This is a genomic window from Microbispora hainanensis (assembly GCF_006874475.1).
Lineage (GTDB): Bacteria > Actinomycetota > Actinomycetes > Streptosporangiales > Streptosporangiaceae > Microbispora > Microbispora hainanensis.
Genome location: NZ_VIRM01000004.1, coordinates 57,672 through 114,683, shown reverse-complemented (window position 1 = coordinate 114,683; position 57,012 = coordinate 57,672). Strand labels below are relative to the sequence as shown.

At 72.1% G+C, this 57,012-nt stretch carries 51 protein-coding genes (2 of these 51 running past the window's edge); 22 read left to right on the top strand and 29 right to left on the bottom strand.

Going from position 1 to position 57,012, the window contains the following annotated elements; all coding sequences use genetic code 11:
• On the bottom strand, positions 1-1,558 hold the 5' portion of the coding sequence (locus FLX08_RS04830; RefSeq protein ID WP_167530273.1) for a sensor histidine kinase. 206 nt of this gene lie to the left of the window's left edge; 1,558 of the gene's 1,764 nt are visible here — the first part of the coding sequence; the start codon lies at positions 1,556-1,558; its stop codon lies beyond the left edge, outside the window.
• Between the two features lie 318 nt (positions 1,559-1,876).
• Between FLX08_RS04830 and FLX08_RS04820 the strand changes: the two genes are divergently transcribed.
• Positions 1,877-4,729: a helix-turn-helix transcriptional regulator gene (locus FLX08_RS04820; protein WP_167530272.1), complete on the top strand. Its 2,853-nt coding sequence runs from the start codon at positions 1,877-1,879 to the stop codon at positions 4,727-4,729.
• Positions 4,730-4,760: 31 nt separating this feature from the next.
• On the opposite strand, the gene FLX08_RS04815 is transcribed toward FLX08_RS04820, so the two are convergent.
• The 5 genes from FLX08_RS04815 to FLX08_RS04795 all read right to left on the bottom strand — a co-directional run bounded on the left by FLX08_RS04815 (position 4,761) and on the right by FLX08_RS04795 (position 9,276).
• Complete coding sequence (locus FLX08_RS04815; RefSeq protein ID WP_142616970.1) at positions 4,761-5,633, bottom strand: TauD/TfdA dioxygenase family protein; 873 nt, start codon at positions 5,631-5,633, stop codon at positions 4,761-4,763.
• Positions 5,634-5,662: 29 nt separating this feature from the next.
• Positions 5,663-6,466, bottom strand: a complete 804-nt coding sequence (locus FLX08_RS04810) for an ABC transporter ATP-binding protein (RefSeq protein ID WP_142616969.1) — start codon at positions 6,464-6,466, stop codon at positions 5,663-5,665.
• Complete coding sequence (locus FLX08_RS04805; RefSeq protein WP_142616968.1) at positions 6,450-7,511, bottom strand: taurine ABC transporter substrate-binding protein; 1,062 nt, start codon at positions 7,509-7,511, stop codon at positions 6,450-6,452. The genes FLX08_RS04810 and FLX08_RS04805 overlap by 17 nt, the downstream gene beginning before the upstream one ends.
• 80 nt (positions 7,512-7,591) lie before the next feature.
• Positions 7,592-8,419: an ABC transporter permease gene (locus tag FLX08_RS04800; RefSeq protein ID WP_142616967.1), complete on the bottom strand. Its 828-nt coding sequence runs from the start codon at positions 8,417-8,419 to the stop codon at positions 7,592-7,594.
• A 473-nt stretch (positions 8,420-8,892) separates the two neighbouring features.
• Positions 8,893-9,276: a winged helix-turn-helix transcriptional regulator gene (locus FLX08_RS04795; protein ID WP_142616966.1), complete on the bottom strand. Its 384-nt coding sequence runs from the start codon at positions 9,274-9,276 to the stop codon at positions 8,893-8,895.
• 123 nt (positions 9,277-9,399) lie between these two features.
• On the opposite strand from FLX08_RS04795, the gene FLX08_RS42870 reads away from it, so the two are divergent.
• The 4 genes from FLX08_RS42870 (at position 9,400) to FLX08_RS04780 (ending at position 13,120) form a co-directional block, all read left to right on the top strand.
• Positions 9,400-9,615, top strand: coding sequence for an enoyl-CoA hydratase-related protein (locus FLX08_RS42870; RefSeq protein ID WP_208761263.1), 216 nt, complete (start codon positions 9,400-9,402; stop codon positions 9,613-9,615).
• A complete protein-coding gene (locus tag FLX08_RS04790; protein WP_208761262.1) occupies positions 9,569-10,060 on the top strand; it encodes an enoyl-CoA hydratase/isomerase family protein in 492 nt (163 codons plus the stop codon). The genes FLX08_RS42870 and FLX08_RS04790 overlap by 47 nt, the downstream gene beginning before the upstream one ends.
• Before the next feature lie 35 nt (positions 10,061-10,095).
• Complete coding sequence (locus FLX08_RS04785; RefSeq protein ID WP_142616965.1) at positions 10,096-10,824, top strand: class I SAM-dependent methyltransferase; 729 nt, start codon at positions 10,096-10,098, stop codon at positions 10,822-10,824.
• A gap of 448 nt (positions 10,825-11,272) precedes the next feature.
• Positions 11,273-13,120 carry a vWA domain-containing protein gene (locus FLX08_RS04780; protein WP_244312434.1) on the top strand — a complete coding sequence of 616 codons (1,848 nt, stop codon included), beginning with the start codon at positions 11,273-11,275 and terminating at the stop codon, positions 13,118-13,120.
• A 90-nt stretch (positions 13,121-13,210) separates the two neighbouring features.
• Here FLX08_RS04780 and FLX08_RS04775 read toward each other — a convergent pair whose 3' ends face one another.
• The 11 genes from FLX08_RS04775 to FLX08_RS04725 are packed head-to-tail and all read right to left on the bottom strand — an operon-like array spanning position 13,211 to position 24,840.
• Positions 13,211-14,044: an HpcH/HpaI aldolase/citrate lyase family protein gene (locus FLX08_RS04775; RefSeq protein ID WP_142616963.1), complete on the bottom strand. Its 834-nt coding sequence runs from the start codon at positions 14,042-14,044 to the stop codon at positions 13,211-13,213.
• A 19-nt stretch (positions 14,045-14,063) separates the two neighbouring features.
• Positions 14,064-15,227, bottom strand: coding sequence for a CaiB/BaiF CoA transferase family protein (locus tag FLX08_RS04770; RefSeq protein ID WP_142616962.1), 1,164 nt, complete (start codon positions 15,225-15,227; stop codon positions 14,064-14,066).
• On the bottom strand, positions 15,224-16,135 hold the full coding sequence (locus FLX08_RS04765; RefSeq protein ID WP_142616961.1) for a ribokinase: 912 nt from the start codon (positions 16,133-16,135) through the stop codon (positions 15,224-15,226). Before FLX08_RS04765 ends, FLX08_RS04770 begins: the two co-directional genes overlap by 4 nt.
• Positions 16,132-17,505: an ADP-ribosylglycohydrolase family protein gene (locus FLX08_RS04760; RefSeq protein WP_142616960.1), complete on the bottom strand. Its 1,374-nt coding sequence runs from the start codon at positions 17,503-17,505 to the stop codon at positions 16,132-16,134. Before FLX08_RS04760 ends, FLX08_RS04765 begins: the two co-directional genes overlap by 4 nt.
• Positions 17,502-18,683: an ADP-ribosylglycohydrolase family protein gene (locus FLX08_RS04755; RefSeq protein ID WP_142616959.1), complete on the bottom strand. Its 1,182-nt coding sequence runs from the start codon at positions 18,681-18,683 to the stop codon at positions 17,502-17,504. The genes FLX08_RS04760 and FLX08_RS04755 overlap by 4 nt, the downstream gene beginning before the upstream one ends.
• A gap of 40 nt (positions 18,684-18,723) precedes the next feature.
• Complete coding sequence (locus tag FLX08_RS04750; protein WP_142616958.1) at positions 18,724-19,740, bottom strand: ADP-ribosylglycohydrolase family protein; 1,017 nt, start codon at positions 19,738-19,740, stop codon at positions 18,724-18,726.
• Between the two features lie 6 nt (positions 19,741-19,746).
• On the bottom strand, positions 19,747-20,733 hold the full coding sequence (locus tag FLX08_RS04745) for an ADP-ribosylglycohydrolase family protein (RefSeq protein WP_142616957.1): 987 nt from the start codon (positions 20,731-20,733) through the stop codon (positions 19,747-19,749).
• Positions 20,730-22,043: an ABC transporter substrate-binding protein gene (locus FLX08_RS04740; protein WP_142616956.1), complete on the bottom strand. Its 1,314-nt coding sequence runs from the start codon at positions 22,041-22,043 to the stop codon at positions 20,730-20,732. Before FLX08_RS04740 ends, FLX08_RS04745 begins: the two co-directional genes overlap by 4 nt.
• A gap of 31 nt (positions 22,044-22,074) precedes the next feature.
• A complete protein-coding gene (locus FLX08_RS04735) occupies positions 22,075-22,893 on the bottom strand; it encodes a carbohydrate ABC transporter permease (RefSeq protein WP_142616955.1) in 819 nt (272 codons plus the stop codon).
• Between the two features lies 1 nt (position 22,894).
• Positions 22,895-23,800, bottom strand: a complete 906-nt coding sequence (locus FLX08_RS04730; RefSeq protein WP_142616954.1) for a carbohydrate ABC transporter permease — start codon at positions 23,798-23,800, stop codon at positions 22,895-22,897.
• Positions 23,797-24,840 carry a LacI family DNA-binding transcriptional regulator gene (locus FLX08_RS04725; RefSeq protein ID WP_142616953.1) on the bottom strand — a complete coding sequence of 348 codons (1,044 nt, stop codon included), beginning with the start codon at positions 24,838-24,840 and terminating at the stop codon, positions 23,797-23,799. Before FLX08_RS04725 ends, FLX08_RS04730 begins: the two co-directional genes overlap by 4 nt.
• Positions 24,841-25,053: 213 nt before the next feature.
• Between FLX08_RS04725 and FLX08_RS04720 the strand changes: the two genes are divergently transcribed.
• Positions 25,054-25,929 carry a sirohydrochlorin chelatase gene (locus FLX08_RS04720; protein ID WP_244312417.1) on the top strand — a complete coding sequence of 292 codons (876 nt, stop codon included), beginning with the start codon at positions 25,054-25,056 and terminating at the stop codon, positions 25,927-25,929.
• A gap of 17 nt (positions 25,930-25,946) precedes the next feature.
• Here FLX08_RS04720 and FLX08_RS41205 read toward each other — a convergent pair whose 3' ends face one another.
• Positions 25,947-26,090: a hypothetical protein gene (locus FLX08_RS41205; protein WP_208761261.1), complete on the bottom strand. Its 144-nt coding sequence runs from the start codon at positions 26,088-26,090 to the stop codon at positions 25,947-25,949.
• Between the two features lie 138 nt (positions 26,091-26,228).
• On the opposite strand from FLX08_RS41205, the gene FLX08_RS41200 reads away from it, so the two are divergent.
• The gene (locus FLX08_RS41200; protein WP_208761260.1) at positions 26,229-26,465 is read left to right on the top strand and encodes a hypothetical protein; all 237 of its coding nucleotides are present in this window, start codon (positions 26,229-26,231) and stop codon (positions 26,463-26,465) included.
• 46 nt (positions 26,466-26,511) lie between these two features.
• Here FLX08_RS41200 and FLX08_RS04710 read toward each other — a convergent pair whose 3' ends face one another.
• Genes FLX08_RS04710 through FLX08_RS04700 form a run of 3 tightly spaced genes read right to left on the bottom strand, consistent with a single transcriptional unit; the run spans position 26,512 to position 28,179 of the window.
• Positions 26,512-26,874, bottom strand: coding sequence for a DUF2203 domain-containing protein (locus FLX08_RS04710; RefSeq protein ID WP_142616952.1), 363 nt, complete (start codon positions 26,872-26,874; stop codon positions 26,512-26,514).
• Between the two features lie 35 nt (positions 26,875-26,909).
• Entirely contained in the window at positions 26,910-27,281 is a 372-nt protein-coding gene (locus FLX08_RS04705) for a VOC family protein (RefSeq protein WP_142616951.1), read from the bottom strand.
• 10 nt (positions 27,282-27,291) lie between these two features.
• Positions 27,292-28,179 carry a helix-turn-helix transcriptional regulator gene (locus FLX08_RS04700; protein WP_244312416.1) on the bottom strand — a complete coding sequence of 296 codons (888 nt, stop codon included), beginning with the start codon at positions 28,177-28,179 and terminating at the stop codon, positions 27,292-27,294.
• A gap of 103 nt (positions 28,180-28,282) precedes the next feature.
• Here FLX08_RS04700 and FLX08_RS04695 point away from each other — a divergent pair, with 103 nt between their 5' ends.
• Positions 28,283-29,674, top strand: a complete 1,392-nt coding sequence (locus FLX08_RS04695; protein WP_167530271.1) for an MFS transporter — start codon at positions 28,283-28,285, stop codon at positions 29,672-29,674.
• A 65-nt stretch (positions 29,675-29,739) separates the two neighbouring features.
• On the opposite strand, the gene gdhA is transcribed toward FLX08_RS04695, so the two are convergent.
• Positions 29,740-31,083: an NADP-specific glutamate dehydrogenase gene (gdhA, locus tag FLX08_RS04690; protein WP_142616949.1), complete on the bottom strand. Its 1,344-nt coding sequence runs from the start codon at positions 31,081-31,083 to the stop codon at positions 29,740-29,742.
• A 69-nt stretch (positions 31,084-31,152) separates the two neighbouring features.
• Positions 31,153-32,085 carry a GNAT family N-acetyltransferase gene (locus FLX08_RS04685; protein WP_244312415.1) on the bottom strand — a complete coding sequence of 311 codons (933 nt, stop codon included), beginning with the start codon at positions 32,083-32,085 and terminating at the stop codon, positions 31,153-31,155.
• Positions 32,086-32,322: 237 nt separating this feature from the next.
• On the opposite strand from FLX08_RS04685, the gene FLX08_RS43210 reads away from it, so the two are divergent.
• Entirely contained in the window at positions 32,323-34,089 is a 1,767-nt protein-coding gene (locus FLX08_RS43210; RefSeq protein ID WP_142616947.1) for a PQQ-dependent sugar dehydrogenase, read from the top strand.
• A gap of 277 nt (positions 34,090-34,366) precedes the next feature.
• A complete protein-coding gene (locus FLX08_RS04675; RefSeq protein ID WP_142616946.1) occupies positions 34,367-35,839 on the top strand; it encodes a PQQ-dependent sugar dehydrogenase in 1,473 nt (490 codons plus the stop codon).
• A 12-nt stretch (positions 35,840-35,851) separates the two neighbouring features.
• Here FLX08_RS04675 and FLX08_RS04670 read toward each other — a convergent pair whose 3' ends face one another.
• Positions 35,852-36,649 carry a thioesterase family protein gene (locus FLX08_RS04670; RefSeq protein ID WP_142616945.1) on the bottom strand — a complete coding sequence of 266 codons (798 nt, stop codon included), beginning with the start codon at positions 36,647-36,649 and terminating at the stop codon, positions 35,852-35,854.
• Positions 36,650-36,718: 69 nt separating this feature from the next.
• Positions 36,719-37,096, bottom strand: a complete 378-nt coding sequence (locus FLX08_RS04665) for a cupin domain-containing protein (protein ID WP_142616944.1) — start codon at positions 37,094-37,096, stop codon at positions 36,719-36,721.
• Between the two features lie 89 nt (positions 37,097-37,185).
• Between FLX08_RS04665 and FLX08_RS04660 the strand changes: the two genes are divergently transcribed.
• A complete protein-coding gene (locus tag FLX08_RS04660) occupies positions 37,186-38,160 on the top strand; it encodes an aldo/keto reductase (RefSeq protein ID WP_142616943.1) in 975 nt (324 codons plus the stop codon).
• Between the two features lie 74 nt (positions 38,161-38,234).
• Here the strand turns inward: FLX08_RS04660 and FLX08_RS04655 are convergent, their stop codons facing one another.
• Positions 38,235-39,533 carry a TIGR04013 family B12-binding domain/radical SAM domain-containing protein gene (locus FLX08_RS04655; protein ID WP_142616942.1) on the bottom strand — a complete coding sequence of 433 codons (1,299 nt, stop codon included), beginning with the start codon at positions 39,531-39,533 and terminating at the stop codon, positions 38,235-38,237.
• A 643-nt stretch (positions 39,534-40,176) separates the two neighbouring features.
• Between FLX08_RS04655 and FLX08_RS04650 the strand changes: the two genes are divergently transcribed.
• Positions 40,177-41,685 (top strand): endo-1,4-beta-xylanase, encoded by a 1,509-nt coding sequence (locus tag FLX08_RS04650; protein WP_142616941.1) that lies wholly within the window; start codon positions 40,177-40,179, stop codon positions 41,683-41,685.
• Between the two features lie 230 nt (positions 41,686-41,915).
• On the opposite strand, the gene FLX08_RS04645 is transcribed toward FLX08_RS04650, so the two are convergent.
• Complete coding sequence (locus FLX08_RS04645) at positions 41,916-42,755, bottom strand: SAM-dependent methyltransferase (RefSeq protein WP_142616940.1); 840 nt, start codon at positions 42,753-42,755, stop codon at positions 41,916-41,918.
• Between the two features lie 405 nt (positions 42,756-43,160).
• Between FLX08_RS04645 and FLX08_RS04640 the strand changes: the two genes are divergently transcribed.
• Genes FLX08_RS04640 through polX form a run of 3 tightly spaced genes read left to right on the top strand, consistent with a single transcriptional unit; the run spans position 43,161 to position 46,424 of the window.
• The gene (locus tag FLX08_RS04640; RefSeq protein WP_142616939.1) at positions 43,161-43,775 is read left to right on the top strand and encodes a GNAT family N-acetyltransferase; all 615 of its coding nucleotides are present in this window, start codon (positions 43,161-43,163) and stop codon (positions 43,773-43,775) included.
• Between the two features lie 22 nt (positions 43,776-43,797).
• Positions 43,798-44,718 (top strand): alpha/beta hydrolase, encoded by a 921-nt coding sequence (locus FLX08_RS04635; RefSeq protein WP_142616938.1) that lies wholly within the window; start codon positions 43,798-43,800, stop codon positions 44,716-44,718.
• A gap of 20 nt (positions 44,719-44,738) precedes the next feature.
• Positions 44,739-46,424 carry a DNA polymerase/3'-5' exonuclease PolX gene (polX, locus tag FLX08_RS04630; protein ID WP_142616937.1) on the top strand — a complete coding sequence of 562 codons (1,686 nt, stop codon included), beginning with the start codon at positions 44,739-44,741 and terminating at the stop codon, positions 46,422-46,424.
• Here the strand turns inward: polX and FLX08_RS04625 are convergent.
• On the bottom strand, positions 46,406-46,810 hold the full coding sequence (locus tag FLX08_RS04625) for a helix-turn-helix domain-containing protein (RefSeq protein ID WP_425280612.1): 405 nt from the start codon (positions 46,808-46,810) through the stop codon (positions 46,406-46,408). The genes polX and FLX08_RS04625 overlap by 19 nt on opposite strands.
• Before the next feature lie 350 nt (positions 46,811-47,160).
• Here FLX08_RS04625 and FLX08_RS04620 point away from each other — a divergent pair, with 350 nt between their 5' ends.
• On the top strand, positions 47,161-47,976 hold the full coding sequence (locus FLX08_RS04620; RefSeq protein WP_142616935.1) for an SAM-dependent methyltransferase: 816 nt from the start codon (positions 47,161-47,163) through the stop codon (positions 47,974-47,976).
• Between the two features lie 97 nt (positions 47,977-48,073).
• Here FLX08_RS04620 and FLX08_RS04615 read toward each other — a convergent pair whose 3' ends face one another.
• Positions 48,074-49,144, bottom strand: coding sequence for an LLM class flavin-dependent oxidoreductase (locus FLX08_RS04615; protein WP_142616934.1), 1,071 nt, complete (start codon positions 49,142-49,144; stop codon positions 48,074-48,076).
• Positions 49,145-49,558: 414 nt separating this feature from the next.
• Here FLX08_RS04615 and FLX08_RS04610 point away from each other — a divergent pair, with 414 nt between their 5' ends.
• The 6 genes from FLX08_RS04610 to FLX08_RS04585 form a co-directional block, all read left to right on the top strand.
• A complete protein-coding gene (locus FLX08_RS04610; RefSeq protein WP_142616933.1) occupies positions 49,559-51,274 on the top strand; it encodes an ABC transporter substrate-binding protein in 1,716 nt (571 codons plus the stop codon).
• Between the two features lie 34 nt (positions 51,275-51,308).
• A complete protein-coding gene (locus FLX08_RS04605; protein ID WP_142616932.1) occupies positions 51,309-52,262 on the top strand; it encodes an ABC transporter permease in 954 nt (317 codons plus the stop codon).
• 10 nt (positions 52,263-52,272) lie between these two features.
• Complete coding sequence (locus tag FLX08_RS04600; RefSeq protein WP_142616931.1) at positions 52,273-53,148, top strand: ABC transporter permease; 876 nt, start codon at positions 52,273-52,275, stop codon at positions 53,146-53,148.
• The gene (locus tag FLX08_RS04595; RefSeq protein WP_142616930.1) at positions 53,145-54,809 is read left to right on the top strand and encodes a dipeptide ABC transporter ATP-binding protein; all 1,665 of its coding nucleotides are present in this window, start codon (positions 53,145-53,147) and stop codon (positions 54,807-54,809) included. Before FLX08_RS04600 ends, FLX08_RS04595 begins: the two co-directional genes overlap by 4 nt.
• A gap of 10 nt (positions 54,810-54,819) precedes the next feature.
• On the top strand, positions 54,820-56,058 hold the full coding sequence (locus FLX08_RS04590; RefSeq protein ID WP_142616929.1) for an LLM class flavin-dependent oxidoreductase: 1,239 nt from the start codon (positions 54,820-54,822) through the stop codon (positions 56,056-56,058).
• 91 nt (positions 56,059-56,149) lie between these two features.
• Positions 56,150-57,012, top strand: the 5' portion of a protein-coding gene (locus FLX08_RS04585; protein WP_142616928.1) for an LLM class oxidoreductase. 184 nt of this gene lie beyond the right edge of the window; the window shows 863 of its 1,047 coding nt (coding positions 1-863); the start codon lies at positions 56,150-56,152; its stop codon lies off the right edge, out of view.

Below are 57,012 nucleotides of genomic sequence, written 5' to 3'. Positions count from 1 at the left end.
CGGCGATCCCCGGCCCGTCGTCGCTGACCGCGATTTCGACCGAGGCGGGATCGACCCGCACCTCGACGCACACTACACGCCTGGAGTGCCGCTGCGCGTTGTTCAGCAGGTTGGTGAGCACCCGGCTGATCTGGGACGGCACGGCGGTGACGATGGCCCCGTGGGTGATGCGGAGCCGCACCGGGCGCCGATCCGTACGCTGCGCGACCTCGGCCTTGACGAGGGCCGCGAGGTCGACCTGCCGCCACTCGGCGGGTGGGCAGTTGGGCAGACGGGCGAGGCACAGGATGTCCTCGGTGATCGTCTCAAGCCGGTCCACCTGAACCAGCGTCGTCTCGAGCAGCTCCGGCAGCGGCATCCCGCCGGGATCCTGCTGTGCCGCTTCGAGCTGCACCCGCAGCCCGGCGATGGGAGTGCGCAGTTCGTGGGCGACGTCCGACGCGAACTGCCGCTGGCGGCGGGCGAGGTCCTCGAGTTCCTCCTTGGCCCGCTGCACCCGCCCCAGAGCCTGGTTGATCGTGCGGCTCAACCGCGTGATCTCCTGCGCCCTCCTGGGCACGGAGATGCCGGCGGACAGGTGGGCGAAGTCGATCCGGGAGAGTTCGGCGCTCACCCCGTCGAGGGGGCGGAGCAGCCATCCGCTCACCTTCCAGGTGACCCAGGCGTTCAGGGCGATGAGCTCGGCGGTCTCGAGCGACACGAGCAGCGGGAGGCGGGGCCGCGCGAAGCCCAGCAGCGTCTGCCCCGCCTCGACGACCGCCCGAGGCCCGGCGGGGAAGACACCCGCGGGGAAGACACCGGCGGGGAAGACACCGGCGGGGAAGACAGTGGTGCGCGCCGGCATGCGCCCCGGGGCGCCCGTGCGCGGTCCGAGGCTCCTCTCAGGGGCCCGGGGTGACGTTTCCCGCGCCGCGGGCGAGGACCCGATGGGGCCGGCCGCCACCAGGCGATGGGCCCGGCCGGCGCCCCGTGCCACCGGGCCGTACGCCGGCGGGGTCCCGGTCTGGGGCAGAGCGGTCCCGCACCGGTCACACCCCCCTCGGACGGTCCCGGCTTTGGCCAGAAGGTACATCCCCCCTCCCACGGGGAGGAGGGTGAGGAGCGTCATGGCGGTGGCCAGCATGGTCATCTGCCCTCGGATCGAGACGGGCGCCCAGCGCCTCCACAGGTCCGGCCGCCGCCGGGCCGGATGCCGGTGGTCGTTCCCGTGGTTCCCTGGGCCGGGTGACGACGCTCCGGCGTGACCGGGGGTCTCGTGCGCGTGCTCCGCGGAGGCGTGGCCGGTGGAGCCGGCCGCGGAGAGCCGGTGCTGCGGCCGGTCGGCCGTCGGGGGGCGGCGGGGAGCCCGCGTCCGGGATCCGTGTTCGCCGTTCTCCGCGCGAGAGGCGTTCGCGCGGTTCGCACCGTCGCTCGTCCCATGTGCGCGCCAGGCGAGCATCGGCGACCCGCCGGCCAGCACGTGCCCGAAGACCTTTGTGGCGGCCATCCACGCGAGCAACGTGAAGAGCGTGAACAACAGCCACAGGAGGATCAGGAACTCATCGTTCTTCAGGTCCACCGTCGCCACCCTTTCGAAATAGGAATTCGAGGGATGCCAGGCTCCTGAGAGGGCCGGGAGGCGTCGCGCGTCGTCCGCTGCACATGGTTCTTCGGTACCGCTCAGTCGAGGGAGTGGCTTACGCGTCGGCTCATAAGCGAGAAATGAGTCGACCGATTCGATCCTGAACGGCGGACGGCCTTCTTCGTATCGCACATGTGTGTAGGGTTACGCGCTGCTCACGGCGCTGAGATCTACCGTCCGGCCTCGTCCGATCGCGATGGAGGGGCAACCGGGGGCCTGTTGCGACGTCCTGTACGCCGGGTGTCTTATGGCTTCATGTGCAAGTTATCCCGGAATGTCCTGGATGCGACGCATAGGCCCGGTTCCCGGGAGGCATCCTGGCCCGGGTGGCGCGGCCGTGCCCGGGAGTGGGAGCTCGTCGCCGGCCGGCTCGGGGCGGCACGTGTCGGCGGGGGCGGGGTTCTGCTGGTCGAGGGCCCGCCGGGCGTCGGCAAGAGCCGCCTGCTCGACGTGGCCGCCGTCACCGCGGGCAGATGGGGGTTCCGGGTGGTCCGCGGCGTCGCGGACGAGCTGACCCAGTTGATGCCGCTGGCCCCGCTGACCTCGGCGCTCGGGGAGATCCTCCTTCCCACCGGCGACGGCGGCGGCGTGCCCGGCCCGGCCGACCGGCGGCTGCAGTTGCTGGAGCAGCTGCAGGAACCGCTGGAGGCGCTGGTGGCGCACGGGCCCTTGCTGCTCACCCTGGACGACCTGCAGTGGACCGACCACATGACCATGCTGGCGGTGCGGTCGCTGACCATGGACTTCGCCTCCTCCCCGCTCGTCTGGATGCTGGCCCGTACGACCGGCGGCGGCGACATCCCCTGGCTCGACCGCGTGTTCAACACGCTGGATCGCGAGGGTGCGAGGCGGATCCGGCTGGAGGCTCTGGACGACGCGGCGGTGGCCGAGGTGGTCGCCGACGTCCTCGGGGCGGCGCCCGAGCCGGACGTGCTGGCCCTGGCCGGCATAGCGGACGCCAATCCCTTCCTGCTCGTCCACCTCATCGAGAAGCTCAAGCGCGAGGGCGGGTTCCGGATCGCCGACGGCCGCGCGCGGCTGGCGTCGGCACGGCTGCCGTCGGCTCAGGCGGTCACCCGGGAGCGTCTGGAGGAGCTGTCCCGGCCGACCAGGCACATGCTCCAGGTCGCCGGGGTCCTGGGCCGTTCGTTCTCGGTGACGGACCTGGCCGAGATGCTCGGCGAATCGACGGGCGATCTGCTGCCCATGCTGGAGGAGGCGATGTCGGCGGGCATCGTCGGATCCGCCGGGCACGAGCTGGCCTTCCGGCACGACCTCCTGTGGGAGGCGGTGACGGAGAGCCTGTCGACCGCCGTCCGGCGGGCCCTGCACCGCGAGGCGGGAGAGATGCTGCTGAAACGCGGCGGATCGGCCGTTCCCGCCGCCGCGCACCTCATCCACAGCGCCGGCCACGGTGACGCGTGCGCCCTGCTCGCACTGGACCAGGCGGCGCGGGAGGTGCTTCGGTCCTCGCCGCATGCCGCCGCCGATCTCGCCACCCGGGCGCTGGAGCTGACCGACGCCGCCGACCCCGACTGGGTGGGCCGGGCCACCATCGCGGTCGACGCCCTGACGGCCATCGGGCGGCTGAGCGAGGCCGCCGATCTCGCTCGCCGCGCGCTCGGCAGGGCTCCCTCCGCGCTGGCGCATCGCCTGCGCTGCGCGCTGGCGTACATCCTGCTTCTGAGCGGCCGGCCGGCCGACGCCGTGTCCCAGGCCGAAGGCCTGCTCCACGAGGACGACATCTCCCGTGACCTTCGCGACGTCGCCGAGTGGACGGTGTTCTGGGGGCTCATCACCCTGAACGACGTGGGAGAGGGACAACGGCGGGCGGATGCCGTCCTCGCCGATCGCGACGGGCATTCCGACACGGCCGTGGTGGGCGCCCTGCTGATGCTCTCCCGGTGCGCGATGATCGACGGCCGGGTCGACGACTCGTTCAGGAATCTGGACGAGGCCCTGCGGATCGCGAACCGCGGCGCCGTGGAGGCCGTCCAGCGGCCGTACACCCGGCTGCTGCTGGGTCATCTTCACCGGTGCCTGTGTCAGTTCGAAGCGGCCGACCTGGCCATCCGGGCGGCCGAGGAGGAGATCGAGGCGCTCGGCGTGACCGTGCTGGCCGCGCAGCCCGCGCTCTTCCGCGCCCGCGTCAAACTGGCCGCCGCCCGCCTCGACGACGCCGTCGCCGAGGCCGAGGCCGGAATGACGATCGCGGACGAGATGGGCACGCACGGGTTCATCCGCGTGGGGCTGTCGATCCTCGCGTACATCGCCGTGCGGCGCGGCGACATGAACGCCGCGGCCCGCTACATCAAGAGGTACGCGCGCGAGCCCGGCACCGCCGGAATGCTCTTCGGATCGGCCTGGGAAAGGTGGGTGGAGGCCGTGATCGCCGAGGGCCAGGGCGATCTCGAACGGGCGATGGACATCCTCCGCCCCACCTACACGGACGCGGACCAGCAACGACGGACGCTCATGACGGCCCCCCTCGCGGCCGTCTTCATGACCCGGCTGGCGCTGGACACGGGAAACCGGGCGTACGCGCAGACCATCGTCGACACGGCCGGCCACCTCGCACGGAGGAACCCCGGCTACCCCATCTTCGGCGCGGCGGCCGCGCATGCTCGCGGTCTTCTCCACGCCGACCCCGCCGACCTCGCCCTCGCCGCCGCCAACCACCCGCAACTGTGGGAGCGCGCCTCGGCCGCCGAGGACCTCGGAGTCCTGCTCATGAAGACCGGCGCCTCCGCCGACCGCGAGCGGGCCATCCACAGCCTCGACCAGGCGTACGACGGCTACCAGCGGATCGGCGCCCTGCGGGGCGCGGCCCGCGTGCGGGCGCGCCTGCGTGCGCTGGGCGTCCGGCGCCGTCACTGGGCCCCGCCGCACCAGGAGGAGTTCGGCTGGAACAGCCTCACCGACACCGAACGCGCCGTGGCGGAGCTGATCGCCCAGGGATTGACCAATCGTCAGGCCGCCGCCCGGATGTTCCTGTCTCCGCACACGGTGTCGGCCCATCTTCGCCGGATCTTCATCAAGCTCGACATCGCCTCCCGGGCCGAACTCGCCCGCATCTTCGCCGAGGAGCGCCCGGACCACGAGGCCTAGCCGGCGGCCGGCTCCCCCTCCCCCCGCCCGCTCACCCGTCCGTACGGCCGGGGCCGAAGGGGCGGTCGCCGCGGAGGGTGATGCGGTGCATCACGCGGTGCGCGTCGCCGTAGTCGCGGTTGGCGTAGTGGGCGGTGCTCCGGTTGTCCCACATGGCGACGTCGCCGATCCTCCAGCGGTGGCGCACGATGTGCTCGGGCTTGGTGAGGTGGGCGTAGAGCAGGTCGAGGATGGCCCGGCTCTCCGCCTCGGACACGCCGACGATGTGGGAGGTGAACCCGGGGTTGACGAAGATCCCCTTGCGGCCGGTCTCGGGGTGGACGCGGACCACGGGGTGCTCCACCGGCTCAAGCCGGGTGACGAGCTCGCCGTCCCAGACGTTGCCCTTGCCGCCGCGGCGCTGGGCCAGGTAGTAGCCGAACTCGCGGTTGCCGTCGTGGACCGCGGTGAGCCGGTCGGCCAGTTCCTTCACGGGTTCGGACAGGGAGTCGTACGCCAGCTGGGCGTCGGCCCAGCTCGTGTCGCCGCCGGTGGGCGGGAGGATCACGGCGCGCAGGATGGAGCCGAGCGGCGGGCGGGGCATGAACGTGACGTCGGTGTGCCAGACGTCGGCGAAGCCGTTGTCGGCGCTGTCGAGCGCGTAGATCTCCGGATGCGCCTCGTCGACGCCCCCGACCACCGGGTGGGAGGCGGTCAGCTCGCCGAGACGGCGGCCGAGAGCGACCTGCCCGTCGTCGTCCAGGCGCTGGTCGCGGAAGAAGAGCACCTTCCGATCGACCAGGGCGGCACGCACCGCGGCCAGTTCCTCGTCGGTGGCGGTCGCCAGGTCCAGTCCCTCGACCTCGGCGCCGAAGTGGGGTCCGAGAGGCCGCAGGGTCAGCCGCTCCGCGGTCGTTGTGGTCATCTCACTGTCCTCCTGGTTGGTGTGGTGCTTCACGCGGCGGCGGCGCGTACGGCGTGGCCGACCTCGGCGCGGAGCGCGGCGTACTCGGGAAGGGCGCGCAGTTCGTCCGGTTCCACTCCGGTGCGCGGAAGGGTGACGTCAAGGTCCAGCGCGATCCGGCCCGGCCGGCGGGTGAGCACGACGACGCGGCTGCCGAGGAACACGGCCTCCTCGACACTGTGGGTGACGAAAACCGACGTGCGGCCGGTCTGCGCGCTCACCCGGCGCAGGTCCTCCTGCAGGCGCTCCCGGGTGAGCGCGTCCAGGGCGGCGAACGGCTCGTCGAGCAGCAGCAGCGGGTCGTCGCCGGCGAGCGCCCTGGCGATCGCCACGCGCTGCTGCTGCCCTCCGGAGATCTCCCAGATCCTCCGGTCCGCCACATCGTGCAGGCCCACCCGTTCCAGCAGCTCGGGCACCCGGCGGGCACGTTCCGCACGGGGCACTCCGGCGTACCGCAGAGCCAGCTCGACGTTGCCGCCCACGGTCTTCCACGGAAACAGGCGGGGCTGCTGGAAGACGATCCCGGCGCCTCTGCCCGGGACCGGCGCGGCGCCGCCGGTCCGTACGGTGCCGGAGGCCGGCCTCTCGAAGCCCGCGACGAGGCGCAGCAGCGTGCTCTTGCCGCATCCGGACGCCCCGACGAGCACGAGGAAGGCGCCGGGAGGGACGGTCAGGGAGATCGGCCCCAGGGCGGCGACCGGACCTCCCGGGCCGCCATAGACGTGTTCGACCTCGTGCAGACGGACGGCGGCGACCTCCTCGCCCGCTCCGGCCGTCTCAGGGCGCGAGGACACCGGGAAGCCCCTTGGTGTAGATCGCCCGTTCCACCGCGGCGAGGCCGGGCACCGCGTCGATCTTCTGCTGGTCCTTGAGGAACTGCGCCGCGCTCACCAGGCTCTGCGCCAGGCCGCCGACCTTGTCCGGCGTGCCGAGCCACTCCGGCGAGGACAGATCGGCCGGCCTGAGGAAGACGCCCTGGCTGAGCTGCGCCTTGGCCTCGTCCTTGCCGATGTTGAGCTCCGCGCCCACCGCCTGGGCCGCGGTGTCGGGATCGTCCGCGATCAGGTCGAGCGCCCTGGCCTCGGCCTTGCGCCAGGCGTCCACCGCGTCGGGGTGCGCCTGGATGAACGCGGTGGACACCACGCCCAGGTCGAGGGTCGGCTTCCCCGCCGTCGCCAGCTCACGGCTGCTGACGATCGTCTTGCCGGTCTTCTTGATCTCGTCGAGCGTGGGCAGCCAGACGTAGGCGGCGTCGATGTCGCCGCGGGTCCAGGACGCCAGGATGTCCTGCGGCTCCAGGTCGACGATGTTCACCGCGGACTCCGGCACCCCCGCCTTGTCGAGCGCGGCGAGCAGGCTGTAGTGGGACGTCGAGGCGAACGGCGTCGCCACCTTCCTGCCGCGCAGGCCCTCCACGGACGAGATGCCGGTGCCGTCGCGGGCGATCAGGGCCTCGTTGTCACCGGCCACGTCGAGCACGAACGCCACCTGGTAGGGGATGTCGAGCGGTGCGGACAGCCCGCGCGCGACCGGGCTCGACCCGATGGCCGCGATGTCCACGCTCTTGGCCACGAAGGCGGTGTTGATGCTCGCTCCGGAGTCGAACTTGGTCCACGTGATGGTGTAGCCGGGCAGCGCCTGCTCCAGCCACCCCTTGTTCTTCACGATGAGGTCCCCGCTCGGGAACGCCTGATAGGCGATGCGGATGGTGCGGTCCGCGGCATCGCCGCCGCCTCCGCTCGTGCCGGAGGCCGCGCCGTCGCCGCACGCGGCCAGGACGGCGGCCGTCGCGGCGGCCAGGGCGACGGAAAGCAGGCGCGTGAGGCGTGGTCGTGACATGGCGGAGGGTTCCTTCTGCGGTGGGAGGGAGTTGCGGTGGGAGGGAGATCGACGAGGCTGGACAGAGGCTGGACAGGGGCTCAGGCGCGGCCGCGCCAGGGGATGAGCCGGTTCTCGGCGGCGCGCAACAGGCCGTCGATCAGCAGCCCGGACAGGCCGATCGCGAGCAGCCCGAGCACCACGACGTCGGTCTGCAGGTAACGCTGGGCGTCGCGGACCATCCCCCCGATGCCCGGCACGCCGTTGACGGTCTCCGCCGCGACGACCGATGAGTACGCGACCCCGACGGCCAGCCGGACACCGGTGAAGATCTCCGGCAGTGCGGCCGGCAGCACCACATCCTTGATCACGTCCCGTCGTGAGGCGCCCAGCGCCCGCGCCGCCTCCACCAGGCCGGTCGGCGCGCCGTGGACGGCCGCGGCGGTGGCCACGGCGACCGGCGGGAGCGCGGCGATGGCGAGCAGCCACAGCTTGGGCGTCTCGTCGATGCCGAACCAGATGATCAGCAGGCTGAAGTACGCCAGCGGAGGCAGGGCCCGTACGAACGTCACGACCGGCTCGGCCACGAGGCGGATCCACGGCACGGTGCCGAGGACGACGCCGAGGACGAGCCCGGCCACCACGCCGAGCGCCGAGCCGATGAGGATGCGGCGCAGGCTGATCGCCAGATGCTCGACGAGCAGGTGACCGCTGTAGCCGCGGACGCCGTCGTGCGTGGTGGACAGCAGGACGAGCTGGTCCCACACCGCCCGGGGCGCGGGGACGAACGACGGATTGCCCGCCGCGACCGCCGCCAGCTGCCACAACGCGAGCAGTGCGAGCAGCGACAGCACCCGCACGCCGATCCGGCGGGCTCTGCGCCCTCGCCGGCCCCGCCCGAAGGCGGCGGGCGCTCCTTCGCCGTCCACCGGGCCGGCGGGCTCGGGCGCCTCGCCGGGAAGGAGCGGACGGGGACCCGGTGAGTGGCCTCTTGCGGGGGATCTGGAGTGGGGTCTTGAGGGGGATCTGGAGTGGGGTCTTGCGGGGGATGACGTCACAGTGGTCGCTCCGTGGGGAGGGCGCCGCACCGCCCGGAGGCGAGGCGGGCACGGCGCGGCAACGGAAGGGGGGTCGTCCGGTGAGGGCGGCCACGCCGGACGGGGCCGTACGGGGGACCGGACGGGGAGCGCAGGTCAGGAGCGCGGTTCAGGAGCGACAGGCCGGGCCGTTCAGACGGCACAGGTCGACGTGCCGACGCCGGGCCAACCACGATGCCGTAAACACAGGTATTTCCTACCAAATTTGTGGGATGATGGCAACGGAACATCTTCCGCTCGGTGCCTGCGAGCGGAACGCGCAGCCCTGGCGCCCCCGGCGCGACGGGGCACGCGCATCCGGGCTGTCAGCTCTGCACGCGCCGGTCGTACTCCCTTTGATGCCTCTGGATTTCGTCCGCGTTGTCGACCGTCCAGTCGTACAACCGGGCGAACGGCTCGCGCAGCGATTCGCCGAGCGGCGTGAGTGAGTACTCGACCCCGACCGGCGAGGTGGGGAGCACGCGGCGCGCGATCATCCCGTTACGCTCCAGGCGGCGCAGGGTCTGGGTCAGGACGCGCTGGGTGACGCCCTCAAGGCGGCGCTTGATCTCGTTGAACCGCCTGGGCTCGTTCAGGACCGCCATCACCATCATCGACCACTTGTCGGCGATCTGGTCGAGGATCGGGCGGCTGGGGCAGTCGGCCCGGTAGACGATGTCCGTCGAGGTGCCGGGCTCCGGAAAGGCCATATCGGTATCCTTCGCGATCCTTGAGATGCCGAAAGTGCGTTATTGACGGCTGATCGCCCGCCGCCACATCGTAAGTATGCATGGGGAACCTAGGTGCATACCAGATACGGATCGGGGACCTCCATGAACGACGCCTACACGACCCTGCGGGTGAGCCGCGAGGCCGGCATCGCCCGCGTCACCCTCGACAATCCACCCGTCAACGTCTTGGACGTCGTCCTGATGGGCGACCTCCGGCGCCTGCTGGCCACGCTGCGGGACGACCACTCGGTTCGGGTCGTCGTGTTCGACAGTGCCACCCGAGTTCTTCATCGCCCACGTCGACATGTCGCCTGGTGACACGCCGGACGCGCTCGGCAAGCTCGCGCACGGACTCCCGGGTGGTGTCAACGTCTTCCAGGCCCTGGGGGAACTGCTGCGGCACCAGCCCCAGGTGACCATCGTCAAGCTCGCCGGGATGGCGCGCGGCGGTGGGGCCGAGTTCGTCGCCTCCGCCGACATGGCGTTCGCGGCGATCGGCCGTGCCGGGATCGGCCAGATCGAAGCCCTCATGGGCATCGTGCCCGGCGGAGGGGGCACGCAGTATCTCGCCACCAGGGCCGGCCGCAACCGCGCGCTGGAGGCGGTGCTGAGCGCCGACCTGTACGACGCCGAGACCGCGGAGCGCTACGGCTGGGTCAACCGGGCCGTCCCCGCCGATGAACTCGACGACGTCGTCGACCGGCTCGCCCGCGCGAACGCGATCTGGAGGGCCTCCTCCGGCGACTGGCCGGTCAGGGAGTGACGCTCCCGGTTCACGGGGTGGAGTAGGGTCGCCGGGTGCCCGACCCGATCTTCGCCCACCCGCGCCTGGCCGCCGTCTACGACGCGTTCGACGGAGACCGCGACGACCTTGACGTCTATCTCTCCATCGCCGGCGAGCTGGGCGCGGACCGCGTGCTCGACGTCGGCTGCGGAACGGGATCCCTGGCGGTCTTGCTGGCGGACAGCGGACGCACGGTCATGGGCGTCGATCCCGCCGAGGCGTCGCTGCGGATCGCGAGGGCGAAGGACCGGACCGGAAGGATCACCTGGATCCACGGCGACGCCACCACGGTCCCGGCGTTCGGCGCCGACCTCGCGGTGATGACGGGGAACGTGGCGCAGGTCTTCCTCACCGACGACGACTGGACGCGCACGTTGCGGGGCGTCCACGGCGCGCTCCGCCCGCGGGGATATCTCGTGTTCGAGACCAGGCGGCCCGAACGCCGGGTGTGGGAGGACTGGGCCTCGGGCACCGGTCCGGTGATCCTCGACCTTCCGGAGGCCGGGCCCGTGGAGCAGCGCTTCGACGTCACCGACGTGAGCCTGCCACTGGTGTCGTTCCGCTACACCTACACCTTCCTGGCGGACGGCGCGGTGGTCACGTCGGACTCGACCCTCCGCTTCCGGGACCGGGACGAGGTGGAGACGAGCCTGGCCGCGAACGGCTACCGCGTGCTGGACGTGCGGGACGCCCCCGACCGCCCGGGCCGCGAGTTCGTGTTCGTGGCGCAGCGTACGACCTGAAGCAAGCGCACGACCTGAAGCGGCGTTACAACCTGAAGCGCCGCAGGGCCCGCCGATAAATGGTGGAAACGGCCGTTCTTTTCTGCAGTCACAAACTGCACATTACTCATGCCATCGGGCATATCCGAATAAAAATCCGGGACGAATCGCCACTCACGGATGACCTCCCACCGGCGTGGGGTGGCCGATTGTGGCCAATCGGGAACTTGCCGTAAGCGGGCCTATTTACATCTATTCGTTGACCGGTCACCATATGTCCGTGGCCACACCCCCTCGTTGATCAACGGCCGGCGCCGAACAGATCAGCGAGGTCGTCAACCCATGGAATTCGGCATTCACTCGCGCCGGCACGTGAGGAGAGGACTCACCGGGTAGCGCATTCAAAGAAATGACCGGCGCTGCCGAATTCCCGATGACATAACGCCACACCAGAAGGAACAAAACCGTGATGATGACGCGACGATTACGGGCCGCCGTGTGCGCGGCGGCGGCCGCTGCGACGCTGGTCGCCGGGGTGGGAACGGCATCCGCCGCACCCGGGGTCACCCCCGCCGACGTAACGCTCGACCTGGCCCCCGGCGAATCGAAGACGATCGACAAAACCGTCTCCACTCCCGCCGTGCCGCCCAAGCCGGATATCGCTTTCCTGATCGACACGACAGGGAGCATGGGCGGAGTCATCTCCAACGTGCGGACCAACGCGAACACCATTTTGTCCAATATCGCCGCGGCGCAGCCGGACGCTCGGTTCGCGGTCGCCGAATACAAGGACGCGGCCGATTCGACTCCATTTCGGGTGGCGCAGAATCTCACCGCCGACCCGGCCGATGTCACCGCCGGCATCAATTCGCTGTCCGCGTCGGGCGGAGGCGACTTCCCCGAAGACGGCATCGGCGCCCTGTATCAGGTCGCCACAGGGGCGGTCGGCTTCCGGCCGGACAGCACCCGGATCGTGTTGCTGATCGGGGACGCCCCCAGCCACGACCCCAGCGGCGGCCATTCGCTGGCCGACGCGATCAGCGCCCTGCAGGCGGCCGACATCACCGTGCTCGCCTTCGACCTGGCCGGGCTGAACTCGACCGGGCAGGCGACCGCGATCACCGAAGCCACGGACGGGCAACTGTTCTCCGGCCTCAACGCCTCGGAGGTCAGCGACACCATCCTCGCGGCCCTGCACAACCTGCCGGTCACGGTCACCCACAAGCTGCGCGACTGCGACCCGGACCTGTCGGTCTCCCTGACCCCGGACAGCCGTACGGTGACCAGCGGCGAGGATGCCGCGTTCTCCGAGAAGGTCACCGTCGGCGACGGAGCCGCGCCGGGAAGCACCCTCACCTGCAAGGTGGACTTCCTGATCAACGACGTCCTGTCGCCCGGCTTCACCGAAACGATCACCGAGCACGTTCCGAAGGCGACCCCGAAGATCACCACAACCCCGTCGGGCGAGACGCCCGCGGGCGGGAACCTCTCGGACACCGCGACCCTGTCCGGCGGCCACCACCCGACGGGCACCGTCAAGTTCGAGCTGTTCGGACCCGGCGACACCAACTGCACGACGCCGATCGCCACCCGCACCGGCGACCTGTCCGACAGCGGCACCGCCGCGTCCGGCGACGTGACCATCGGCGCGGCCGGCACCTATAGGTGGACCGCCACCTACAGCGGCGACGCCGACAACAACTCCGTCACCTCGCCGTGCAGCGACGAGGAGGTCAAGGTCACGCCGCAGCGGCTGACCGGACGGGCCTACGGCCTGACCGCCGGCGCCTCCCTGGCCGGCCTGCAACTGATCAACATCGCCCGCACCCCCGACACCGGCCCCGTCTCCACCACGTCGTCCGGCAGCACCTCGGTGCCCTGCACCGCCACCCTCAGCGGGCTGATCAGCGCGCACGCCCTGTGCGCCAAGGTCGTCACCACCGAGTTCCCCGGCAAGTCCGAGGCCACCGCCTCCATCGACGACACGACCATCGGGATCACCGGCATCCCGGTGATCAGCCTCAAGACCATCAAGTCGAGCTCCACCACCACCTGCTCCGGATCGAGCGGGACCACGACGATCGCCTCCCTCAAGGTCGGCAACACGGTGGTCATCTCGGCGCCCACGAACGTCGCGCCCAACACCACGGTCAACGTCGGCGTGGTGAAGCTGGTGCTCAACGAGCAGATCCCGTTCACCACGCCCGACAAGGGCCTGACCGTCAACGCGGTCCACGTCACCGTCAACGCCCTCGGCCTGGCCAAGACCGACGTCGTCCTGGCCTCCGCCGAGAGCGACATCGGCAACTGCCCGTGACCTGAACCGACCGACCCCGAGGCCGGGCGGAGCATCATGACTCCGCCCGGCCTCGGCCACTACGGCAGGAGTCCCAATACGGCAGAAGTCTCAGTGCTCGCCGGCGTCGGCGAGGACGCGGCGGGCCTGGCGGACGACGGCCTCGTCCACGAAGCGACCGTCGGCGAGGGCCACCGCACCCTGGTCGGCGGCGGAGACGACCTCCAGGGCCGCCACGATCTCCTCCCTGGCCGGGCGGTAGGCCGCCGCGATCACCGGAAGCTGGACGGGGTGGATGGCCGCCCGGCCGCGAAAGCCCATCGCCCGGCCCGAGGCGCAGGAGGCGGCCAGGCCGTCGAGGTCGCGGACGTTCGCGAACACGGACTGCGCGGGGGCCGGCAGCCCGGCCGCGCGGGCCGCGACCACGATGCGGGAACGCGCCCAGGCCAGGCCCGCCTCGTCGGTCACGCCGAGGTCGGCGCGCAGATCGGCCTCGCCCAGGCCGATCCCGGCGACGGCCGGTGAGGCGGTGGCGATCTCGAAGGCGCGTTCCAGCCCGAGGGCCGACTCGATGATCAGCCGCAGCGGCACGCCCGGCACGGCCTCGGCGATCCGGCGGACCTCGTCGGCCGACTCCACCTTGGGGACGCGCAGGCCGCCGCTGCCCTGCAGCAGCGTGCCGAGCGCGTGCAGGTCGGCCTGGCCGTACGGCGTGCGGACGTCGTTGACCCGGATCTCCACGCGCGGCCGCGGCGTGGCCAGCAGGGCGACCACCCCGGCGCGTGCGACGTCCTTGTTCTCCGGGGCGACCGCGTCCTCCAGGTCGACGATCACCATGTCCGCCTCGCCGCCCAGGGCCTTGCCGATCCGGTCGGGGCGGTCGGCGGGCACGTACAACCAGGTCAGGGGCGCGGCAGGGACACCAGAGGCGTCGGCGCCGCTCATGCCCGATCACCCTGTGACATCACACCACTCCCTTGACCCTCAGGGCCTCGATCTGCGCGCCGGTCAGGCCGAGGCCGCGCAGGATCTCGTCGGTGTCGGCGCCGTGCGGACGGCCGGTCCACCGGATGTGTCCCGGCGTCTCCGACAGCCGGAACATCACGTTCTGCATCCTCAGCGGGCCGAGCTCGGGGTCCTCCACGGTGGTCACCGCGTCGAGCGCCGTCAGCTGCGGGTCGGCCAGCACGTCGCGCACGTCGTAGATCGGCGCCACCGCGGCCTCCGCCTCCTCGAACGCCCGCAGCACCTCCTCGCGGGTCCGCTCGCCGACCCACGCCGCGACGGCCGCGTCGAGCTCGCCGACGTGCGCCACCCGGCCGGCGCCGGTGGCGAACCACGGCTCGTCCACCAGGTCGGGCCGTCCGACCAGGCGCATCACGCGTTCCGCGATGCTCTGCGCCGAGGTGGAGACCGCGACCCACGAGCCGTCGCGGCACCGGTAGGTGTTGCGCGGCGCGTTGTTGACCGAGCGGTTGCCGGTGCGCGGAGGCACGACGCCGAGCCGGTCGTAGATGGTCGGCTGGGCGCCCAGCACGGTCAGGATCGGCTCGATGATCGACAGGTCGACGACCTGCCCGCGCCCCGACCGCAGGGCCGTCATCACGGCGAACGCGGTGGCCAGCGCGCAGATGCCGTCCGCGAGCCCGAACGGCGGCAGCGTGGGCGGCGCGTCCGGCTCCCCGGTCATCGCGGCGAACCCGCTCATCGCCTCGGCGAGCGTGCCGAAGCCGGGCCGCCTGGCGTACGGGCCGAACTGGCCGAACCCGGTGACCCGGGCGAGCACCAGGCCGGGGTTGGCCGCGCTGAGCCGGTCCCAGGACAGGTTCCAGCGCTCCAGCGTGCCGGGGCGGAAGTTCTCGATGAGCACGTCGGCGTCCTGGACGAGCCGGACCATGAGGTCCTGGCCCTCCTCGGTGGACAGGTCGAGCGTCATCGTCCGCTTGTTGCGGCCGAGCATCTTCCACCACAGCCCGTCGGGCCCGTGCCCGCGCGAGGGGTCCGGCCTGCGCGGGTGCTCGATCTTGACGACGTCCGCGCCGTAGTCGCCGAGCAGCATCGCCGCGGTCGGCCCGGCGAACAGCGTCGCGGCGTCGATCACCCGTACGCCGTCGAGCGGCCCGGTCACAGTCCCTCCTCCATCAGGCGGTCGATCTCGTGGCGGTGGGGCATGGAGGTGCTGGCGCCCTCGCGCTGCACCGACAGGGCCGCGGCGGCCGAGGCGAAGCGCAGCGCCCGCGCCGGGTCGTGCCCCTCGGTCCTGGCCACGGCCAGCGCCGCCGCGAAGGTGTCCCCCGCCGCCGTCGTGTCCACCGCCCGCACCGGTAGGGCGGGCTGGTGTAGCCGGGCGCCGTCGCGCGAGCCGTACAGGGCGCCCCGGGCGCCCAGGGTGACGACGGCCTCGGGGACGAGGCCGAGCAGCGCCTCCAGCGCGTCGCCGGGGTCGTCGCGGCCGGTGAGGGCCGTCGCCTCGTGCTCGTTGGGCACGATGAGGTCGACGGCCTCCAGCAGTTCGGCGGGCAGCGGCACCGCCGGGGCCGGGGTCAGGATCACCTCGGCCCGGGACTCCCCAGCAGGAGACGCAGCACGAGCGACGTGGGCCGCGGCGACCACGGCGTCCATCGGGAGCTCCAGTTGCAGCAGCAGCGCGCCGGACCGGGCGATGACCTCCGCGTCCCGCCCGGCGGGCCCGGTGACCGCGCCGTTCGCGCCGGGCACCACGATGATCGAGTTGTCGCCGCCGTCCTGCACGACGATGTGGGCGACGCCCGACGGGCCGGGCACGACCCGCAGCCCGCTGGTGTCCACGCCCGCCTCGGCGAGCGCGGCCCGCAGCCCGGGCCCGAACGCGTCGTCGCCCACGGCGCCGAGGAAGGCCACGTCGGCTCCCGCGCGGGCCGCGGCGATCGCCTGGTTGGCTCCCTTGCCGCCGGGGATCGTGCGGAACTCCCGGCCCGTGACGGTCTCCCCCGGTCCGGGGGCCTGGGCGACGTACGCCACCAGGTCCATGTTGGCGCTGCCGAACACCGAGATCATCGTCGTTCCCCCTCACCCAGCGCGAGCGTGCGGGCGGCGAGCGACTCGATGGAGATGCCGTCGAAGCCGGGCAGGCTGCTGGCCAGCCGGTCCCGGGTGGTCCACCGCTCGGGGACGCCGCCCGTCAGCGCCCCGGCGATCGATCCGGCGGTGGCGGCGGCCGAGTCGGTGTCCCAGCCTCCGGCCACGGCCGCGCCGACGATCGCGGCGAAGTCCCCGGCACCGTGGACTGCGCCGTGGACGAGGGCCGCCGCCAGCAGCGCCGCGTTGTTGACCGTGTGGACCCAGTGGAGGTGGCCGTGCCGCGCGTACAGCCGGTCGACGACCCGCTCGAAGTCCGGCTCCGCCGCGGCGTCCGCGACGGCCTGCCGTACGGCTTCCGCCAGGCGCGAGCCGGGCGGCACGACCGACAGCCCGGCCTCGATCACCTCGTCCACGCCTTCGGCCACGAGGGCCTGCGCGCACATGGCGGCGGCGAACATCGCGCCGTAGATCCCGTTGGCCGCGTGGCTGAGCCGGGCGTCCCGCCACGCCCAGACCGCGGCCGTAGCGGGGTCGCCCGGGTTGGCCCAGCCGTACACGTCGGCCCTGATCAGCGCGCCGATCCACTCCCTGAACGGGTTGCGGTGAACGGCGGTCGCGGGCGGTTCGAGACCCGCGAGCAGGTTGCGGTAGGCCGCCCGCTCGGCGGTGAAGACCCGCCCGGCGGGCAGCGCGTCGAGCCAGGTCTTCGCGACGTCCTCGGTCGTGAAGTCCCGTCCGTGCCGTTCGATAACGGTGAGCGCGAGCAGCGCGTAGTTGAGGTCGTCGTCCTCGGGCACGCCGTCGATGTTCTCGGCGAGGCTGGTGGCCGCGCTGCGGCGGTTCCACGGCCACCGCTCCGCGATCTCCGGCGGCAGCCCCTTCGCGGTGAACCAGCCGCGGATCGGCCAGTTGCCGGTCGCCTCGGCGATGGCCCTGATCCCCTCGCGGGGGATCTTCTCCACCGGCTTGCCCAGGAGGCAGCCGGCCGCCCTCCCCCACCAGGCGGCCAGGACCCGCCCGGGCTCGGGCCGCACCCGTGGGCGGGCGCCGGGCGAGTCAGGCCAGCCGGGGCAGCTCGCGACGATCTCTTCGAGGCCCGAGGGCTCGGGCAGCGGCGAGGGGATCGCCGCGAGCGCGTCGAGCAGCTCCCCGGCCAGGGCGCGCAGCGCCTCGGGGGCGGGCCCGGCGGAGGCGCCCGCCCGGGGCGGCGCGTCGTGCCCGCCCGCGGCGTGCCAGCGCTCGCGCACGGCCGCCACCTCGGGGAGCGTTCCCCGGCCGTCCTCGTCCGCCTGCCGCAGTTCGTGGCCGACGAGGTCCTCCGGCTGCACCCACGTCAGCCGGATCATCGCGCGTCTCCCCGCGGCGCGAGCAGGGCGTCGAAGGCGGCCTCGTGCGCGCGGCGGCGCTCCCGGTCGGCCCGGTGCACCCGCCGCGCGACGCCCGCGATCGCCAGCCCCGGCCCGACCAGGTCCGTACGACTGGCTGTCGCCACCTGGTCCAGCCACTCGGCGGGGACGGCGGCCCGCCCGCCGAGCGCCCCCGCGACGGCCCCGCCCATCGAGGCGATGGAGTCGGCGTCGCGGCCGTAGTTGACGCCGCCGAGCACCGTCTCGCGGTAGTCGCCCTTGGCCATCACCAGGAACGCGAGCGCGAGCGGCAGCTCCTCGATGCTGTGCAGCCGGCTCGGCCGCCGCGCCCCGAGGCCCTGGTCGCGGTAGGTGTCGGCCACCGTGTCGTACGGCCGGACCGCGGCCCGCAGGGCCTCGAAGGAGCCCTCCCAGTGGCCGAGGCCCCGGGCGGCCGAGCAGACCGCGTCGATGGCGGCTCTGGTGCCGTCGCGGGCGAGCCGCAGGCAGGTCGCCACGACCGAGTCGGGCGTCGCTCCCGGCCGCATCGCCTCGGCGACCGCCGCCGCCAGCACGCCCGCCGCCTCACGGCCGTAGCTCGACTGGTGCGCCCCGGCCAGGTCGATCGCCTCGGCGTACGCGCCGTCGGGGTCGCCGGCGTTGACGACGCCGACCGGGGCCATGTACATCGCCGCGCCGCAGTTGACGATGTTGCCGACCCCGGCCTCGCGGGGGTCGGCGTGGCCGTAGTGCAGCCGCAGCACGAGCCACTTCTCGGCGAGGAACACCCGGTGGAGCGGCAGCGCCTCGGCCTCCAGCTCGGGAATCCACCGCTTCTCGCCCATCATCTCGGGCACCAGGTGCTCGGCGGCGGCGTAGGCGTCCAGATGGCCGCCGACCCGCTCGTACACCCGGATGAGGGCGTGCGTCATCAACGTGTCGTCGGTGACGTGGCCGTCCCCCTTGTGGTAGGGCGCGATCGGGCGGGCGTTGCGCCAGTCCTCGTTGAAGGGAGGGACGACGCCGCGCACCCGGCCCCCGTAGCGCTCCTGGATCTGCTCGGGCGTCCACCCCTCGGTGGCCCCGCCGAGCGCGTCGCCCACCGCGGCGCCCGCCACACACCCCACGGCGCGATCGGCCAGCAGGTCATCATCCGGCAGGTCCTCCTGCGGCGTCATCCGGTCCTCCCCCTTGTCCGTACGCGTGATGTGCCGGGCGTCATGCGAGCCGCCCGGCGATGTCCAGCAGGTCGGTTCCCGCGAGCTCCGGCAGGCAGCAGCCGGCCAGGACGCGGGCCCGCTCGCGCCAGGCGGCGGGCAGCGCGTCGTGTCCCGCGGCGCAGCCGAGCAGCGCGCCGGTGAGCGCGGGCGCGGAGTCGGCGACCGGCGCGAGGCAGGCCGCCGCGGAGACGCCCGCGCCGAACGCCTCCGGCGGCCGCCCGCAGGAGACGGCGGCGTCGGCGAGGGCCAGCGCGATCGGCACGGTCTGCGCGGCGGCGACGCCGTAGCTGTAGACGTGGTCGAGCACGGCGGCGTCCAGCGCCGGCACCGCGGCGAAGGGCGAGCCCGCCGCCCGGGCCGCCGCGAGCGCCTCGCGCGCCGCGTGCCCGATGGCCGTGTCCGGCGGCAGCGCGCCGAGCGCCGCCTCCACCGCCTCGCCCATCGGGGCGCCGTCCGTCAGCGCCGCGACCGCGCGGGCCATCGCGACCGCGCCGAGCACGCCGTCCTCCGCGTTAGTGACGCGCGCGTCCTCCAGCGGATCGAGCCCGGCCACGCCGAAGGCGACGGCTCGCACCGCCGCGGCGTCGTCGAAGTGGTGGGGGTTGTCGTGGCCGCTGGCGGGCGGGCGCTTGCCCGCCGCCAGGTTGTCGAGCGCCGCCCACACCGAGATGCGCGCCCGGACGTCGTCGCGGCCCGCGAGGCGGCCGAACGCCTCCGCCCGGTCCTCCCGGATGGTCAGGGCCGTCCAGGCCAGCCACTCGGCGTCGTCCGACGGTCCTGCCGCCAGCGGCGCCACCGGCTGGTTCAGCGCGAACGGCACCGGCAGTGTGGTGACCTGGTGTTCCTCCGCGAACGCGTCGAGCTCCCGGTGCAGCCGCCTGCTCCAGCCGGCCAGCAGCGTGGACCGGTGCCGGGCGGCCGGCCATCCGGCCGCGTCGCCCGCGGCGAGGCCGACGAAGGCCCCCCGCACGCGGTCGAGCCGGTGCGGCCCGTCCCGCCTGTCCCCCGATGGCATGTGGTCCTACATTCCTTTCACGATCTCGTCGGCGACGTCGCGGATGTCCCGCCCGGCGACCACGGGCAGGCAGCGGCCCGCCACCGGGCCGATGCGCCCGGCCCAGCGCGCGGGCACCGCCACCTCACCGCGGCCCGCTCCCGAGAGAGCCCCGGCGACGGCGGCGGTGGTGTCGGCGTCCCTGCCGAGGTTGGCGGCCGTGACGACCGACGCCTCGATCTCCCCGCCGCCCGCCATGTAGGCGGCGAACGCGAGGGCCACCGCCTCGGGCGCCAGGTCGGTCCACGGGTAGTGCTTGACCACGACCGTGTCGTGAAGCGCACGCGCAAAGGAGTCGTGAAGCGCGCGTGCCAGGAGGGGGCGGGGGGTGCGGGCGGCGACGTCGAGCGCCGCGCGCAGGCTGCGGGCCGTCCAGGAGTCCTCCGGCACCGCCCGCAGGGCCGCCCCGGCCACCTCCTCGGGCGGGGCGCCGGTCATCGCGACCGCGACCGCCGCGGCCACCGCCCGGCCGCCGAGTATCCCCTCGCCGGTGTGGCTCACCCGCCCGTCGGTCTCCGCCAGCCGCGCCGCCTCGTCCGGGTCGCCCGCCGCGAAGATCCCGTACGGCGCGGCCCGCATGGCCAGGCCGTCGGACCAGCCGTGGGCGTGCCACCGGCCGGTCAGCGGCGGCTCCAGGCCGCGGCGCAGGGCCTCGACGGTGCCGAGCTCGGAGAACCCGGCGCCGCGCATCGGCCCGTCGAGCCGCGCCACGATCTCCTCGCGCCAGGCCCGCGCCACGTCCTCGGAGGTGAGCGCGTGACCGTGGCGCAGGAGCACGGTGGCGGCGAAGATCGTGTACTCGGTGTCGTCGGTGCCGCCGCGCTCGATCTCGGTGAGCACGCCCCACCGCGCGGCGATCTGTTCGGGAGAGAGGTTCTCCGCGGGGGCGCCCAGGGCGTCGCCGGCGGCGAGGCCGAGCAGACAGCCCCGGGCGCGGTCACGTACGGAGGTCAACGGCTGTACCGCTCCAGCACCTTGTTCCCCTCCTCGACGAGCCGCGTGGCCAGCTCGTCCAGGCTGATCTTGTCGGCGAAGTACTCCTGCATCGCCGGCGTGGCCACCTTGCTCTTCCACTCGTCGAACCCGTTCACCTTGAGGAACGGCGCGACGACGAGATCCTTCGCCGAGGCGGTGGCGACGTCCCACCCGTTCTCCTCCGTGGTGAGCGCGGGGTCCTTCGCCGCCGACGTGCTGGTCGGCAGCAGCCAGTCACCCTTGGCCAGTTTCGCCTGGTTCGGGCCGTTCAGGAAGTAGGCGATGAACTTCAGCGCCTCGTCGGGGTGCTTGCTGTCGGCCGCGACCGACAGCGTCTGCGAGACCGCGCCCTGCTGGGAGGTCTGCCCCTTCAGCGGGGGCAGCGTGACCCACTCGAACCCGCCCGGCGCCTGCTCGGCGACCTGCTGGCGCAGGTACACCCCGGCGGGGACGATCGCGTACTTGCCTGCGAAGAAGCCCGGCAGCGGGTCGGCGGTGCCCATGCCCAGCGCCGCCGGGTCGGCCGACTTGTCGGCGTAGAGCTGGTCGTGGATGCGCTGGAGCACCTCGCGCTCCTGCGGCCCGACCTTCACCGTGGTCTTGCCGTCCTTCGTGTCGAAGAAGGTGCCGCCGAAGTTGAGCGCCAGGTTGAGCACCTTGTTGACCGGCGACTTCATCGGCCAGGCGACGCCGTACGCGCCCTTCTTGGTGAGCTTCTTCGACACGTCGGCGAACTCGTCCCACGTCCACGGGGAGTCCGGGGTGGGCATGCGCACACCGGTGTCGTCGAGCAGCTTCTTGTTGGCGATGAGCACCTGCGACTCCTGCAGGAACGGCACGCCGTACACGCCCTGGCCGCTCTTGCCGTCGGAGAAGGTGACCGTGTCCCACGCGGCCTGCGGGATGTCGTTCTGCAGGTCGGCGGGGACCTTGCCGGTGAGGTCGAGCAGGAAGCCCCGCGAGGCGAAGCTCGACAGCGCCGGGGAGTCGTCGTGGATGACGTCCGGCGGGTCGCCGGCCTCGAACGACGTCACGAGCTGGTCGTTGACGTTGTCCCAGCTCCCCTGGACGTACTCGACCTGGATGTTCGGGTTGGCCGTGTTCCAGTCGGCGACGATCTGCTTGTTGGCCTCGATCGACTCCTTCTGCCAGGCCAGGCTGAGGAAGCGCAGCTTCACCGGCTCCCCGGACGCGCCGCCGCCGTCACCGCCGTCACCGCCGCCGCTCCCGCACGCGGCCGCTGTGAGCGCGACCGCCGCCACAGCCAGCGCGGCACCCAATCTCTTCATTGAGAACTCCTATCGAAGGTCGCCATGCCGGTCAGCCCTTGACGGCCCCGGCCATCAGGCCGGACCGCAGGCGCCGCTGGATGATCGCGAAGAAGACGAGGCTCGGCACGGTCGCGAGCAGCGACGCCGCCGCCAGAGGGCCGAGCCGGGCGACCCCTTCCGGGCCGACGAAACGCACCAGCGTCAGCGGAAGGGTTTCCACCTCGGGATCCTTGAGGATCACGAGGGCGAACATGAACTCGTTCCAGGACGAGATGAAGCTGAACAGGAGCGTCGCGACGACGCCGGGCGCGAGCAGTGGCGCGACGACGGCGGCCAGTGCGCGCAGCCGCCCCGCGCCGTCCACGGACGCGGCCTCCTCCAGCTCGCGCGGCACCGCCCGCACATATCCGCGCAGCATCCACAGCGCGAACGGCATGACGAACGTGACGTGCACGACCGTGAGCCCGGCGAGGGTGTTCACCAGTTCCAGCCGCCGCAGCACCATGAACAGCGGAATGATGATCAGGACGACCGGGAAGACCTGGCTGACCAGCACCCAGCCGATCGCGATCTTGCCGGCCACGCCGCGGAAGCGGGCCAGCGCGTACGCCGCGGGCAGCGCGAGCGCCACCGTGATCAGGGCGGTGGCGACCGCGACGACGAGACTGCGCAGCCCCGCGCCGACCAGGTCCTGCTCAGCGAAGGCGTCGGCGAAGTTGGCCAGCGTGGGCCGGCGCGGGATCCACGTGGGATCGAGGGCGGCCATCTCCTGCGGAGTCTTCAGCGCCGTGGACAGCAGCCACAGCAGCGGGAACGCCAGGAAGACGACATATCCCAGCAGGGCGAGATATTTCAGCGCACGCGTCATGTCAGTTGCCCTCCTGCGCCTGCCGCCACAGGTACAGGCCCAGCACGGCCAGCACGACGATCGTGATCGCCACGCCGAGCGTCGCGGCGTACCCGAAGAAGCCGTATCGGAACGCCTCCTCGTACGCGAACAGCATCGGCAGCCTCGTCCGCCCGCCCGGCCCGCCCTGGGTGAGCACGTAGACCAGGCTGAACTGGTTGATGTTCCACACGAAGTCGAGTGAGGTGATGGCCACGATCACGGGCCGCAGCTGCGGCAGCGTGACGTTCCAGAACCGCCGCCAGGCACCCGCGCCGTCGACGCTGACCGCCTCGTAGAGCTCCCTGGGCACGTTCTGCAGGCCGGCGAGCAGCACGACCGTGGTCTGCGGCATGCCGGTCCAGACCCCCACGACGATGACCGCGGGCAGCGCGAGGGAGAAGTCGTGCAGCCAGTCGACGTCCGAGCCGAACAGGCCGTTGAGCAGGCCCGCGTCCGGGTGATAGACGAGCCGCCACATCAGGCCGACCACCACGGGCGGCATCGCCCACGGCACGACCGCCAGCACCCGGGCGACGCCGCGCAGGCGGAGGTCCTGGTTCAGCAGCAGCGCGAGCCCCAGCGAGGCGAGGAACTGCAGCACGGTCACCGACAGGCCCCAGACCATGCCGATCCGGAACGACTCCCAGAAGTCGCCGTCCGACAGCAGCTCCACGAAGTTCGCCAGGCCCACGAACGAGGTCTCGGTGTTGCGGCCGGACCGCGCGTCGGTGAAGGCCAGCAGGATGCCGTAGACCAGCGGGCCCACGCTGAACAGCAGCACCGGCACGAGCGCGGGGAGCAGGAGGGTGAGCCCGCTCCCCGACAGGGGCCCGCGTCGCGGCCCGCCTCCGGCGCGGCCGTACGGCCGCTCGGCTACAGCGGTCATCGGGCACCTCCCGGCGAGGCCGGCGGAAGAGTGGTGGAGCCCCGGACGGTGAGGCTCGGCCGCACGACCGACACCCGCGGCTCGCGCGGGCCGTTCTGCAGCCGGTCGAGCAGCAGCCCGGCCGCCGCCCGGCCGCGCTCGGCCGACCCGAGCGAGACGCTGGTGAGCGTCGGCCAGGTCACCGAGGCGAGGTCGGTGTCGTCCATGCCGACCACCGCCACGTCGCCGGGGACGTCCCTGCCCTGCTCGCGCAGCACGTCGAGCGCGCCGAGCGCGATGAGGTCGTTGGCGCACATCAGCGCGTCGACGCCGGGCACGCGCGACAGCAGTGCCCGCGCGGCGCGCGCGCCGCTGTCGCGGTAGAAGTCGCCCACCTCGACGAGGTCCTCGTCGTACGGCAGGCCGAGCGCCTCCAGCGCCTCCCGGTAGGCGGCGGCGCGGGCGGCGCCGGGAACGGTGTCGAGCGGGCCGTTGAGGAAGCCGATGCGCCGCCTGCCGATGGTGTGCAGGTGGTCGAGCGCGAGCCGCACGCCGGCTCTCGAGTCGGTGCGCACGTTGTCGACCAGCGCGCCCTCCGGCATGTCGTCCGGCAGCGCGCCGATGACCACGACGGGGGCGCGCGCGGCGACGATGGCCTCGACGTGCTCCTCGGTGACGCCGCGCAGCGGGCTGATGATGAGGCCGTCCACGTAGCGCTCGCGCAGCCCGCGCAGCACGCCGAGCTCGTCTTCGGCCTCGCCGTCCGTCGAGTGGATCAGGAGCCGGTAGCCCGCCGCCTTCAGCAGCGGCTGGATCTCGCGCACCATGGCCACGTAGACCGGGTTGCCGATGTCGGCCATCGCGAAGGCGATCTGGTCGGTGCGGCGGTTGCGGAGCGAGCGGGCGACCGAGTTGGGCACGTAGCCCAGTTCGTCGGCCGCGCGCATGACACGCCGCACGGTGTCCTCGCGCGTGGGCAGCCCGTTGAGCACACGTGACACCGAGGCGATCGACACACCGGCGCGTTGCGCGATCGTGGTGATCGTGGGACCCTCGGTCAACGGAACCTCACTTGGGAGAGAGTGTCCTGTAATCGTTTACCGGCCGGTAACGTGCAACGATCTGTAAACGTTTACGGCCGGATGAGTCCATATCAAACCGGGTCCTCAGGAGAGCGTCAAGTAACGAACAGGTAAACCGCCTAGATCACCAAGCCGCAACAAGCCGCGCGTTGGTTCTGCTCTTCGACCAGATTCGCCCTAGAATCCGCCGATGTGAACGAAGGTCACGAGGACCCGCCGAAGCTCCCCACCAGAGAGCGCTCTCCGCGGTTTGGGGGCGGCCGCCACAGACGGCCCCTCCCCGCCGACCTGCCGCCTGACGCGCCTGCCCTGGTCCTGGCGGTGCCGGGCAAGGCCGGCGATCCGGCGGGCCCGAGCGGTGACGTGGCCATGGAGGTCGCCTCCGTCGTCAGGCTCGACAACCCGCAGATCGACCTTCGTATCGTCTCGCTGGCCGACGGCGGCGCCGATCTCACCAAGGAGTTCGCGTCCATCGCCGCCCAGCGGCCGGCGGACGGACCGGCCGCGGTGGTCGTCCCGCTCGTCACCGGGCCCCATCCGCGCGTGCTGCGCGCCGTACGGGACGCCGTGACGCAGAGCGAGGCCGCGGTGCGGATCACCGAGCCGCTCGGGCCGCATCCGCTGCTGGCCGAGGCCCTGCACGTGCGCCTGGCCGAGGCGGGCCTGGCCCGCGCCGACCGGATGCGCCTGTTCAACGTCTCGTCGCCGGTCGACGGGATCATCGTCGCGACCGCCGGGGGCGACGAGGCCGCCCGTGGCGCCGACGCGACGGCCGTCCTGCTGGCCGCCCGCCTGACGCTCCCCGTCGTCCCCGCCGCGCTGGACGGCCAGCCGAGCGTGCGCGACGCCGCCGAGCGCCTGCGCAACATCGGCGCCAACCGGCTCGCCATGGTGCCCTACGTCATCGGCCCCGAGACCGACCTCGACCGGATCACGGCGGCCGCCGACTCGATCGGCGCCGGGTGCGCCGAGCCCCTCGGCGCGCACGAGTCCGTGGCCCGCATGGTGTGCGTCCGGTACGGCGCCGCCTTCGGCGGTTTCGACGGCTTCGACGACCTGTCTGACTAAGGTCGCCCGCGCGGCGGTCAGGGGCGCAGGAGAAGGCTGATCTGGGCACCGGCCTCGCGGAACCCGAGGGCCCGGGCGACGCGCCGCGACGGCTCCGGGCGCGCTCTCCACTGCGGCAGCAGCCCTTCGGCGAGCGCGTCGGCCACCGCCGCCGAGGCCACGACCCGGGCCAGGCCACGATCACGGCACCGGGGTCTCCGGCGTCGAGGTACGCGAGCGCCGCCGGGCCCAGCACGTCGCGGACGGCGAGCCGGGCGGGCAGCAGGGAGGGCAGCAGGGAGGGCAGCAGGGACGGATCCATGCGGCCGGCGGGCAGGGCGTCGCGCAGCGGCTCGGCCAGATCGGCGTCGGGCACGGTCGCCAGGGCGGCGCCGTCCAGCGTCACGACGCCCGCCCATCCCGGCGGGCACAACCACGACTCGGGCGAGACCACGACGGCCACGTCGCCGGGGCCGGGAAACGCGACAGGGACGCGGGCCATCGCCGCCCACAGCCGGCGGGCGCGATCAAGCGAGTTCCGGGGCATTCCCTCATGATCCCCGGCGTGCCCGCGCCGGAGGTGGAAACGGGGTGGGCGTGAGGCTAGGGAAGCGGGCGGCGGCCGGGGAAGCCGAGATCGCTGCGGTGATACCAGCCGAGGGCGAGCTCCCCCTCCAGCCAGCACAGCCGTACGGACACCTCGCCGAGCACGGCGGGGAAGTCGACGAGCAGCGGGGCGACGCCCTTGATCTCGATGTCCTCGGCGTCGAACCAGGTCAGGATCTCGTCCATCCGCGCCTCCAGGCCCTTGGCCTCCGGCAGGCCGCCGAGGGGTGAGGCGCCCGCGTGCCGCAGGTCGTGGGTGAGCTCGGCCAGGTCGGCGCGTACGGCGACGAACGCGCGGGCGTGCTCGAGCACCGCCGGCATCAGCGACCTGGCCTCGTCGACCGTGAAGATCCTCGCCACCCTCCGGACGCTACCGCATCACCCCCCTGCCAAGCTCACAGGCGGCGGCGCAGCAGGCAGAACTCGTTGCCCTCCGGGTCGGCGAGCACGTGCCACTCCTCCTCGCCGGTCTGGCCCACATCGGCCGGCACGGCGCCGAGCTTCAGCAGGCGCTCCAGCTCGGCCTCCTGGTCGCGGTCGGTGGGGTTGACGTCGAAGTGCAGGCGCAGCTTGTCTCGCTTGCGCTCGGGCACGGGCTCGAAGATGAGCGTCGGCTGGAGACCGCCGAAGCCGGTGCCGGGCGGGCCGATCTCCACCCAGCCGTCCTTGCGCTCGATCACCTCGAAACCCAGCACCTCGCACCAGAAGGCGGCGAGCCGCTCGGGGTCGTGACAGTCGACGACGAGTTCAGTGATACGACAGGCCATGACCGGGGCTTTACCCGCGGGCGGGCGTCGCATGCAGCGGGCAGTGGGCGGCCTCCGGATGGGCCGCCAGCCAGTCGATCCGCTGCCCGCTCTCGTCGTCCATCGGCGTGTAGACCACGATGCGGGTCTCCGGCGGCGTCGCCAGCGCCATGCTCGTGGACGTCAGGCGGATCAGGCCCACCGACGAGTGCTTGAACAGCTTCACCCGGACGCCCGGCCTGGCCACCTCGTGCATCGCCCACATCCGGGCGAACTCCGGGCTGGCCGCCGACAGCCGGGCGACGAAATTCGTCCAGGCCGGATCTCCCAGGTGGCGGCCGAACGCGGCCCGCAGCGTGGCGACCATCTGCGGGAGCTCCTCGTCCTTGTTCACCAGCGGGCAGCAGCAGTCGGGCAGGGTGAACACCCGCCACAGGACGTTGCGTTCGAGCCGCGGCTGCTCGACCACCGACGCGAAGAGCGTGCCGTACGCGGCGTTCCAGGCGAGCAGGTCGTAACGCCCGCTGTAGACGCACGCGGGCAGCGGGTCGAGCCGGCGCAGGATCGTGTGCACCTCGGCGTCGAGGCCCTCCCCGTCGCCCGCCGGATCGGCGATCTCCGGCAGGTCCGCCAGCCGGTAGAGGTGCTCCCGTTCGGCCGCGTCGAGCCGCAGGGTGCGGGCGACGGCGTCGAGCACCTGCACGGACGCGTTGATGGGGCGGCCCTGCTCCAGCCAGGTGTACCAGGTCACGCCCACGCCCGCGAGCTGGGCGACCTCCTCCCGCCGCAGGCCCGGCGTACGGCGGCGCAGGCCGGGCGGCAGGCCGACGTCCTCGGGCCTGATCCGCTCGCGCCTGCTCCGCAGGAAGGCCGCGAGCTCCTCCCGCCTGGTGTTCCTGGTGCGCATCCCCGTCGTCACCTTCCCCATCCTCACGGGTGGGCGACCGCGTTGCCAGGTGGTGTCAGTACCAGTATCGGCAGGCTCTCGTTACCGGTATCGCGGCGGCAGCATCGTTGCCGCCATGACCACTGTCACCACCCGCGCGCCGGCCGCGCGGCGAACATCGCCCGCCCTGCTGCTCGGCGTCATCCTGGCAGGGCAGTTCATGGCCGTCCTCGACGCCACCATCGTCAACGTCGCCGCGCCCACGATGCGCACCGACCTCGGGGCCACCGGCTCCGGGCTGCAACTCGTCATCTCCGGATACACCGTGGCGTACGCCATGCTGCTGATCACCGGGGCGCGCCTCGGGGGCCTGATCGGCTATCGGCGCCTGTTCCTCACCGGGCTCGCCGTGTTCACGGCCGCGTCGCTGATGTGCGGGCTCGCCCCGTCGACCGGCGTGCTGATCGCCTTCCGGCTCGTGCAGGGCGCGGGAGCCGCCCTGATGGTGCCCCAGGTGCTCAGCCTGATCCAGGTCACCTTCGAAGGCGCGTCACGGGGGCGGGCGCTCGGCGTCTACGCCACGGTCATCTCGACCGGTGCGGTCGTCGGGCAGGTGCTCGGCGGGCTGCTGGTGACCGCCGACCTGTTCGGCACGGCCTGGCGGCCGGTCTTCCTGGTCAACGTGCCGATCGGGCTCGCGCTGCTGGCCGTCGGCGCCCGGATGCTGCCCGCCGCGCACGTGCGGCGAGAGCAGGGTCTCGACATGCCCGGCCTGGTCACCCTGTCGCTCGCCGTCTGCCTGCTGGTCGTGCCGCTCGTGCTCGGCCACGAGGAGCACTGGCCGCTGTGGGGGTGGGTCGCGATGGGCCTGTCGGTTCTCGCGTTCTGCGCGTTCCTGCTCGTGGAGCGGCGTGCGGCGCATCCGCTCGTCCCCGGCCGCCTGCTGCGCGCCCCCGGGGTGGCCGCCGCCGCGTCCGGCATCTTCCTCGTGATGGCGGCCTACGCCGGCTGGCTGTTCGTCATGGCCCTCCACCTCCAGGGCGGCCTCGGTGACAGCGCCCTGCGGGCGGGCTGCCTGTTCATCCCGGCCGCCGGCGCCTTCGGGCTGACCAGCCTCAACTGGAAGCGGCTTCCGGCCCGCCTGCACCGGCCGGTGATCGTCGTGTCCGCCGTCGTCACCGCCGCGGGCGAGCTGGCCCTGGCGGCGGCGCTGTCCGGCGGCGGCCACGGCGAGCCGCTGCTGGAGATCAGCTTCGCGGCCATCGGGGCCGGCATGGCGGGCACGTTCAGCCCCCTCATGGCGGTGGCGCTGGCCCGGGTCGCGCCCGCGGACGCGGCCGACGCCAGCGGCCTGATGGCGATGATGCTCCAGCTCGGCCAGGTCGTCGGCGTGGCCGTCTTCGGCACGCTGTTCCTCAGCCTCGCCCCCTCCGCGCACGCCGCCACGACGACCTCGCTGTGGGTGGCCGCGGTCTCCGTGGCCGCGGGCGTCTGCGCGCTGCCTCTCCTGCGCCGGAACCGGGGATGACCCCCCCGGACGAGCGCCCGTCCCGGGAAACCGGACGGGCGCTCGGATCAGGCGCGCGGATGGACTCAGATGAGGCCGAGGGCGAGCATCGCGTCCGCGACCCTCCGGAAGCCGTCGATGTTCGCACCGGCCACGTAGTCGCCCGGCATGCCGTACGCGTCGGCGGTCTCCAGGCAGCGGGCGTGGATGTCGCTCATGATCTCCTGGAGCCGCCGCTCGGAGAACTCGAACGTCCACGAATCGCGGCTGGCGTTCTGCTGCATCTCCAGGGCGCTGGTGGCCACGCCGCCCGCGTTGGCGGCCTTGCCGGGACCGAAGGCCACCCCGGCCTCCTGGAACACCCGGATGCCCTCGGGCGTGGTCGGCATGTTGGCCCCCTCGCCGATCGCGACGCATCCGCCCCTCACGAGCGCCTCGGCGTCCTTGCGGGTGATCTCGTTCTGGGTCGCCGACGGCAGCGCCACCTCGCAGGGCACCTCCCACACGCTGCGCCCGGCGACGTACGCCGCCTCGCCGCCGCGACGCGCGGCGTACGCGCTGAGGCGGCGCCGCTCGACCTCCTTGACCTGCTTGAGGAGGTCGAGATCGATGCCCTTCTCGTCCACGACGTAGCCGGAGGAGTCGGAGCAGGCCACGACGACGCCGCCCAGCTCGTTCACCTTCTCGATGGCGTAGATGGCGACGTTGCCCGCGCCCGAGACGACCGTCCGCTTGCCGTCGAACGACGTGCCCCGGGCCTTGAGCATCTCCTCCACGAAGAACGCGCAGCCGTAGCCGGTGGCCTCGGTGCGCACCTGGGCGCCGCCGTACGCCAGGCCCTTGCCGGTGATCACGCCGGACTCGTACCGGTTGGTGATGCGCTTGTACTGACCGAACAGGTAGCCGATCTCCCGGCCTCCGACGCCGATGTCCCCCGCCGGCACGTCGGTGTTCTCGCCCAGGTGCCGGTAGAGCTCGGTCATGAAGCTCTGGCAGAAGCGCATGATCTCCCGGTCGGAGCGCCCCTTCGGGTCGAAGTCCGAGCCGCCCTTGCCCGCGCCGATCGGCAGCCCGGTCAGGCTGTTCTTGAAGATCTGCTCGACGGCCAGGAACTTGATGATGCCGAGATAGACGGAGGGGTGAAAGCGCAGGCCGCCCTTGTACGGCCCGAGCGCGCTGTTGAACTCGACCCGGAAGCCGCGGTTGATGTGCACCTCGCCCCGGTCGTCCTCCCAGGGCACCCGGAAGATGATCTGGCGTTCCGGCTCGAAGATCCGCTCGATGATCTTCTGCTCCGCATACTCGGGGTGCTTGCCGAGCACCGGGCCGATGCTCTCCAGCACCTCGCGCACCGCCTGGTGAAACTCGGTCTCGCCGGGGTTGCGGCGTAGGACGTTGTCGTAGACGCCTTCGAGCCTCTCGTGCAGCATCAACTCTCCTCGCTGTCGGATTCCTCCCTGTTTCACACTAGGGGCATCACCGTTGTGAGCAACACGGTCTCAAGATCCGGGACGGACGAGGGCCCGCCAGACGTCGATGACGAGCACCGGGCGCATGCCGACCGACCGATAAAGGCCGAGCGCGGGAGTGGTGTTGTTGCCGTCGACGTGCAGGATCGTGCCCGCCCGCCCGCGCCGCTCGTCGGCCTCGAAGGCCCGCGTGAGCAGCAGCCGGCCGAGACCGCGCCCGCGGAACGCGGGCCGCACCGCCAGCGTGCGCACGTAACCGCAGTTCTCGTCGGGCACGAAGTGGTTCGTGCCGAGCAGCATGGCCGCGGGCTCGCCGTGGACCCGGGCCAGCAGGAGCTGCGTCCAGTCGTTCGCGCTCGACGCCTCCATCTCGTCGGCCCATTCCCCGAACGTCTTCGGCACGAAGCCGAAGTGCTCGGCGAAGCCCTCCTGCTGGACGGCGTGCGCCGCGCGCAGCACCCCCTCGTCGTCGGGCGAGCCGGTCTCGACCGTGACCCCGGGCAGGAAGAGGGGCCGCACACCCGCGTGGTCGGCGCGCATCCGGAGGAAACCGGTCGCGGGCGCGAAGCCGCGCTCCTTGGCCATCTCGCGCATGGCCGTGTCCTGCTCGTAGACGCTGACGTCGACGACGGCGTGGTCGTGCCCGGCCTCGCGGGCGAGATCGCCGGCCCGCCCGAGCACCAGATCCCACACGAGGGCGGCAGCGCCGGGCTCACGCGCCTGCACCTCGACGTCCACGTTGTCGCTCGTGCCCTTGCGCCGTGCGTACCCCCAGCCGAGGAGCCGCCCGCCCGAGCGGACCACCCAGCTGTCGTGCTCCAGGTCGAGCTCGCCGAGGGTGTCGGCGACGTCGTCGAGTGTCCAGTCGGGCTTGCCGGTCACGTCGATGTCGTGCTCGGCGACCAGCTCGTGGATGGCCGCCGCGTCGGCGGCCGCCGGCCGCCGGATGTCGTAGTCGTTCACACCGCTCTTTCTACGCATCGGGACTTGTGAGCGGCTTGCCGCTCAATTGGCGGCGCCTGGCAGACCGTCGCCGTCACCGCCGCGAGGCCTGAAAGTTTCCTCGCCCGGGCCCCGGCGGCGGACGAACGCGCAGGCCGGCGCACGGGCCCGCGCAGGACGATTGCCACGGGCGCGGCGAACGCCTTCGCTGGTTGACGAGCCGACATGCGGACCCCGTACCCTCCCCGGGAGCACGTGATGCCCAAGCGTCTGTCCGCGGCGCTCGCGGCCGTCCTCTGCGCCGTGACCGCCGCCGCCGCGCTCGTCGTGACCCGGCCGGCCCCCGCGGGCGCCGCGGTCACCGGCGGATTCGACTTCACCAGGGCGCAGGTCGCCGTCGCGGGGCTGCGGTCCCCGTGGGGGCTGGCCTTCCTGCCCGACCGCAGCGCCCTCGTCACCGAACGCACCACGGCGCAGATCTGGCGGGTGTATCCGGGATACACCCCCTCACTGGTGACCACCATCCGGAACGTCTACCCGGCGGGCGACGGCGGCCTGCTCGGCATCGCCCTGTCCCCCACCTTCACGCAGGACCAGCTGGTCTACGTCTACTTCTCCACCGCCTCCGACAACCGCGTGGTCCGGTTCCACTGGAGCTCCCCGAACTCGCAGCAGGTCGTCCTCGCCGCCATTCCCCGCGGCCTGTCCGGCAACGGCGGGCGGATCGCGTTCGGCCCCGACGGCATGCTGTACGTCTCCACCGGCGACGCCGGAAACCCCGGCAACGCGCAGAACCCGGGCAGCCTGGCCGGGAAGATCCTGCGCATAAGGCCCGACGGCTCGGTCCCGCCGGACAACCCGTTCTCCGGCTCGCCCGTCTACAGCTTGGGCCACCGCAACGTGCAGGGCCTCGCCTGGGACACGGGCGGCCGGCTGTACGCCACGGAGTTCGGCGCCGATGCCTGGGACGAGCTCAACGCCATCGTCCCGGGAGGCAACTACGGCTGGCCGGTCTGCGAGGGCATGTGCGGCGACGCACGCGTGCGCGAACCACTCGTCACCTGGCACCCGGCCGAGGCGTCGCCCAGCGGCCTCGCGTACGCCAACGGGACGCTCTTCGCCGCGGCCCTGCGCGGCACGCGGGTGTGGGCGGTGCCGGTCGCGGGCGGCATCGTGGGCACCCCGGTGGCCGAGCTGCAGGGGACGTACGGACGGCTGCGCACCGTGGCCCTCGGCCCGGACGGCTGGCTCTGGGTGACGACGAGCAACTACGACAGCGGCGGGACCCCTGTCTCCGGCGACGACCGGATCATCCGGATCCCGCCCGTCGGCGGCACGTGGCCACCGTCGAGCCCGTCGCCGTCGGCCGGGCCGCCGCTGTCACCGTCGCCCTTGCCGTCCGGCGGCGCCGGGCCGTGCCCCTCGCCTACTCCCTCGCCTGCTCCTTCTCCGGAGGAGTCCCCCAGCCCGTCGCCGACTCCCAGCCCCTCGGCGTCCCCGTCGCCGAGCCCGTCCGCGTCGTTCAGCCCGTCGCCGTCGCCGTCTCCGTCGCCGTCTCCGTCGCCGTCTCCATCGCCGACGCCCAGTCCGTCACCATCGGACTCCCCGACCCCGTCGCCAAGCGCCTCGCCCTGCCCCTCACCAACGCCCAGCCCGTCGCCGTCTCCCAGTCCCTCACCGTCTCCCAGTCCCTCACCGTCTCCGAGCCCGTCGCCCAGTGCCTCGGGTACACGCTCGTGCGAGGCGACCCTCCGTTTCATCCTCTCGTGGGTGGCGGCCTCCCGGGGCGAGCTGACGGTGCGGAACACGGGAACGCTGCCCATCTCCTCGTGGACCGTCACCTTCACGGTCCCCAACGGCCTGACCTACGTGCAAGCGGGGAACGGCTACATCCCGCGGGGAGGCACGGCGACGTTCGCCTCGAACGGCCTGCTGCCGCCGGGCGCGGCGGTGACGACGTCGTTCGCGATCGGCTGGGCCGGTGGCAACGTCGAGGTGCCGGTGGTCACCTGCACGGCCGCCTGACGAGACGTACGCGTGTGCGGGCCCGAACGGGCCGCACACGCGCACACGGTCGCCGTGGCGGCAGAGCTGCGTGAAAACTTTCGTGATCCATGAAATTTTCCCGGCCCTGACCGCCGTGCCGATGCGTGCTGCACCCACAACTCCCTGGTCACGGGGAAACGGCGAGACCGCGGCGTGCAAACGATCGCCCCGTTCGCCGCACGGTGATTGCACGGGGCCCGGCCGACGCGTTCGATGAGGCACGAGCCGGATCCCGACGTCTGACCTGGAGCCCCTGATGCCCAAGCGTCTCGCCGCGGCGGTCGCGACCACCCTCAGCGCCGTCACCGCCGCCGCCGCACTCGTCGTGACCCAGCCGCTCCCCACGAGCGCGGCGACCGGCGGGTTCGACTTCGCTCGCGCGCAGGTCGCGACCACCGGGCTGCAGGTCCCCTGGGGCATCGCCTTCCTTCCTGACGGCAGCGCCCTCGTCTCCGAACGCGACACCGCCGCCATCGCCCAGGTGAGTCCCGGATCGGCGCCCACGCGCGTGGCCACCGTCCCGAATGTGGCGCCGCAGGGCGAGGGCGGGCTGCTGGGCATCGCGGTCTCCCCCACCTACGTCCAGGACCAGTGGGTCTACGCCTACTTCAGCTCCGCGTCCGACAACCGGGTGGTCCGGTTCCGCCTCAACGCCCCGCAGACCCAGCAGGTGATCCTCTCCGGCATCCCCCGCGCCCAGTTCCACAACGGCGGACGCATCGCCTTCGGCCCGGACGGCATGCTGTACGTGACCACGGGAGACGCCGGCACCTCCGCCAACGCCCAGAACCTGAACAGCCCGGGCGGCAAGATCCTGCGGATGCGGCCCGACGGCACGGTCCCCCCGGACAACCCGTTCTCCGGCTCACGCGTGTACAGCTATGGTCACCGCAACGTCCAGGGTATCGCCTGGGACGAGAGCGGCCGGCTGTACGCCTCGGAGTTCGGCCAGAACACCTGGGACGAGATCAACTACATCCAGCCGGGCCGCAACTACGGCTGGCCGACCTGCGAGGGCATGTGCAGCGACTCGCGCTTCACCGATCCCATCCAGACCTGGAGCACCTCCGAGTCCTCGCCGAGCGGTCTCGCGTACGCCAACAGCACGCTCTTCGCCGCGGCGCTGGGCGGCAGACGGTTGTGGACCGTGCCGGTCAGCGCCGGCAGCAGAACGGGCAACGCGGCGGCCGAGTTCCAGGGGACGTACGGACGGCTGCGGATCGCGGCCGTCGGCCCGGACGGCTGGCTCTGGGTGGCGACGAGCAACCGCGACGGCAGAGGGACACCCACCGGCGACGACGACCGCATCATCCGCGTGCCGCCCGCGGGCGGGTCGTCGCCCAGCCCTTCGGCGTCGCCCAGCCCCACGGTCTCCCCCAGCCCGACCGTCTCCCCCAGCGCCTCGCCGTCGGCGGGTGGGCGCGCATGCTCGGCGGCGTACGAGATCTCCAACCAGTGGCCGGGCGGCTTCCAGGGCGGGCTGACGGTGCGCAATTCGGGGAGCACGCCCATCTCCTCCTGGAGCGTCACCTTCACCTTCCCCAACGGCCAGCGCATCACCCAGCTCTGGGGCGGCCGCTACACGCAGTCGGGATCCACGGTGACCGTCACCAACGAGTCCTGGAACGGCTCACTCGCGCCGGGCGCGTCCACGACGGCCGGCTTCACCGGAAGCTGGTCCGGCGGCGCCAACGGAACGCCGTCGCCCGTCACCTGCACGGCGTCGTGACGTCCGCCTGAATCAGCGTGGCCCGACGAACAGTGTCTGCGTGGCCGTGCCGACCTCGCCGGACTGGTCGAACAGTGTGGTGCGGGTGAGGCCGCGGCCGCGCGGACCGATCGTCGTGGCCGCGTCGAGGCAGATCCACTCCCCCTCCGGGGCGCGGAAGAGCGAGATGGTGAGGTCCACGTTGGCGAACAGGTAGGCGTCGAAGTCCAGGACACCGCTGATGCCGTTGCCGCTGTCGGCGAACATCGCGAGCCGTTCCAGCGGCGTGATCTCCGCGCCGTCGACGAGCGGCACCCGCGCCCTGCCCCACGCGACCGCGGGCCCGGCCTCGTCGGGGGAGCCCTTGACGAACCGCCAGTCCGTGGCCCTGCCATAGCCGAAGCCCCGCGCGATCCACGACTCCGCGTCGGCCGGCGCCGGTGGCGGGACCGGCGCGGGCGGCGGCGCGGCCCCGCTCGCCGGGCTACCGGCCTCCCTGATGCGCCACGCGGTCGCCCTCACCAGCTCACGCCCGCCGGAGGTGACGGACGCGCCCAGGCACTGCACGCGCCTGCCGTCCCTGATCAGGTCGGTGCGCACCTCCACCTCCGCCACGGGGACGGGGGCGAACACGTCCACCGCCAGCCGGGCCAGAGGCAGGCCCGGGAAATGGCCGGGAACACGGCCGGGAACACGGCCGGGGACGCGGCCGAGCTCGTGCACCAGCAGCGCGGTGACGGGTCCCATGTGCTGCTGCCGCGGATCCCACGGTCCCTGGGTGTGCTCCGTCGCCTGATATCGGCCCTGACCGAGGGGGACGTACATCGCCATGGAACAAGATTCTAGAGACGGCTCCGCAGATTCCATCAACGGCGGAACCGGCAAAACGTCGTGCCGGCGCTACTCGGGGTCCGCGCCCGAGACCGCGTACCCCGGAATCGACGGCCACCGGACGGTGAGCACCACCGACTCCTCCTCGGCATACCAGGAGTGATCCACCCCGTGGCCCCACACCACGTAGTCACCCTGTTTCTCCAGCACCACGCTCCGCCCGGGCAACTCGACGCGGAAACGGCCGCTGATCAGCACGAGGAGCGCGGTGCGCCGCTCGCCGGTGACCCATTCCGCCCGCCGGTCACCCTGGGGATGCGCGCACCACTTGATCTCGACCTCGTCGCTGTGCCGCACATCGCCTGCGGGCTTGAAGTGCCCCAGCAGCCACCCGCGGTCGGCGGGTCCGTCCAGATGCGCGTTCCCCACGTACACGTTCTCCGTCACAGCCCCGCACGCTAGCGGAGCCCGTCACGACCTCGAGGACGGGCCGGGCCGACCCGTGGGGGCGGTGATGGGGCAAATAGGGTGCTGTCATGGAGTATCGACGACTTGGCACCACCGGTATGAAGGTCAGCCGGATCTGCCTCGGGATGATGAGCTACGGCGAACCGGCCAAGTTGGGCGGCTGGGCCCTGGACGAGGAGCAGGCCGAGCCCATCGTGCGCAAGGCGGCCGAAGGCGGCGTGACCTTCTTCGACACCGCCGACGTCTACTCGGGAGGCGTCAGCGAGGAGGTCACCGGGCGGCTGCTGCGCAAGATCTTCCCCCGCCGCGACGACTACGTGCTGGCCACCAAGGTCTACTTCCCGATGGGCGAGGGCAGGAACGACTACGGCCTGTCCCGCAAGCACATCATGTCGGCCATCGACGCCTCCCTCGCCCGCCTCGGCACCGATTATGTGGACCTGTACCAGATCCACCGCTGGGACGACGAGACGCCGATCGAGGAGACCATGGAGGCGCTCCACGACATCGTCAAGGCCGGCAAGGCCCGCTACATCGGCGCCTCCAGCATGTGGGCGTGGCAGTTCGCCAAGGCCCAGCACGCCGCGGACACGCACGGCTGGACCCGGTTCGTCTCCATGCAGAACCACTACAACCTGCTGCACCGCGAGGAGGAGCGGGAGATGATCCCGCTGTGCCTCGACCAGGGCGTGGGCCTCATCCCGTGGAGCCCGCTCGCGCGCGGCCTTCTTGCCCGCGCGGGCAAGAAGGCCGACACCGTGCGGCAGGTCGGCGACGGCGCCAGGCAGGAGCAGCTGTACGGCGGGCCCGCCGACGAGGCGATCCTGGAGCGGGTGGCGCGCACCGCCGAGGAGCGGGGCGTCTCCCCCGCGAGCCTCTCCCTCGCGTGGTTGCTCAGCCGCCCCGGCGTGAGCGCTCCGATCGTCGGCGCGACCAAGGAACACCACGTGGACGACGCCCTCACCGCGGTCGAGCTGAAGCTCACCGACGAGGAGATCGCCTTCCTCGAGGAGCCGTACCAGGCCCGGCCGCAGCGGTTCTGAGCACGCGACCCCTGATCGAGGCCCCCGCTCGCCGGGGCCCGGCAACGGCCCGGCGGGCGGGGGTTCAGGGTCTCTCAGCCGTCGGTGGTGCGGCGGCGCCGCGCCCGGCGCGGGTAGGCCTTGGCCGTCTCGGCCAGCCGCGCCGCGTGCTCGGCCTGCTTGCGCCAGTGCCCGTAGGCGTCGCCGCGCTGCGCGAGCCGGTCCAGCTCACGCATCGTGGCCAGCGGGATGAACGCGGGCTCGGCGTCCCGCCACGGTGTGCCGGGCAGCGGCATGAACGTGTGGGTGTGGATGCGCGCCCCGAGATCGGCGAGGTCGGCGGCGAGCCGCAGGGACGCGTCCTGGTCTTCGGACGACTCGCCGGGCAGTCCGAAGATGAAGTCGACGTTCGGGCGGAAGCCGTGTTCCACGGCGATCCGCACGGCGTCGCGCACCGGCGCGCTGCCGTGACCGCGGCCTGCCGCGGCCAGCACGCGGTCGGAGCCCGACTGCGCGCCGATGATGATGTTGTCGTTGGCCACGTAACGCTTGAGCAGCCGCATCGCCTCCGGCGTCACGTGCTCCGGACGGATCTCGGAGGGGAAGCTGCCGAAGAACACCCGCCCGTTCGCCGGCAGTTCCTCTTTCACGCCCGCCAGCAGTTCCTCCACGGCGTCCAGGGCCGGCTCCGGCCCCTGGGTGCCGTACGAGAGGGAGGTGGGGGTGATGAAACGGACGTCGCGCAGGCCGTGGGCGGCCATCCTGCGGACGTGCTCGCGCACGCTGTCCACGCCGCGGTGCCGGAACCTGCCGCCGAACATGAAGGGCGTCTGGCAGAAACGGCACGTGTAGGCGCAACCCCTCGTGATCTCGATGGGCCCGAAGTGGCGGCGCCGGTCGGGGAAGGACGGGAAGGCGTCCAGCGGTGACTGCGGGGCCGGTGGCGTACGCAGCGCCACACCGTCGCCGTCGCGCACCGCCAGACCGGGCACGCCGGTGGGCGGCAGGTCCGCGCGCAGCGCCTCGACCAGCGCGACGATCGTCGGCTCCCCCTCGCCGATCGCCGCGAGGTCCCAGCCGGCGTCGATGACCTGCTGCGGCTCGGCGGTGGCGTGCACCCCTCCGGCGATGTGCAGGACTCGGGGGTCGTCCGCGAGGGCCCGTACGGTGGCCAGCTCGGCCGCCATCGCCTCCGCGTCCGGCGAGTAGAACGACCACAGGACCAGGACGCGGTCCGCGCGGCTGGCCGCGATGTGCTCCGCGGTCTCCTCCGGGGTGGTCCCGAGCCGCAGGTCGCACTCGGCCTTCGCGGTCTCGAGCGCGCCGAGCAGCGCGTTCACGCCGTACGTCACGGCCTTGCGATAGCGGACCACCACGGACACTTCCACGCTCACCCTGGCAGGGTAGTGCCATCGTCCCGTTCCCCCGCACCGGCGATCGCCGAGCGCGGTGCCCGCGCGCCGGCCGAGCGTCTCCGGCTTCGGCGGACGACCGGGCGGGCGGCGGAAGGCCGCGTCGCCGGCGACTGTGAGCGCTCACAATTACTCTTCCGATCGGCTCTCCTCTCCGTCGGGGTGGGTGGAGGTGGTGTGGGGCGGAGCCAATACGAGACGGAGAACCCTTGTCAAGGGTCTTGATACCGGGCCGTGTCACCACCGGGGTCCGGGTGCGGCCCAACTGGGCGTTGTCGCGGCGACCCGGGAGACCGGCGAAAGGCCGGTAGTGAAACTTTCATCGTGCCCCTCCGGCCGGCACAGTCGGCCACCGAAACTTTCAGAGCATGGATGCCAACTGCTTAACCGATTCTGCACGCCTGGAACGCGCAGGTAGTCCGAAAGTTTCTGGTAAAGCCTTGACAAGTTTCGGCGACGTTTCCACACTGATCCTCCGAGGCGGTCCCCGGCCCCAAGTGGTGGTGCACGGCAGGGGGCCGCCGATCACGACGCCCCGGTGGTGTGCATCCTCAAGCGACGAGGCGCGGCGTCGGTCTCACGGGAACCCTTCGCGTTCCCCCAGGTGATCTATGGAGGCTCAGACATGGGCGAAAACATCATGTCGCCGCCCGGAACCCGGCTGCGCCGGGCTCTGGTCGCCGGCGCTGTCGGCGTACTCACCGCGGCCGCGGCCGCGGTGGCGGTGGCGGTGCCGGTTCCCGCCGACGCGGCGGCGAGCACGCTGGCCGCGGCGGCCGCGCAGAGCGGCCGCTACTTCGGCACCGCCATCGCCAGCGGCAAGCTCGGCGACGGGAACTACACGAGCATCGCGAACCGTGAGTTCAACATGATCACGGCCGAGAACGAGATGAAGATCGACGCGACTGAGCCGAACCAGGGTCAGTTCAACTTCAGCAACGCCGACCGGATCTACAACTGGGCGACGCAGAACGGCAAGCAGATGCGCGGGCACACGCTGGCCTGGCACTCCCAGCAGCCGGGCTGGATGCAGTCCCTCAGCGGCAACTCGCTGCGCCAGGCGATGATCAACCACATCAACGGCGTGATGGCCCACTACAAGGGCAAGATCCCCTACTGGGACGTGGTCAACGAGGCGTACGCCGACGGCAACTCCGGCGGCCGGCGCGACTCCAACCTGCAGCGCACCGGCAACGACTGGATCGAGGTCGCCTTCCGCACCGCGCGGGCGGCCGACCCGTCCGCCAAGCTCTGCTACAACGACTACAACATCGACAACTGGAGCTGGGCCAAGACGCAGGGCGTCTACAACATGGTCCGCGACTTCAAGTCGCGCGGCGTGCCCATCGACTGTGTCGGCCTGCAGTCGCACTTCAACAGCAACAGCCCGTACAACAGCAACTACCGCACCACCATCTCCCAGTTCGCCGCGCTGGGCGTGGACGTGGCCATCACCGAGCTGGACATCCAGGGCGGTTCGGCCTCGACCTACGCGAGCGTGGTCAACGACTGCCTGGCCGTCTCCCGCTGCATCGGCATCACCGTGTGGGGCGTGCGCGACAGCGACTCCTGGCTGGGCGCGAACACCAGTCCGCTGCTGTTCGACAGCAACGGCAACAAGAAGGCCGCGTACACCTCGGTCCTGAACGCTCTCAACGCCGCCACGCCGACCACCTCGCCGAGCCCGGGCACCTCGCCCAGCCCCGGCACCTCGCCCAGCCCGGGCACCTCTCCCACTCCCGGTGGCGGCGGCAACGGGCAGATCAAGAGCGTCGCGTCCGGCCGCTGCCTCGACGTGCCGAACGCCAGCACCAGCGACGGCACCCAGCTGCAGATCTGGGACTGCCACGGCGGCACCAACCAGCAGTGGGCCTCCACCTCCGCCGGCGAGATCCGGGTGTACGGCAACAAGTGTCTTGACGCCGCCGGCACCGGCAACGGCGCCAAGGTCCAGATCTACTCCTGCTGGGGCGGCGACAACCAGAAGTGGCGCCTCAACTCCGACGGCTCCATCCAGGGCGTCCAGTCCGGGCTGTGCCTCGACGCGGTCGGACAGGGCACCAGCAACGGCACCCAGATCCAGCTGTACTCCTGCTGGGGCGGCAACAACCAGAAGTGGACCTTCACGCAGTAAAGCACGACGGGTCCGGCCAGGCCGGTCATCGCCCTCACCAGGCGCGATGACCGGAGCCGGGACCACCGCCGCGGCGGCCACGACAGGCCGCCGCGGCGCCCGGACCGCCGGCTCCATGTGCTGAGCCGTTCCCACGACCCGTGTCACCCCTGCTCGCAGGGGGATGGCCTCCGGTGCCCATCGCACCGGAGGCCATGTGTGTTCCCGTACGTTTCCCTCTCGGCCCGAGATCAGGGCTTGACCGCGAGGGCGCCGTAGGCCCAGGCGTGACCTCCGGGGATCCGCTCCCGGTCCTCGTGCTCGTCCGGCCGCCAGCGCACCACCTCGACCAGGCCCGGATCCACCACCTTCCAGCCCTCGAAGAACCGCAGCACCTCGTCTCGGGTGCGGGGCACCATGGGCGCGGTGCTGTTGTCGTAGGGCTTGGTGAACTCCTCCTCGCGCACCTGCGGGGCGAAGTCGAGCGTGATGTGCGACAGCAGCAGGCGGCTGCCCGGGGGCACGGCGGCCTTGAATGCCTCGACCAGGCCGTACGGGTCCTCCTCGTCGGTCACGAAGTGCAGGACGCCCGCCAGGACGACGGCCACCGGACGGTCGAAGTCGATCACCGCCCGGACCTCCGGGTGGGACAGGATCGTCTGCGGCTGCCGCATGTCCGCCTCGATCACCGAGGTCATCCCCATGGGGCTTCCTGTCAGCAGGGCGCGGCCGTGCACCAGGACGATGGGGTCGTTGTCCACGTACGCCACCCGGGCCTCCGGGTTGGCCTGCTGAGCGATCTCGTGGGTGTTGCCCTGCGTGGGGATGCCCGTGCCGATGTCGAGGAACTGCGTCATCCCCGCCTCGGCGGCGAGATGACGCACCGCCCGGCGGAGGAAGGCGCGGTGGGCTCGGACGCCCTCGCGGGTGCCCGGGGACACTTTCAGGAGGTGTTCGGCCGCCTCACGGTCCGCCGCGTAGTTGTCCTTGCCGCCCAGCAGATAGTCGTATATCCGAGCCGGATGCGGAATCTTGGTGTTGATTCGCGGGACGGGCCTGGCGACCGGCTCGGGGTCCGTCGGCTCTGGCATCGGTGATCCTTTCTGTGGTCTCTCATCGGCAGGAGGATCAAGGGCGGCCGGACGACCACGACGAGACGGTGATCAGTGTCTGCGAACCGCCACCGAAACTTTCCAAATGTTAACCGCAAGTTTCAGGAGAAGGTATTCGGCCCCCAGGATTCGGGTCAAGTCGGACCGCCGCGCAACCACGGCCGGCCTGCAGCCCGCCGGGCTTCCGCGACGTCGAAAACCTCGACAATTCACGCACAAAGGAAAATATGGACAGTCGAGAGCGCAACATTGTCACTTATGGCGAGATTTGCGGCTGATTCGCGCTGATGGTGCAAAAACAGCGCTTGGCGCGTACCCGTCCGGCTGCCGGGCCGGCCCATAAATCCCTTGCCGGATCGCGAGGGCGGGCGCGACGCTGAGCGGATGCTGATCCGACGGGAGAACCCCGGCGACATCGACGCCGTCCGCGTGGTCGTCGCCGCCGCCTTCGCGCCCTACGAAGCGGCCCGCAACCCCGGCCGTCCCGAAGGCCTGCCGATCGAGGTGACGCCGATCGAGGTGACGCCGATGGAGGTGACATTGCTCGACGAGCTGCGCACCGACCCCGGCTGGCTGCCGGAGCTGTCGCTCGTCGCATCGGCACCGGAAGCGTCACCGGCACCGGCACCGGAGAAGGCGCCGCGCGGCGGGATCGCGGGTCACGTCGTCTGCACGAGGGCGCATGTGGGCTCCGTGCCCGTGCTCGGGCTCGGGCCGCTTTCCGTGCACCCCGATCACCAGCGGCGGGGTGTCGGCTCCGCGCTCGTGCACGCCGTGCTCGGGGCGGCCGAGGCGCTCGGCACGCCGCTGGTCGGACTGCTCGGCAGCCCCGCGTACTACTCCCGTTTCGGCTTCGAGCCCGCGGAGTCGCACGGCGTGACGGCGCCTGACCCGGCGTGGGGCGAGTATTTCCAGGTGCGGGTGTTCGAGCGAGCGGTGCCGCCGCCGCGCGGGCCCTTCGTCTACGCGAAGCCCTTCTCCACCATTGACGGCGGGTGATCGGTGTGGGACTCACCTGTTTGTGAAGACATTTGTGGCGTGGCTCGTCCTCGTCGTCATGGTGACCGGCTGCCAGAGCACCGCCGAGTCCGCGGCGCCGCCGTCCGCCCGTCCCGCAGGCTCGGCCACGGTCGTCTCGCAGGAGGCCGTGGACGGGCGGACGGACCGGCTCGTGATCGACTCGCCGGCCGCGGGCGGGGAGCGCTCGGTGTGGGTGGTGAAGCCCGCGGCCTGGAAACCGGGCTCCACCGGCTGGCGCGCGCTCTATCTGCTGCACGGCTGCTGCGCCGGCGGCGGCTTCGACTGGCTCAGGACGGGCGAGGTGGCTCGGCTGACCGCCCGCCTCGACGCCGTCGTCATCGTCCCCGAGGGTGGCCCGATGGGCTGGTACGCCGACTGGCGCGACGGCCCCGGCTGGGAGACGTTCCACATGACCGAGGTGCCGCGCCTGGTCGAGCCGCGGTATGGCGTGGGCGCGCGCCGCGCGGTCGCCGGTTTCTCCATGGGCGGGCTCGGCGCGTTCGTCTACGCGGCCCGGCATCCGGGCATGTTCGAGGCCGCGGCGTCGTTCTCGGGGGTGCTCGACACGCGTGACGACGTCTCCGGATATCGGTCGTTCATGGCCGGCAACGGCGTGGACACCGAGGACCTGTGGGGCGACCCGAGCGAATGGCCGGAGCACAATCCCGCCGACCTGGCCGGGCGGCTGAAGGGCCTGCGCCTCTACACGTCCTCCGGCGACGGCGAGCCCGGCCCGCTCGACCACGGGGACGGACCGGTCGACGGCACCGAGGCCGCGATCATGCGGCAGAACCGGAACTTCGCCACGGCCGCGGAGAAGGCCGGGGTGAAGGTGACGACCGATTTCTACGGAAACGGCACCCATACCTGGCCATACTGGATCCGTTCGTTCGAACGTGCGCTCCCGCTTCTCCTCCCCTGAGACGGCCTACCCTGAGACCCATGGGACGGGCCAATGACGAGGCAGCCGCGGCGCTGCAGGAGTACGCCGAGCTTTTCGCGCTGAGCGGCGGGGACGCCTTCCGGGTGCGCAGCTACCAGAAGGCGGCCAAGTCGATCGCGGGATTCCCCGGGGACCTCGCGGAGACCGACGTCCGGTCGATCCCGGGCGTGGGCGAGGCGATCGCCAAGAAGGTCGAGGAGTTCCTCGAACGCGGCAGCTTCCGGCAGCTCGACGACCTGCGGGGCAAGGTGCCCGAGGGGGTCCGCAAGCTGACCCGCGTCCCCTCGCTCGGCCCGAAGAAGGCGCTGTACCTGTTCCAGGAGCTCGGCATCGACTCCCCCGCCGCGCTCGCCGAGGCGATCCGGGCCGGCCGCCTGAAGGGCCTGCGCGGCTTCGGCGCCAAGACCGAGGAGAACCTGCTCAAGGGCATCGAGCACATGGAGCGGTCGGGCGACCGGGTGCACCTCGGCATCGCGGCGGACCTCGCGGAGCGGGTCATCGCCTCGCTGCCGGCCGACCGGATCGCCTTCGCCGGGTCGCTGCGCCGGATGAGCGAGACGATCGGCGACATCGACATCCTCGCCGTCGGCGACCCCGGCCTGATGGAGCTGTTCGCGCGGCAGCCGTACGTCACCGAGATCGTCGCGAAGGGCGAGCGGAAGACCTCGGTCAGGACCGACCGCGGTCTGCAGGTCGACCTGCGGCTCGTCCCCGCCGAGTCGTGGGGCGCGGCGATGATCTACTTCACCGGCAGCAAGGAGCACAACGTCGCCATCCGGGAGATGGCGGTCAAGAAGGGCTGGAAGCTGTCGGAGTACGGCCTGTTCGACGGCGAGCGCCTCATCGCGTCGGAGACCGAGGAGGAGATCTACCAGGCGCTCGGCATGGCGTGGGTGCACCCGGCGCTGCGCGAGGACGGCGGCGAGGTGGCGGCCGCGCTGCGGGGCGAGCTGCCGCGCCTGGTCGAGCTGCACGACCTGCGGGGCGACCTGCACACCCACACCGACCTCACCGACGGCATCGCCTCTCTGGAGGACATGGTGGCCGCCGCCGCGATGCGCGGCTACTCCTACTACGCCGTGACCGACCACGCGCCCGACCTGGTCATGCAGCGGATGACCCTCGACAAGGCGCTCGCCCAGCGCGCCCGCATCGCCGAGCTGCAGGCGAGATATCCGGACATGCGGCTGCTGCACGGCAGCGAGCTGAACATCGCCCCGGACGGCTCGGTGGACTGGCCGGCCGAGGTGCTGGCCGGGTTCGACGTGTGCGTCGCCTCGGTGCACTCGCACTTCACGCAGTCGCGCGAGGAGATGACCCGCCGGTTCATCGCCGCGTGCGAGAACCCGCACGTCCACGTCATCGGCCACCCCACGACTCGCAAGATCGGCAAGCGGCCGCCGGTGGACGCGGACTGGGACGCGGTGTTCCGCGCCGCCGCCAGGACCGGCACGATCATGGAGATCGACTCCTACCCCGACCGGGCCGACCTGCCCTCCGACCTCGTACGGCTCGCGCGCCACCACGGCGTGAAGTTCTCCATCGACAGCGACTCCCACGCCGTGCCGCACCTCGCCCACCAGAGGTTCGGCGTGGGGATCGCGCAGCGGGCCTGGCTCACCCCGGACGACGTGGTGAACACCTGGCCCCTCGACCGCCTGCTGGCCTACCTCGGCAGGGCCTGACCGGCCCTTACGAATCCGCTTACGAATCCGCTCACAAATCTGCGAGGATCCCGCGCAGCATCGTCACGGTGTCGCGGGCCGACTCGGCCTGCACGCTGAGGTCGTTCATCGTAGACCTCGAACCAGCCGGGCAGCAGGTCGTTGTACTGGTGCCACCAGCCGGGCGTGCCGGCCTGCTCGGCGAGCGCCAGCATCGTCTCCCGCTCCCCGCTGCCGACGACGCCGTACAGCGTGAGCAGGTCGGCCACGTCGCGCCGTTTGAAGGGGGTGCGGCCCAGCTCCAGCCGGCAGATCTTGGAGGTGGAGGCGCGGATGGCCTGCCCGGCCTGCTCGCGGCTGATGTTCCCGGCCTCGCGGAGCCGGCGCAACTGGGCGCCGAGCATCATGCGCACCACCGTCGGCCCGCCCCGCGGCTGTACCGGTCGTCCGTCCGGAGGGGTCGCGCCCTCCGGCCGAGCCGAGATCATCCCTGTCCTCCCCGAATGGCCTCGCCGGTATGGACCTTGCCGATACGGACCTCGCCGATATGGACCTCGCCGTCCCGGCCGTACGCCGGCGACGGACGGGATGCTATCGGGGCGAACGCGGCCGTCATGGCGCTTTCCGCGCGCCCCGGGTGGTTGCGTGCCGGAGCTTGATCGGAAAGGATGGGCGCCACGCGCGATCTGCCGGCACCCAGCGGAGATCACCGATGCGGGTGCGGTCGTCTCCCCGTTCCGACCACTCCGAGGCCCCCATGAGCGACACTCCTCCCGCCGACGACCCCGGCGTCCGCAGGATCGACAGCAGCGTGCCGCACTCGGCCCGCGTCTGGAACTACTTCCTCGGCGGCAAGGACCACTACCCGGTCGACAGAGAGGCGGGGGAACGCATCCGCGCCGTCTTCCCCGGGATGGTGGACATCGCCCGCCAGTCGCGGCAGATGCTCGTGCGCACCGTCGGACATCTCGCCCGCGAGGCGGGAATCCGCCAGTTCCTCGACATCGGCACGGGCCTGCCCAGCGTCGACAACACCCATGAGGTCGCCCAGCGGCTGGCCCCCGAGTCCCGGATCGTCTACGTCGACAACGATCCCCTGGTGCTGGTGCACGCCCAGGCGCTGCTGACCAGCACGCCCGAGGGGGCGACCGACTACATCGAGGCCGACGTGCGCGACCCCGGCCGCATCCTGCGGGAGGCGGCCAGGACGCTCGACTTCACGCGGTCGGCCGCGCTCATGCTGATGGGCATCCTCGGCCTGGTCGCGGACTACGACGAGGCGCGCGACATCGTGCGCCGGCTGCTGGAGGCCCTGCCCTCCGGCAGTTATCTCGCGCTCTACGACGGCTCCGACACCGACCCGGCGTACGTCAAGGCGCTGGGCGGCTACAACGCGGGCAGCGGCGCCACCCCCTACACCCCGCGCAGTCCGGAGCTGATCGAGGGCTACTTCGACGGCCTTGAGCTGCTCGACCCCGGCATCGTCTCGGTGTCGCGGTGGCGGGCGGAGGACAACCCGTGGGGCGAGCCCCGCGAGGTGGCCTGCTTCGGCGGCCTGGCACGTAAGCCCTGATCCGCGAGGGCACGGCCGGCCGCCGGCCGTGCCCCTCCCATGCTCGTCCCCGCGTTCCTCCGGCCCCGTCGTACGGCCGAGCCCAGCGGGGAGCGCCTCAGGCGGGACGACCGGCCGTCAGCAGAGGGAGCAACTGCTCGCCCTGGCGCCTGATCTCCGGCAGGTAGGGGGTGTCGGAGAGCACGAAGTGGGTGATGCCGAGGGCTTCGTACCTGCGCAGCGACTTCGCCACGTCCTCGGCCGAGCCGACCAGCCAGGTGGTGCCGGCGCCGCCCCCGCCGAACTTGCCGGGCGTGGTGTAGAGGTTGTCGTCGAGCACCTCGCCCCGCGCGGCCAGCTCCAGCAGCCGCTGCTGACCGACGGCGGCGTGCCTGTTCGGGTCGCGTTCGATGGCGCCCCTGGCCATCTGCGCGACCTTGGCCTCGGCGTCGGCCCAGGCCTGCTCGGTGGTGTCCCGCACCAGCGTGGTGATGCGCAGCCCGAACTCCAGCGGAGGGTGCTCGCGGCCGAGCCTGTCGCCGAGCCGCCGGAGCCGGTCGATCCGCTCGGCGACGCCGTCGAGCGGCTCACCCCAGAAGAGCTGTACGTCCGCCTCGGTGGCGGCCACCCTCTCCGCGGCCTCCGAGGCGCCGCCGAAGTAGAGCCGGGGGTGCCGGCGTTCACCCCGGACCACCGGCCGCGGCACCACCGTCGAGCCGGTGACGGAGAAGTGCTCCCCCTGATGGGTGACGTTCTCCTCGGTCCACAGCCGGCGCACGATCCGGATGAACTCCTTGGTGCGGGCGTAGCGGTGGGCCTGGTCGCCCTCGCTGTCGCCGTACGCGGCGAGGTTGTCCCTGCCCGACACGATGTTGACCATCACCCGTCCACCGGTGAGATGGTCCAGGGTCGCGGCCGCGGAGGCGAAGTTGGCCGGATGCCAGTAGCCGGGACGGATCGCGATCAGCGGCTGGAACGTCGCGGTCCGCGCGGCCAGGGCGGCGGCGACGGTGAAGGTGTCGGGCCGTCCCCAGCCGGTGCCGATGAGCGCTCCGCCCCACCCGTGCTCCTCCAGGGCCCTGGCGTGGCTGGTCAAGGTGTCCAGGCTGTTGTGGTTCGCGACGACGTCGTCGCCCCGGTGACCGGGCTCGGCCTGGTTGGGGATGTACCAGAGGAACTGCGGGCTCATCGACGATCTCCCTGTCCTGTGCGCGGGCGGATGTGACTGTGACTCAGATCACATAAAAAACCTAGTTCTCAAGTAGGTAAAGTGTAGTTCGTGATCGAGTTGCTTCGGTACTCCAGGCGCGAGATCGACTTCGCCTTCTTCGCGGGCGCGCTCTGTCGGCGCTGAACGGTTCTCGCGCCGTTCGCGGGACAGCCCGCATCGGTTTCGCGAAGCCCGTCTGTCATCAGGGCCGCGCCACCGGCCCTGACCCATGTCGCCGGCCATACGTCAGGCGGCCGCGACCGTCATCCACCTCATCGTCCGCGCGCACTGTGCACCCGCGCGCCCTGTGCACCCGCGCACCCGGAGCGGTGGCGCTTCCCCCTCGTCCCGTCCGCCGCCTGGCCCTTGCCCCGTCAAGCACGAGGAACGTTCATGTCAGACCTTCGCACCGCAATCGAGCGCGCCACCCCGAGGCGCAAGAGATGGCCCTGGGTCGCCGGGGCCGTCGCCGTCCTCCTGGTCGCCGGAGGCGGGTTCGCCCTCACCCGCGGGGACGCCTCCACCGGCCGGGCCGCCGTCGCCGGCGCCCCCGTTCACGGCGGCACCCTGCAGTTCGCCCTCATCGACTACCAGCGCAGCCCCGACCCGCAGTGGGGCACCAACTACGCGGAATCGCTCATCGGCAACAACGTCACCGACAAGCTGACCTGGCAGGACCCGGACACCGGAGAGGTCACCCCGTGGCTGGCGGAGTCCTGGGAGTACAACAAGGACCTCACCGAGTTCACCTTCCACCTGCGCAGGGACGTCACCTTCAGCGACGGCAGCCCGTTCGACTCGGAGGTGGTCAAGGCCAACTTCGACCAGTACGTGCACGGCGACGAGAAGCTGGGCATCAACCCCAACGGCGCCATCCTGCTGCCCGGCTACATCGAGACGCTGACCCCGGACCGCTACACCGCCGTCGTCCGCTTCGAGAAGCCGCTCGCCAGCTTCCTGCAGGCCTCGTCCTTCACCGCCAACGCGCAGCCCGGCTTCCTGTCGCCGTCGACGCTGAAGCTCAGCGCGGAAGAGCGGACGGACCCGAAGAAGGTGATCGGCACCGGTCCTTTCGTGTACGAGTCGTGGCAGCCGCAGGTCAAGACCGTCCTCGTCAGGCGCAAGGGCTACAACTGGGCGCCGCCGGCGCTGAAGCACAGGGGCGAGGCCTACCTCGACAGGATCGTGTTCAACACGATCCCCGAGGCCAGCGTCCGGACCGGCTCGCTCACGTCCGGGGCCGTCGACGCCACGCTCGACGTGGGCACCACGGACGAGAAGCCGCTGGCCGACCAGGGATTCAAGATCATTTATCGGGGCGTCTCCGGCACCTCCATCTTCTTCAACCTCAACTCCCGGCTCTTCCCGACCGACGACATCGCGGTGCGCAGGGCGATCCAGCTCGGCTGGGACCGCGAGGCGATCAGGAAGACGGTGCTCACCGGCTCCTACTCCGTGGCGACGTCGGTCCTCGCCCCCTCGGTCCCCGGCTACGTGGACTACAGCGGCTCGGTGCTGAGGTACGACCCCGAGGAGGCCGGGCGCCTCCTCGACGAGGCCGGGTGGAAGGAGGGCCCGGACGGCATCCGGGTCAAGGACGGCAGGAAGCTCGTGGTCAAGCTGCTCGGCATCAGCAACCTGGTGGCGAACAAGCCGGCGTACGAGTCGATCCAGCAGGACCTGAAGAAGATCGGCATCGACCTGCGGCTCACCGTCGTCCCCATCCCGGATTACACGGCCCTGCTGACCAAGGCGAAGACCGACTGGAACGTCGTCGCGGCCAACCGCTCGCGCAACGACCCCGCGGTCCTCAACCTCCAGTACGGCCCGGCGCTCGGCAACGGCTCGTTCGTCACGAAGGAGTCCCCCGGGATCGACGTGGACGAGGTCACGCGGACCCTGGGCAGGCTGGAGCTCACCCTCGACCCGGCGACGCGCAAGCAGTACGCCAAGGCGGCGCAGGACCTCCTGCTCGACAAATACGCGCTGGTGAACCCGGTCTACAACCCTTCGCAGGTGATCGCCCACGCGGACCACGTCCACGGGATCATCTTCGACGCCCAGTCCCGCAACCACTTCGTGGACACGTGGAAGAGCAACGGGAAGTGACCGCCGGCGGCCATCTGCCCGTGGAAGGAACGTCGTGCTGCGCTACCTCGCGCTGAAGATCGGCCGGGCCCTGTTCGTGGTCTGGGCCGCGTTCAGCCTCACCTTCGTCCTGCTGTTCGTGCTGCCGGCCGACCCGGTGGACCTGCTCTTCGACCCCGCCGAGGTCAACGCCGTGCCGCCCGAGGTCCGCGAGCAGGTGGCGGCGGGCTACGGCTTCGACAGGCCGGTGATCCTGCAGTATCTGACCCGGCTCGGGCACGCGCTGACCGGCGACTTCGGCACCTCGGTGCAGTCGGGACGGCCGGTCGTCCCCACGATCCTCGACGTGCTGCCGAGCACCCTCCTCCTCGCCGCCGGCGCCCTCGCGCTGGCGCTGGTCATCGCCTTCGTGATCGCGCTCGCCGCGACCTCGGCCCGCCGTGCGTGGGTTCGCGACCTCGTCGAGGCGCTGCCATCGGGCGCGGTCTCCGTGCCGGTCTTCCTGTCCGGCATCCTGATGCTGCAGATCTTCTCGTTCCGGCTCGGCTGGTTCCCCGCCTTCGGCGACAGGGGCGCGCGGAGCCTCGTCCTGCCGCTGATCACGCTGGCCATCCCGGTGTCCGGCCCGATCGCGCAGCTCCTCGTCCGCAGCTTCGCGACCGAGTTCCGCTCCGGCTACGTCACGACGAGCTGGGCGAAGGGGGCCACCCGCGGCGGCATCATCGTCCGCGACGTCTTCCGCAACGCCGGCCTGCCCGCGCTCACCATCGCCGGCATCACGTTCGGCAACCTGATCGCCGGCTCGGTCATCACCGAGACCGTCTTCGCCCGCCAGGGCGTCGGCCGCATGACGCAGGCGGCGATCAACACGCTGGACGTCCCGCTCGTGCAGGGGACCGTCGTGCTCGTGGCGGCCGGCTTCGCCCTGATCAACCTGATCGTCGACCTGATCTATCCGCTGCTCGACCCGCGGCTGCGGGCCGCGCTCGCCACCGGCCGAGCCGCGTGAGGAGGAGGTGATGACCGTCGAACTCGACGCGCTCGCGGCGGGCCGCCGGGCCGGCTTCGCCCGCCCGATCGCCGGGCGCCTCGGCGAGCTCACGCGGCAGCCGATCCTCGTGGCCTCCTGGCTCGTCGTGCTGGTCGTGATCGGCTGGGCGGTCGCCCCCGGCCTGTTCACCTCGTACGGCCCCTACGCGGGCGACGCGTCCGCGAGCTTCCTGCCGCCGAGCGCCGAACACTGGTTCGGCACCGACCGGCTGGGCCGCGACCTGTTCGCCCGCAGCGTGTACGGGGCGCAGACGACCCTGACCGCGACCCTGCTCGCCGTCCTCATCGCCTTCGGCGTCGGCACCCTCGTGGGGCTGATCGCCGGCTTCGCCGGAGGAATCGTCGACACCGCCGTCATGCGGGTGATCGACGTGTTCCTGGCGATCCCCAGCCTGCTGCTCGCCATGGTCGTGGTCTCGGTCCTCGGCTACTCCACGCAGAACATCGCCCTGGCGGTGGGCATCTCCTCCATCGCGTCGTTCGCGCGGGTGATGAGAGCCCAGGTGCTCGCGGTCGTGACCCAGGACTACGTCAAGGCGGCGTACGGCCTCGGCGTGGGCCGGCTGGGCGTGATGCTCCGGCACGTCGTCCCCAACTCGCTCAGCTCGGTGATCGCGCTGGCGGCGCTGGAGATCGGCACGGCCGTGCTCGCCGTCGCCTCGCTCGGCTTCCTCGGCTACGGCGCACCTCCGCCGCAGCCGGAGTGGGGGCTGCTGGTGGCCGAGGGCCGCGACTACGTGGCGGTCCATCCCTGGGCCTCGATCCTGCCGGGCGCGGCGCTCGCCGTCGTCGTCATCGCCACCCACCGCATCAGCACCTCCTACCGGAAGGACCACCGCCGATGACCGACCCACATGCGGACAGGCAGGACCCGCTGCTGCGGATCACCGGTCTCGTGATCGACTATCGGGCCGGACGCCGCCGGTGGACGCCGGCCGTACGCGGCGCCACCCTGCACGTCGGGCCGGGCGAGTTCGTCTCGCTCGTCGGCGAGTCGGGCTCGGGCAAGACCACCCTGGTCCAGGGCGCGCTCGGCCTGCTGCCGGAGTCCGCGCGGATCCGGGCCGGTTCCATCGCCTACTCCGGCGTCGACGTCACGGGCTGGAACGACCGGCGCATGGCGTTGGTGCGGGGCAACTACGTGGGCTTCATCCCCCAGGACCCCAACACGTCGCTGAACCCGGTCAAGAAGATCGGCCGGCAGGTGATCGAGGCGGTCCGGTTCAACGAGCCCGAGGCCCGCGACGCCGCGCAGCACAGGCAGGCCGCGCTGGACAGCATGCGCACGGCCGGCCTCAAGGACGCCGAGCGGGTGTTCCACCACTACCCGCACGAGCTCAGCGGCGGCATGAAGCAGCGGGCGCTCATCGCGATCGCGCTGGCGGGCAAACCGAAGATCATCGTGGCCGACGAGCCCACCAGCGCGCTCGACGTCACCGTCCAGAAGGTCATCCTCGATCACCTCGTGCGGCTGCGCGAGGAGCTCGGCATCGGCATCCTCCTGGTCACCCACGACCTCGGCGTCGCGCTCGACCGCTCCGACCGGATCCTGGTCATGCGCGACGGCGAGATCGTGGAGGAGGGCCCGGTCCGCCGGGTGCTGGAGAACGCGGCCGACGACTACACCCGCAGGCTGCTCGACGCGGCGCCCGCCCGGCACTCCGGGCGGCTGGAGCCGGCGTCGGGCCCGCGCCCGCTGCCCGGCCGTGAGGTGCTGCGGGCGCGGGGGCTCACCAAGACCTACCGCCTGCGCGGCCGGGGCCCGCGGCGTGAGCTGCGTGCCCTGGACGGCGCCGACCTGGTCGTACGCGAGGGCGCCACGCACGCCATCGTCGGTGAGTCCGGCGCGGGCAAGTCGACGCTGGCGAGCATCCTGGCCGGTTTCGCCTCGCCCGACAGCGGCACCGTGCACCTGGGCGACCGGGAGCTGACCGGTCTGTCCCGGAGGCGGCTGCGGGAGGTCCGCCGGGATCTGCAGTTCGTGTTCCAGAACCCCTTCACCTCCCTCGACCCGCGGTTCACGGTGAGCGAGATCGTCGCCGAGCCGCTGCGCGCCTTCGGCCTCGCGCGGGGCAGGCGGGAGCGGACGGCCCGGGTGACCGAGCTGCTGAAGGCGGTGGCGCTGGACGAAGAGCACCTGCACCGGCTGCCGGGCCAGCTCTCGGGCGGCCAGCGGCAGCGGGTCGCGATCGCCAGGGCGCTGGCGCCCAACCCCAGGATCCTGGTGCTCGACGAGGCGGTGAGCGCGCTGGACGTGTCGGTCCAGGCCCAGATCCTGCGACTGCTGGTGGACCTGCAGGCCGAGTATGGCCTCAGCTACGTGTTCGTGACCCACGACCTCGGCGTCGTACGCCTGATCGCCGACGACGTGTCGGTGATGAAGGACGGCGTCGTGGTCGAGACCGGCCCGGTCGAGCAGGTGTTCCGCTCACCGCGGCACGACTACACCCGGCAACTGCTGGAGGCGATCCCGGGAGCCGGGCTCGCCGTCGCCGGCGCACGCTAAGGAGATCGCCGTGTCACGCCGACTGCACCTCAACGTCAACATCCTCAACGCGGGCGTCTTCGGGGGCTCATGGCGGTTCCCCGGCACCGACGGCACCGCGAGCTACACGATCGAGCACTACACCTCGATCGCGAAGAGGGCCGAGCAGGCGAAGCTCGACGCCGTCTTCCTCGCCGACGGCCCGTCGCTCGACCCGCAGATCAGGCACCGTACGGCCAACAACCTGGAGCCCACGACGGTGCTGGCGCGGATCGCCGCGCAGACCGAGCGGATCGGCCTGATCGGGACGCTGTCGTCGTCCTACAACGACCCGGTCGAGCTGGCACGCCGTCTCGGCGACCTCGACTACGTCAGCGGCGGCCGCTTCGGCTGGAACGTGGTGACCACCGCGGGAGCGGTGGCAGCGCGCAACTTCGGCCGCACGAGTGAGCCCGGCCACGCGCTGCGCTACCGCCGCGCCGCCGAGTTCACCGAGCAGGTCGTCGCCGCCTGGGCGGCCCGCACCGCGCTCGTCTCCTCGCAGGGCCGGCCGGTCGTGGTGCAGGCCGGCGGCTCCAGCGACGGCCGCAGGCTCGCCTCCCGCGTCGGCGAGGTGATCTTCTCCGCCGACCAGGACATCGAGCACGCCCGCGCGTTCCGCGCCGAGATCCGCGCGGGCGCGGCCGCGTTCGGACGGCGGCCCGAGGACGTCGTGGTCCTGCCCGGGCTGTCGACCGTCGTGGGCGGCACCGAGGCCGAGGCGAGGGCCCGGCGCGAGCTGCTGGACGAGATCCTCCCCCGCGAGTACGCCCGGGGCCGGCTCGCCGGCCAGCTCGGCATCTCCCTGGACGGTTTGTCCGACGACGAGCCGATCCCGCCCGAGCTGCTCGTCGCCCCCGACGAGGCCGGTGGTTCCCAGACCTTCTACCGGATGGTCAAGGCGATCATCGAAACGGAACGGCCGACGCTCGGCCGGCTGCTGAAGAAGCTCTCCGGCGGCGGCGGTCACCGGATCGTCGTGGGGACGCCGGAGCAGATCGCCGACGACATCGAGCTGTGGTTCCGCACGGGCGCGGCGGACGGCTTCAACGTGATGCCCGACGTGCTTCCGTCGGGATTCGACGACTTCGCCGGCCACGTGGTGCCCGAGCTGCGGCGGCGCGGCCTGTTCCGCACCGACTACGAGGGGACGACCCTCCGCGACCACCTCGGGCTCGGCCTCCCCGACGCCGGGCCGTACGAGCTCCGCCCACTAGAGCCGGCCCTGTGAACGGCCCTGTGAACGGCCCTGTGAACGGCCCTGTGAACGGCCCTGTGAACGGCCCGCGACGTCCCGTCCCACAACCGAAAGCGGTCTTGTCATGAGTCCAGTCATCCAGCTCGCTCTCGCGGTCGGTGAACCGGCCGCCCCGCCCGCCGCAGGACCGGCGCGGGGACCGGTGCCGGTGCCGCTCACCGGAGCCGCCGCCGTCGCGGCGGCCGCGCGAGAGGCCGGGATCGCGGCGATACGGCTGCTCGACGGGGTGGCCGCGGGCCACGTCCTCGACCCGACCGTGGTGGCGGCCTACCTCGCCGGCCTCCACGACGGTCTCCACGACGGTCTCCACGCCGGCCTCGGCTACATCGCCGAGGTGCCGACGACCCACAACGCGCCGTACAACACCGCACGCCGCGTGCTCTCCCTCGACCGGGCGACCGGCGGCCTGGCCGGTGTCGCGCTGCGCGCGGGCGGGAGCGACGAGGTGAGCCAGGCCACAGCCCCCGGCCCCCACGCCGCCGGCCCCGCCGCGCGGTGGAGCGAGTACGCCCACGTGCTGACCCGGCTGTGGGAGTCGTTCCCGCGCGCGGCGCTGATCGGCGACCAGGAGGCCGGCGTCGTGGTCGACGACGCCCTCGTCCGGCCCGTCGACCACGAGGGGGCCTTCTACCGGGTCGCCGGGCCGCTTGACGGTCCCTCGTCGGCGCAGGGACGCCCGGTCGTCGTCGCCGACCTCGGCGACCCGGACGTCCTGGACGTGACGGCGGTCGCGCGGTCCGCGGACGTCGTCGTGGCCGGCCGGGAGCGGGCGGCCGGGGCGGACGCCGCGCTGACGGAGGCACTGCGGCGAGCCGGCCGCTCCAGGAAGGAGGTCGCGCTGCTCGGCCGGGTCGAGATCGCCGGGGACGACCTCGGCCCCGGCGACGCCGCGACGGCCGCCACCCTCGCCGGCGAGCTCCGCGACTG

Excerpts from the sequence above, each read along its gene's own strand:
- FLX08_RS04795 (WP_142616966.1), bottom strand. The coding sequence starts at position 9,276 with ATGGCCTTTCCGGAGCCCGGCACCTCGACGGACATCGTCTACCGGGCC.
- FLX08_RS04820 (WP_167530272.1), top strand. The coding sequence starts at position 1,877 with ATGTGCAAGTTATCCCGGAATGTCCTGGATGCGACGCATAGGCCCGGT.
- FLX08_RS04765 (WP_142616961.1), bottom strand. The coding sequence starts at position 16,135 with ATGATCTCGGTGTTCGGCAGCGCCAACATGGACCTGGTGGCGTACGTC.
- gdhA (WP_142616949.1), bottom strand. The coding sequence starts at position 31,083 with ATGCTGCACGAGAGGCTCGAAGGCGTCTACGACAACGTCCTACGCCGC.
- FLX08_RS04615 (WP_142616934.1), bottom strand. The coding sequence starts at position 49,144 with ATGAGCCCGCAGTTCCTCTGGTACATCCCCAACCAGGCCGAGCCCGGT.
- FLX08_RS04750 (WP_142616958.1), bottom strand. The coding sequence starts at position 19,740 with ATGCCATCGGGGGACAGGCGGGACGGGCCGCACCGGCTCGACCGCGTG.
- FLX08_RS04775 (WP_142616963.1), bottom strand. The coding sequence starts at position 14,044 with ATGAGCGGCGCCGACGCCTCTGGTGTCCCTGCCGCGCCCCTGACCTGG.
- FLX08_RS43210 (WP_142616947.1), top strand. The coding sequence starts at position 32,323 with ATGCCCAAGCGTCTGTCCGCGGCGCTCGCGGCCGTCCTCTGCGCCGTG.
- FLX08_RS04730 (WP_142616954.1), bottom strand. The coding sequence starts at position 23,800 with ATGACCGCTGTAGCCGAGCGGCCGTACGGCCGCGCCGGAGGCGGGCCG.
- FLX08_RS04660 (WP_142616943.1), top strand. The coding sequence starts at position 37,186 with ATGGAGTATCGACGACTTGGCACCACCGGTATGAAGGTCAGCCGGATC.
- FLX08_RS04705 (WP_142616951.1), bottom strand. The coding sequence starts at position 27,281 with ATGGCCTGTCGTATCACTGAACTCGTCGTCGACTGTCACGACCCCGAG.
- FLX08_RS04610 (WP_142616933.1), top strand. The coding sequence starts at position 49,559 with ATGTCAGACCTTCGCACCGCAATCGAGCGCGCCACCCCGAGGCGCAAG.
- FLX08_RS42870 (WP_208761263.1), top strand. The coding sequence starts at position 9,400 with ATGAACGACGCCTACACGACCCTGCGGGTGAGCCGCGAGGCCGGCATC.
- FLX08_RS04815 (WP_142616970.1), bottom strand. The coding sequence starts at position 5,633 with ATGACCACAACGACCGCGGAGCGGCTGACCCTGCGGCCTCTCGGACCC.
- FLX08_RS04670 (WP_142616945.1), bottom strand. The coding sequence starts at position 36,649 with ATGGCGATGTACGTCCCCCTCGGTCAGGGCCGATATCAGGCGACGGAG.
- FLX08_RS04695 (WP_167530271.1), top strand. The coding sequence starts at position 28,283 with ATGACCACTGTCACCACCCGCGCGCCGGCCGCGCGGCGAACATCGCCC.
- FLX08_RS04760 (WP_142616960.1), bottom strand. The coding sequence starts at position 17,505 with ATGATCCGGCTGACGTGGGTGCAGCCGGAGGACCTCGTCGGCCACGAA.
- FLX08_RS04645 (WP_142616940.1), bottom strand. The coding sequence starts at position 42,755 with ATGCCAGAGCCGACGGACCCCGAGCCGGTCGCCAGGCCCGTCCCGCGA.
- FLX08_RS04620 (WP_142616935.1), top strand. The coding sequence starts at position 47,161 with ATGAGCGACACTCCTCCCGCCGACGACCCCGGCGTCCGCAGGATCGAC.
- FLX08_RS04805 (WP_142616968.1), bottom strand. The coding sequence starts at position 7,511 with ATGTCACGACCACGCCTCACGCGCCTGCTTTCCGTCGCCCTGGCCGCC.
- FLX08_RS04625 (WP_425280612.1), bottom strand. The coding sequence starts at position 46,810 with ATGATGCTCGGCGCCCAGTTGCGCCGGCTCCGCGAGGCCGGGAACATC.
- FLX08_RS04675 (WP_142616946.1), top strand. The coding sequence starts at position 34,367 with ATGCCCAAGCGTCTCGCCGCGGCGGTCGCGACCACCCTCAGCGCCGTC.
- FLX08_RS04780 (WP_244312434.1), top strand. The coding sequence starts at position 11,273 with ATGATGACGCGACGATTACGGGCCGCCGTGTGCGCGGCGGCGGCCGCT.
- FLX08_RS41200 (WP_208761260.1), top strand. The coding sequence starts at position 26,229 with ATGCGGCCGGCGGGCAGGGCGTCGCGCAGCGGCTCGGCCAGATCGGCG.
- FLX08_RS04735 (WP_142616955.1), bottom strand. The coding sequence starts at position 22,893 with ATGACGCGTGCGCTGAAATATCTCGCCCTGCTGGGATATGTCGTCTTC.
- FLX08_RS04600 (WP_142616931.1), top strand. The coding sequence starts at position 52,273 with ATGACCGTCGAACTCGACGCGCTCGCGGCGGGCCGCCGGGCCGGCTTC.
- FLX08_RS04740 (WP_142616956.1), bottom strand. The coding sequence starts at position 22,043 with ATGAAGAGATTGGGTGCCGCGCTGGCTGTGGCGGCGGTCGCGCTCACA.
- polX (WP_142616937.1), top strand. The coding sequence starts at position 44,739 with ATGGGACGGGCCAATGACGAGGCAGCCGCGGCGCTGCAGGAGTACGCC.
- FLX08_RS04755 (WP_142616959.1), bottom strand. The coding sequence starts at position 18,683 with ATGACGCCGCAGGAGGACCTGCCGGATGATGACCTGCTGGCCGATCGC.
- FLX08_RS04650 (WP_142616941.1), top strand. The coding sequence starts at position 40,177 with ATGGGCGAAAACATCATGTCGCCGCCCGGAACCCGGCTGCGCCGGGCT.
- FLX08_RS04595 (WP_142616930.1), top strand. The coding sequence starts at position 53,145 with ATGACCGACCCACATGCGGACAGGCAGGACCCGCTGCTGCGGATCACC.
- FLX08_RS04640 (WP_142616939.1), top strand. The coding sequence starts at position 43,161 with ATGCTGATCCGACGGGAGAACCCCGGCGACATCGACGCCGTCCGCGTG.